At 55.5% G+C, this 57,671-nt stretch carries 56 protein-coding genes, 1 pseudogene and 1 riboswitch (1 of these 58 running past the window's edge); of the genes and pseudogenes, 27 read left to right on the forward strand and 30 right to left on the reverse strand.

All coding sequences use genetic code 11. The features are described 5' to 3' along the window. Window positions 1–226 precede the first annotated feature (226 nt). Window positions 227–2,329: a TonB-dependent siderophore receptor gene (locus tag DEO48_RS10170; protein WP_109845077.1), complete on the reverse strand. Its 2,103-nt coding sequence runs from the start codon at window positions 2,327–2,329 to the stop codon at window positions 227–229. A 112-nt stretch (window positions 2,330–2,441) separates the two neighbouring features. Next, window positions 2,442–2,696, reverse strand: a complete 255-nt coding sequence (locus tag DEO48_RS10175; RefSeq protein ID WP_008502662.1) for a GlsB/YeaQ/YmgE family stress response membrane protein — start codon at window positions 2,694–2,696, stop codon at window positions 2,442–2,444. A 208-nt stretch (window positions 2,697–2,904) separates the two neighbouring features. Between DEO48_RS10175 and DEO48_RS10180 the strand changes: the two genes are divergently transcribed. Then, window positions 2,905–3,636, forward strand: coding sequence for a flagellar brake protein (locus DEO48_RS10180; protein WP_109845078.1), 732 nt, complete (start codon window positions 2,905–2,907; stop codon window positions 3,634–3,636). Between the two features lie 37 nt (window positions 3,637–3,673). Here DEO48_RS10180 and emtA read toward each other — a convergent pair whose 3' ends face one another. Beyond that, a complete protein-coding gene (emtA, locus tag DEO48_RS10185; protein ID WP_023312175.1) occupies window positions 3,674–4,285 on the reverse strand; it encodes a membrane-bound lytic murein transglycosylase EmtA in 612 nt (203 codons plus the stop codon). Window positions 4,286–4,392: 107 nt separating this feature from the next. Between emtA and ldcA the strand changes: the two genes are divergently transcribed. Further along, on the forward strand, window positions 4,393–5,307 hold the full coding sequence (ldcA, locus tag DEO48_RS10190; RefSeq protein WP_109845079.1) for a muramoyltetrapeptide carboxypeptidase: 915 nt from the start codon (window positions 4,393–4,395) through the stop codon (window positions 5,305–5,307). Window positions 5,308–5,404: 97 nt separating this feature from the next. After that, window positions 5,405–7,138 carry a potassium/proton antiporter gene (locus DEO48_RS10195; RefSeq protein WP_109845080.1) on the forward strand — a complete coding sequence of 578 codons (1,734 nt, stop codon included), beginning with the start codon at window positions 5,405–5,407 and terminating at the stop codon, window positions 7,136–7,138. 43 nt (window positions 7,139–7,181) lie between these two features. On the opposite strand, the gene dadX is transcribed toward DEO48_RS10195, so the two are convergent. Together dadX and DEO48_RS10205 are read right to left on the reverse strand one after the other, a co-directional pair. Then, window positions 7,182–8,252, reverse strand: coding sequence for a catabolic alanine racemase DadX (gene dadX / locus DEO48_RS10200; protein WP_109845081.1), 1,071 nt, complete (start codon window positions 8,250–8,252; stop codon window positions 7,182–7,184). 9 nt (window positions 8,253–8,261) lie between these two features. After that, window positions 8,262–9,560, reverse strand: coding sequence for a D-amino acid dehydrogenase (locus tag DEO48_RS10205; protein WP_032658462.1), 1,299 nt, complete (start codon window positions 9,558–9,560; stop codon window positions 8,262–8,264). Window positions 9,561–9,881: 321 nt separating this feature from the next. On the opposite strand from DEO48_RS10205, the gene DEO48_RS10210 reads away from it, so the two are divergent. Continuing rightward, window positions 9,882–11,414 carry a SpoVR family protein gene (locus DEO48_RS10210; RefSeq protein ID WP_023293929.1) on the forward strand — a complete coding sequence of 511 codons (1,533 nt, stop codon included), beginning with the start codon at window positions 9,882–9,884 and terminating at the stop codon, window positions 11,412–11,414. 71 nt (window positions 11,415–11,485) lie between these two features. Here DEO48_RS10210 and fadR read toward each other — a convergent pair whose 3' ends face one another. Then, on the reverse strand, window positions 11,486–12,205 hold the full coding sequence (gene fadR / locus DEO48_RS10215) for a fatty acid metabolism transcriptional regulator FadR (RefSeq protein ID WP_023312180.1): 720 nt from the start codon (window positions 12,203–12,205) through the stop codon (window positions 11,486–11,488). A gap of 200 nt (window positions 12,206–12,405) precedes the next feature. Here fadR and nhaB point away from each other — a divergent pair, with 200 nt between their 5' ends. Next, window positions 12,406–13,944, forward strand: a complete 1,539-nt coding sequence (gene nhaB / locus DEO48_RS10220) for a Na(+)/H(+) antiporter NhaB (protein WP_109845082.1) — start codon at window positions 12,406–12,408, stop codon at window positions 13,942–13,944. 143 nt (window positions 13,945–14,087) lie between these two features. Continuing rightward, a complete protein-coding gene (gene dsbB, locus DEO48_RS10225; protein ID WP_047652291.1) occupies window positions 14,088–14,618 on the forward strand; it encodes a disulfide bond formation protein DsbB in 531 nt (176 codons plus the stop codon). Between the two features lie 123 nt (window positions 14,619–14,741). On the opposite strand, the gene DEO48_RS10230 is transcribed toward dsbB, so the two are convergent. The 3 genes from DEO48_RS10230 to DEO48_RS10240 form a co-directional block, all read right to left on the reverse strand. After that, window positions 14,742–15,182 (reverse strand): YcgN family cysteine cluster protein, encoded by a 441-nt coding sequence (locus DEO48_RS10230; protein ID WP_024909872.1) that lies wholly within the window; start codon window positions 15,180–15,182, stop codon window positions 14,742–14,744. A gap of 93 nt (window positions 15,183–15,275) precedes the next feature. Next, a complete protein-coding gene (locus DEO48_RS10235; protein ID WP_029742142.1) occupies window positions 15,276–15,935 on the reverse strand; it encodes a fumarylacetoacetate hydrolase family protein in 660 nt (219 codons plus the stop codon). 47 nt (window positions 15,936–15,982) lie between these two features. After that, on the reverse strand, window positions 15,983–16,258 hold the full coding sequence (locus DEO48_RS10240) for a YcgL domain-containing protein (RefSeq protein WP_109845083.1): 276 nt from the start codon (window positions 16,256–16,258) through the stop codon (window positions 15,983–15,985). Window positions 16,259–16,381: 123 nt separating this feature from the next. Here DEO48_RS10240 and minC point away from each other — a divergent pair, with 123 nt between their 5' ends. From minC to minE, 3 genes are read left to right on the forward strand one after another with little or no spacing between them, the layout of a single operon-like run. Beyond that, window positions 16,382–17,089 (forward strand): septum site-determining protein MinC, encoded by a 708-nt coding sequence (minC, locus tag DEO48_RS10245; RefSeq protein ID WP_023312186.1) that lies wholly within the window; start codon window positions 16,382–16,384, stop codon window positions 17,087–17,089. Window positions 17,090–17,112: 23 nt separating this feature from the next. Further along, window positions 17,113–17,925 (forward strand): septum site-determining protein MinD, encoded by an 813-nt coding sequence (gene minD, locus DEO48_RS10250; RefSeq protein WP_023312187.1) that lies wholly within the window; start codon window positions 17,113–17,115, stop codon window positions 17,923–17,925. Between the two features lie 3 nt (window positions 17,926–17,928). After that, window positions 17,929–18,198: a cell division topological specificity factor MinE gene (minE, locus tag DEO48_RS10255; RefSeq protein ID WP_008500504.1), complete on the forward strand. Its 270-nt coding sequence runs from the start codon at window positions 17,929–17,931 to the stop codon at window positions 18,196–18,198. 74 nt (window positions 18,199–18,272) lie between these two features. Here minE and rnd read toward each other — a convergent pair whose 3' ends face one another. From rnd to DEO48_RS10280, 5 genes are all read right to left on the reverse strand, one after another. After that, window positions 18,273–19,400: a ribonuclease D gene (gene rnd, locus DEO48_RS10260; RefSeq protein WP_109845163.1), complete on the reverse strand. Its 1,128-nt coding sequence runs from the start codon at window positions 19,398–19,400 to the stop codon at window positions 18,273–18,275. A gap of 71 nt (window positions 19,401–19,471) precedes the next feature. Next, entirely contained in the window at window positions 19,472–21,157 is a 1,686-nt protein-coding gene (fadD, locus tag DEO48_RS10265; protein ID WP_146198261.1) for a long-chain-fatty-acid--CoA ligase FadD, read from the reverse strand. Between the two features lie 203 nt (window positions 21,158–21,360). Further along, entirely contained in the window at window positions 21,361–21,942 is a 582-nt protein-coding gene (locus DEO48_RS10270) for a Slp family lipoprotein (protein WP_032658483.1), read from the reverse strand. Window positions 21,943–21,979: 37 nt separating this feature from the next. Continuing rightward, window positions 21,980–22,675 (reverse strand): tRNA (adenosine(37)-N6)-threonylcarbamoyltransferase complex dimerization subunit type 1 TsaB, encoded by a 696-nt coding sequence (gene tsaB / locus DEO48_RS10275; RefSeq protein WP_109845085.1) that lies wholly within the window; start codon window positions 22,673–22,675, stop codon window positions 21,980–21,982. 66 nt (window positions 22,676–22,741) lie between these two features. Beyond that, window positions 22,742–24,652: an ATP-dependent DNA helicase gene (locus tag DEO48_RS10280; RefSeq protein ID WP_109845086.1), complete on the reverse strand. Its 1,911-nt coding sequence runs from the start codon at window positions 24,650–24,652 to the stop codon at window positions 22,742–22,744. A 133-nt stretch (window positions 24,653–24,785) separates the two neighbouring features. Here DEO48_RS10280 and DEO48_RS10285 point away from each other — a divergent pair, with 133 nt between their 5' ends. Further along, complete coding sequence (locus DEO48_RS10285) at window positions 24,786–25,130, forward strand: RidA family protein (protein ID WP_109845087.1); 345 nt, start codon at window positions 24,786–24,788, stop codon at window positions 25,128–25,130. 6 nt (window positions 25,131–25,136) lie between these two features. On the opposite strand, the gene DEO48_RS10290 is transcribed toward DEO48_RS10285, so the two are convergent. Next, entirely contained in the window at window positions 25,137–25,328 is a 192-nt protein-coding gene (locus tag DEO48_RS10290; protein ID WP_109845088.1) for a YoaH family protein, read from the reverse strand. A gap of 61 nt (window positions 25,329–25,389) precedes the next feature. Between DEO48_RS10290 and pabB the strand changes: the two genes are divergently transcribed. The 4 genes from pabB (at window position 25,390) to DEO48_RS10315 (ending at window position 30,578) form a co-directional block, all read left to right on the forward strand. Continuing rightward, complete coding sequence (pabB, locus tag DEO48_RS10295; RefSeq protein WP_109845089.1) at window positions 25,390–26,715, forward strand: aminodeoxychorismate synthase component 1; 1,326 nt, start codon at window positions 25,390–25,392, stop codon at window positions 26,713–26,715. A 6-nt stretch (window positions 26,716–26,721) separates the two neighbouring features. Next, entirely contained in the window at window positions 26,722–27,300 is a 579-nt protein-coding gene (locus DEO48_RS10300; RefSeq protein WP_048977605.1) for a CoA pyrophosphatase, read from the forward strand. Window positions 27,301–27,484: 184 nt separating this feature from the next. Further along, window positions 27,485–28,849: an L-serine ammonia-lyase gene (gene sdaA / locus DEO48_RS10305; protein WP_109845090.1), complete on the forward strand. Its 1,365-nt coding sequence runs from the start codon at window positions 27,485–27,487 to the stop codon at window positions 28,847–28,849. 130 nt (window positions 28,850–28,979) lie between these two features. Then, entirely contained in the window at window positions 28,980–30,578 is a 1,599-nt protein-coding gene (locus DEO48_RS10315; RefSeq protein ID WP_109845091.1) for a cyclic diguanylate phosphodiesterase, read from the forward strand. A gap of 6 nt (window positions 30,579–30,584) precedes the next feature. Here the strand turns inward: DEO48_RS10315 and yoaE are convergent, their stop codons facing one another. Next, complete coding sequence (gene yoaE, locus DEO48_RS10320; protein WP_109845092.1) at window positions 30,585–32,144, reverse strand: CNNM family cation transport protein YoaE; 1,560 nt, start codon at window positions 32,142–32,144, stop codon at window positions 30,585–30,587. Next, a complete protein-coding gene (locus DEO48_RS27380; RefSeq protein WP_071789402.1) occupies window positions 32,132–32,341 on the reverse strand; it encodes a hypothetical protein in 210 nt (69 codons plus the stop codon). The genes yoaE and DEO48_RS27380 overlap by 13 nt, the downstream gene beginning before the upstream one ends. A gap of 266 nt (window positions 32,342–32,607) precedes the next feature. Between DEO48_RS27380 and manX the strand changes: the two genes are divergently transcribed. The 5 genes from manX to mntP all read left to right on the forward strand — a co-directional run bounded on the left by manX (window position 32,608) and on the right by mntP (window position 36,763). Beyond that, window positions 32,608–33,573 (forward strand): PTS mannose transporter subunit IIAB, encoded by a 966-nt coding sequence (gene manX, locus DEO48_RS10335; RefSeq protein ID WP_109845093.1) that lies wholly within the window; start codon window positions 32,608–32,610, stop codon window positions 33,571–33,573. 46 nt (window positions 33,574–33,619) lie between these two features. Next, on the forward strand, window positions 33,620–34,420 hold the full coding sequence (gene manY / locus DEO48_RS10340; protein WP_008500490.1) for a PTS mannose transporter subunit IIC: 801 nt from the start codon (window positions 33,620–33,622) through the stop codon (window positions 34,418–34,420). 12 nt (window positions 34,421–34,432) lie between these two features. After that, window positions 34,433–35,284, forward strand: a complete 852-nt coding sequence (locus tag DEO48_RS10345; protein WP_006810994.1) for a PTS mannose transporter subunit IID — start codon at window positions 34,433–34,435, stop codon at window positions 35,282–35,284. Window positions 35,285–35,339: 55 nt separating this feature from the next. After that, window positions 35,340–35,798, forward strand: a complete 459-nt coding sequence (locus DEO48_RS10350; protein WP_109845094.1) for a DUF986 family protein — start codon at window positions 35,340–35,342, stop codon at window positions 35,796–35,798. Between the two features lie 198 nt (window positions 35,799–35,996). Next, window positions 35,997–36,186: riboswitch (yybP-ykoY riboswitch) on the forward strand. 10 nt (window positions 36,187–36,196) lie between these two features. Further along, window positions 36,197–36,763, forward strand: a complete 567-nt coding sequence (gene mntP, locus DEO48_RS10360) for a manganese efflux pump MntP (protein ID WP_029741998.1) — start codon at window positions 36,197–36,199, stop codon at window positions 36,761–36,763. Here mntP and rlmA read toward each other — a convergent pair. From rlmA to mgrB, 7 genes and pseudogenes are all read right to left on the reverse strand, one after another. Further along, a complete protein-coding gene (gene rlmA / locus DEO48_RS10365) occupies window positions 36,760–37,575 on the reverse strand; it encodes a 23S rRNA (guanine(745)-N(1))-methyltransferase (RefSeq protein WP_109845095.1) in 816 nt (271 codons plus the stop codon). The two genes, mntP and rlmA, sit on opposite strands and share 4 nt — an antisense overlap. A gap of 65 nt (window positions 37,576–37,640) precedes the next feature. Then, the gene (gene ftsI / locus DEO48_RS10370) at window positions 37,641–39,359 is read right to left on the reverse strand and encodes a peptidoglycan glycosyltransferase FtsI (protein WP_045355990.1); all 1,719 of its coding nucleotides are present in this window, start codon (window positions 39,357–39,359) and stop codon (window positions 37,641–37,643) included. Window positions 39,360–39,578: 219 nt separating this feature from the next. Further along, on the reverse strand, window positions 39,579–39,788 hold the full coding sequence (cspE, locus tag DEO48_RS10375; RefSeq protein ID WP_001062678.1) for a transcription antiterminator/RNA stability regulator CspE: 210 nt from the start codon (window positions 39,786–39,788) through the stop codon (window positions 39,579–39,581). A 13-nt stretch (window positions 39,789–39,801) separates the two neighbouring features. Further along, window positions 39,802–39,946, reverse strand: a pseudogene (locus tag DEO48_RS10380) (DUF2627 domain-containing protein). Between the two features lie 525 nt (window positions 39,947–40,471). After that, on the reverse strand, window positions 40,472–41,461 hold the full coding sequence (locus tag DEO48_RS10385) for an MBL fold metallo-hydrolase (protein ID WP_109845096.1): 990 nt from the start codon (window positions 41,459–41,461) through the stop codon (window positions 40,472–40,474). A 23-nt stretch (window positions 41,462–41,484) separates the two neighbouring features. Next, the gene (locus DEO48_RS10390; protein WP_023312206.1) at window positions 41,485–41,775 is read right to left on the reverse strand and encodes a YebO family protein; all 291 of its coding nucleotides are present in this window, start codon (window positions 41,773–41,775) and stop codon (window positions 41,485–41,487) included. A gap of 74 nt (window positions 41,776–41,849) precedes the next feature. Continuing rightward, on the reverse strand, window positions 41,850–41,993 hold the full coding sequence (gene mgrB / locus DEO48_RS10395; RefSeq protein WP_006175995.1) for a PhoP/PhoQ regulator MgrB: 144 nt from the start codon (window positions 41,991–41,993) through the stop codon (window positions 41,850–41,852). A 161-nt stretch (window positions 41,994–42,154) separates the two neighbouring features. Between mgrB and DEO48_RS10400 the strand changes: the two genes are divergently transcribed. Next, window positions 42,155–42,394, forward strand: a complete 240-nt coding sequence (locus DEO48_RS10400) for a YobH family protein (protein WP_023312207.1) — start codon at window positions 42,155–42,157, stop codon at window positions 42,392–42,394. 68 nt (window positions 42,395–42,462) lie between these two features. Here DEO48_RS10400 and kdgR read toward each other — a convergent pair whose 3' ends face one another. Next, a complete protein-coding gene (gene kdgR, locus DEO48_RS10405; protein ID WP_023312208.1) occupies window positions 42,463–43,254 on the reverse strand; it encodes a DNA-binding transcriptional regulator KdgR in 792 nt (263 codons plus the stop codon). Between the two features lie 179 nt (window positions 43,255–43,433). On the opposite strand from kdgR, the gene DEO48_RS10410 reads away from it, so the two are divergent. Continuing rightward, window positions 43,434–44,807, forward strand: coding sequence for an MFS transporter (locus tag DEO48_RS10410; protein ID WP_045355987.1), 1,374 nt, complete (start codon window positions 43,434–43,436; stop codon window positions 44,805–44,807). 50 nt (window positions 44,808–44,857) lie between these two features. On the opposite strand, the gene htpX is transcribed toward DEO48_RS10410, so the two are convergent. The 4 genes from htpX to DEO48_RS10430 form a co-directional block, all read right to left on the reverse strand. Then, window positions 44,858–45,739 (reverse strand): protease HtpX, encoded by an 882-nt coding sequence (htpX, locus tag DEO48_RS10415; protein WP_014884290.1) that lies wholly within the window; start codon window positions 45,737–45,739, stop codon window positions 44,858–44,860. Window positions 45,740–45,932: 193 nt separating this feature from the next. Further along, the gene (gene prc / locus DEO48_RS10420) at window positions 45,933–47,981 is read right to left on the reverse strand and encodes a carboxy terminal-processing peptidase (RefSeq protein WP_109845097.1); all 2,049 of its coding nucleotides are present in this window, start codon (window positions 47,979–47,981) and stop codon (window positions 45,933–45,935) included. A gap of 19 nt (window positions 47,982–48,000) precedes the next feature. Continuing rightward, on the reverse strand, window positions 48,001–48,687 hold the full coding sequence (proQ, locus tag DEO48_RS10425; RefSeq protein WP_014884292.1) for an RNA chaperone ProQ: 687 nt from the start codon (window positions 48,685–48,687) through the stop codon (window positions 48,001–48,003). Window positions 48,688–48,783: 96 nt separating this feature from the next. After that, window positions 48,784–49,281, reverse strand: coding sequence for a GAF domain-containing protein (locus DEO48_RS10430; RefSeq protein WP_008500476.1), 498 nt, complete (start codon window positions 49,279–49,281; stop codon window positions 48,784–48,786). Between the two features lie 132 nt (window positions 49,282–49,413). Here DEO48_RS10430 and yebS point away from each other — a divergent pair, with 132 nt between their 5' ends. From yebS to DEO48_RS10450, 4 genes are all read left to right on the forward strand, one after another. Further along, window positions 49,414–50,697 carry a membrane integrity lipid transport subunit YebS gene (gene yebS / locus DEO48_RS10435; RefSeq protein WP_023312213.1) on the forward strand — a complete coding sequence of 428 codons (1,284 nt, stop codon included), beginning with the start codon at window positions 49,414–49,416 and terminating at the stop codon, window positions 50,695–50,697. Then, window positions 50,666–53,299, forward strand: coding sequence for a PqiB family protein (locus DEO48_RS10440; protein WP_045355985.1), 2,634 nt, complete (start codon window positions 50,666–50,668; stop codon window positions 53,297–53,299). Before yebS ends, DEO48_RS10440 begins: the two co-directional genes overlap by 32 nt. A gap of 77 nt (window positions 53,300–53,376) precedes the next feature. After that, entirely contained in the window at window positions 53,377–54,819 is a 1,443-nt protein-coding gene (gene rsmF / locus DEO48_RS10445; protein ID WP_109845098.1) for a 16S rRNA (cytosine(1407)-C(5))-methyltransferase RsmF, read from the forward strand. Window positions 54,820–54,925: 106 nt separating this feature from the next. After that, window positions 54,926–55,165 (forward strand): YebV family protein, encoded by a 240-nt coding sequence (locus tag DEO48_RS10450; RefSeq protein WP_008500472.1) that lies wholly within the window; start codon window positions 54,926–54,928, stop codon window positions 55,163–55,165. Window positions 55,166–55,199: 34 nt separating this feature from the next. Here the strand turns inward: DEO48_RS10450 and pphA are convergent, their stop codons facing one another. Continuing rightward, complete coding sequence (pphA, locus tag DEO48_RS10455; protein WP_047173214.1) at window positions 55,200–55,844, reverse strand: protein-serine/threonine phosphatase; 645 nt, start codon at window positions 55,842–55,844, stop codon at window positions 55,200–55,202. A gap of 165 nt (window positions 55,845–56,009) precedes the next feature. Between pphA and DEO48_RS10460 the strand changes: the two genes are divergently transcribed. Together DEO48_RS10460 and DEO48_RS10465 are read left to right on the forward strand one after the other, a co-directional pair. Next, entirely contained in the window at window positions 56,010–56,951 is a 942-nt protein-coding gene (locus DEO48_RS10460; RefSeq protein ID WP_109845099.1) for a VirK/YbjX family protein, read from the forward strand. Between the two features lie 515 nt (window positions 56,952–57,466). Further along, window positions 57,467–57,671, forward strand: partial view of an SOS response-associated peptidase gene (locus DEO48_RS10465; protein WP_109845100.1) — the 5' end (the start) only. Its footprint extends 467 nt past the window's final position; only the first 205 of its 672 coding nucleotides appear in the window; the start codon lies at window positions 57,467–57,469; its stop codon lies beyond the right edge, outside the window.

A 57,671-nucleotide genomic window follows, 5' to 3' on the forward strand; every position in this document is an offset into this window, starting at 1 on the left:
GTCTTATTCCTTCCGGCTTATCGGGGACGGGCGGAGGTAACGTCCCTGTAAAGCCCGCCCTCTCGGCGCATCCCTGCGCCTCGCCCCGGCCTTCAGGAAACGCCTCAGCGATTTACAGCCGGACCATGGCGTCGCTGCGAATAAATCGTTTCACTTTAAAAACCAGAATCGCTTCTGGTTAAAAATTAACTGGAGATCCCCCAGCACCGGCAAAGGGAAACGATCGTCAGAAACTATAACTCGCCCCTAACTGATACGTCCTGTCACGCCCAATCCAGCAGTTGGTCGCGTCGTAGCAGGTCAGCGTCTCTTTGTTGGTGATATTCTGCGCGCTGGCTTTGAGCGTTAACCCTGCCAGCGAGGGCAGGATTTCGCCCATCCGGTACGAGGCCGCCAGATCGTACTGCGTAGTGCCGCCCAGTTTTCCCGCATCGTTTGCCGGAGAGATTTCCATCGGCCCGGTGTAGCGTGCGCCCGCTCCCAGCATCAGTCCTTTCAGCGGCGTGTTGTCAAAGGTGTAATCCCCCCAGAGGTTGAAGGCATTCTCCGGGACCTGCGTTGGACGTTTACCTTTGTACTTGTCATCTTGCGTATTGATCGCGTGGGTGTAGGCATAGTTAGCAATCAGCGTCAGGCTGTCCGTCGGGCGGCTAATGGCGGAGAGTTCTGCCCCTTTAGACTCCACTTCCCCGGTCTGACGATAGTTCAGGAAGCCCGGATCGGAGGTGACGACATTTTTCTGCCGGATGTTAAACACCGAGGCGGTAAAGGTGGTGGCGTAGTCGGCCAGCAGATATTTCACCCCGCCCTCCACCTGTTTGCTGGTGGTCGGCTTGACGTCTTTCGCCACGAGCGTACCCTGCGGTGACACCGGCGCAAAACCTTCTGAATAGCTGATAAACGGCGAAATCCCGTTATCGAAGGCGTAAAGCGCGCCCAGGCGTTTGGTGACGCGATCCTGCGATACCCAGGCTTTATCACCGTTTTGCAGGTAGTTGGTGGTAACGGAGCGGTAATCGTCGTAGCGCAGGCTGCCCAGCAGATTGAGGCCGCCAAACTCTACCTGATCCTGCAGGTAGTAACCGTTCTGCTGATAGCTCAGACGGTTTTTCTGGGCGGTATACAGCCCTAATGCGCTTTCGCTGATTTGCGAATAGTCAGGATTGCGCATATCCATGCCCGGCGTGGTCGACGCGTAACGGTAGTGGAAGTGGGAGTTCAGCTTCTGATAGTCAAACCCGGCCAGCAGATGGTGTTTCCAGTCGCCCAGCGCAACGGTTTTAGTCACCTGGTTGTCGATGTTGAAGCTCTTAAGGTCTTCATCGGTGGTGTAGGCAAAGCGGTTGAGCTGATAGACCTCGCTTCCCGTCCCTGTCGCATAGACGCTGCGCTGGTGGGTATCGACGTCGAAATAGCGCGCTTTCTGATTAAAGCCCCAGCCGCTGTCAAACTCATGTTCAAAGCTGTAGCCCAGCATCCACTGACGCTGCTTAAACCCGCTCCATTCGTCTCCTGCGTAATCACGCTTGCCCGCATATTTCGAGCGCAGGTAGGCGAGCGGCAGCGGGTTAGACGGCGTCAGGCTCGGGGTGTTTTGCGCCAGCGCGTCCAGGGTGAGGCGGGTTTTGCTGTCCGGCTGCCAGGTGACGGACGGAGCTACCAGGTAGTTTTCATACCGGGTGGTGTGCGGCTGATCGTCGTTTTCCGTGGCTTTGCCCAGCAGACGGTAGTTCCAGTCGCTGTCGGCAATTTGCCCGGTTGAATCGAGGTATCCCTCTTTCAGATTACGGTTTCCGGTGTTAACGCCGATTTCGGTTCGGGCTTCTCGCTGCGGTTTTTTACTTTGAATATTCACCAGCCCGCCCGGCGAACCGCCGCCGTAAAGGACCGATGAGGGGCCTTTCAGGATATCAACGCTGTCGATCAGCAGCGGATCGATGCGCGCTTTGGTATTGCCGGTGACGTTATAGGGCAGCTGCAGGCCGTTGTAGAACTCCTGGTCGACGGTAAAGCCACGAATTTTATATTCGCTCATGTAGGAGGTATTTCCCCGAACCTCGGTTGAGACGCCCGGGGCATAGCGCAGAATTTCATTCACCGAATTCGCATGGCGCTTTTCAATTTCCGGCGCAGAGAGGGTCGTGATGACCTGCGGCGTTTTACTTTCAGCAACGGCCGATTTTGTGGCGCTGTTCGTCCAGGCCGGCAGCGCGCTGCCCTGCTCTGAGCCGGTGACGACGATAGTGGATTCTTCGGCGAATGCCGGGACCTGCAATGCCACCGTGACGGCGCCTGCCAGGGCGCAAAGCGTAAAACGTGAGGTATTCATAATGTCGTCTTGTTGTTAGATGCAATACGGAACGACAATTATTATCATTTAGATTAACAAATCAATACTCAGGCAAAAAAACGGCCCTCCGCAGAGAGCCGTTCATGTCAATTTATGCTCGTCGCAGTAACCTGAATATGCCCAGCACCACAATGGCACCCACGACAGCGACCAGAAAACTGTGCAGGTCGAAACCACTTATGTTGCCTCCAAAACCAAACATCGTCGCCAGCCAGCCGCCCACAACCGCACCAACGACCCCGAGTACACAGGTCAAAATAAAGCCGCCACCATCGTTTCCCGGCATGATCAGTTTAGCGATAGCGCCAGCAATAAGACCAAAGATAATCCAGGCGATGATACCCATAGCGATGCCCTCTTGCAGGTTTAACGCGTGCGCAGAAAACCTTCTGCACAGCTAACTTAAGTATAGGTCATCGCAGGAAAACCATTTTCATCTCACCGACTTATCTTTGCGTAAACAGGCAAAAAAAACTCACCGGTTTGTATTAAGTTTCATCGCAGATTGCCGATAACGCTAAGACAGTCTGTCATCAATCAAGGAGCCATCCGGCGTGAGTCATTACAGTGAGCAGTTCCTCAAGCAAAATCCGCTGGCTGTATTAGGGGTATTACGCGACCTGCAAAAAGGTGAAGTGCCGCTGCGCATCAGCTGGTCGAATAATCAGTTCATCAGCAAGATCCTTGACGCCTCGCAGGAGCGGCTGGTGATTGATTTAGGCAGTCAGGAGTATGAAAACCGCGCGGCGCTAAAAGCGGAAAATATCGCGGTGATGGCCGAAACGCAGGGCGCCAAAGTGGAGTTTGTCCTGTCGCGGCTGGAACTGAGCGAATACCAGGGACTGCCGGCTTTTGTTACCCCGCTTCCGACCAATCTCTGGTTTGTTCAGCGTCGTGAATATTTCCGCATCAGCGCCCCGCTCCATCCCGCCTATTTTTGTAAGGCCAAAATGCCTGACAAAAAAGAGATCCGCTTCCGCCTCTTCGATTTGTCGCTGGGCGGCATGGGCGCGCTGATGGATACGCCGAAACCGGACGGGCTGGTAGAGGGCATGCGGTTTACGCAAATTGAACTGGATATGGGTGGCTGGGGTCGCTTTTATTTCGATGCGCAGCTGATTGCCATCAGCGACCGCACCGTCGTGGACAGCAAAAATGAAACCATCACCACGCCGCGTCTGAGCTTCCGTTTCCTGAACGTCGGGCCCGGCGCAGAGCGTGAGCTTCAGCGTATTATCTATTCCCTGGAGCGGGAGGCGCGGGAACGCGCAAATAAAGTTCTGTGAAGAAATCGGGCAGCGTGACCGCCGCCCGTCTGCGGCATTACATGGCATCCATCGCTTTCTGTACTTTCCAGATATAACGAGGCGCCTGTGGTGCCGGGTGATTTTTCGCCACATGCTCAAAGAATTCGTCTTTGTCCATGTCGTTAATCTCTTCTATCGCCTCTTTGCGGTCAGAGGAGAAGGTTCTGAGCAACGCGCCGGCACCGTTAACGTAAGACACCACCAGCGCGTACTGCATCACCTCCGGATCCTTAATCCCCTTCAGCACGCCATGCTCCATAATGCTCAGATAGGCCGTGCCCATTGAAATGTTGCGTTCCGGGTTTTTCAGCTCGCTGGTCGACGGCTGGCCGCTCCAGCCCATGTAGCGGTAAACCTCTCTCCCCGCCGTTGACGCTTTAAGCTGCATCAGCCCCACCGCGTTGGACTTGCTGACAAGCGTGGGATTACCGCCGGACTCCACCGCAATGATCGCCGTGATGAGACGCGGGCTGACGCCCCAGGCCTTCCCGGCTTGCTCACTGATCGGCATCCACTGCATGGCCCGTTTCACCGGCACTTCCGGGTTCCAGGGCGGGTTTTGATAATCATGTTTTGAACTACAGCCAGCGAGCAACACAATCAAAAAAGCAAACCATCTCAATTTCACGTCATCTATCCTTATAGCCGGTCATCGCGGTGCGCCGCCTCTTGAAGCAGGCAGCGTATAAGCGGCATGATATAGACAATTAGTTTCTCATTCAGCAAGGAATTGCCATGTCTCAGTTTCATCTCATCGCGCCGTCGGGCTACTGCATTAACCAGGACGCGGCGCAGCGGGGCGTTCAGCGTTTGCTGGAATCTGGCCATCAGGTAGAAAATCAGACGATTATTCCCCGCCGCCAGCAGCGTTTTGCCGGTACCGAAGCGCAGAGGCTGAATGATATCAATAGTCTGGTGAACCTGACGGGCGAAAACCGGATTGTGCTTGCAGTGCGCGGCGGATACGGTGCGAGCCGGCTGCTGGAGAGCATTGACTGGCAGGGGCTGGCGCTGCGCCAGCAGCAGGATCCGCTGCTGATCTGCGGCCACAGCGATTTCACCGTCATCCAGCTCGGGCTGCTGGCCCTGCATAACGTCATCACCTTCAGCGGTCCGATGCTGGCCGGCAACTTCGGCGCACCGGAGCTGGATGCGTTTACCGTGGAACATTTCTGGCGCGCGCTGCGCAATTCCACCTACAGCGTGGAGTGGCAAGGCAATGGACCGCACTGGGAATGTGAAGGCCAGCTCTGGGGCGGCAACCTGGCGATGCTGGTCTCGCTCATCGGCACCCCGTGGATGCCGCAAATCGAGGACGGCATTCTGGTGCTGGAAGATATCAATGAACATCCTTTCCGCGTCGAGCGTATGCTATTGCAGCTTTATCATGCCGGTATTCTTGAACGCCAGTCTGCGGTTGTGCTGGGCAGCTTCAGCGGCTCTGCTCCGAATGACTATGACGCGGGTTACTCCCTTGAGACCATGGTCGACTTCGTTCGCTCGCGGCTGGATATTCCGGTCATCACCGGTCTCGATTTCGGCCACGAGCAGCAAACCGTGACCCTGGCGCTGGGGGCGCACGCCACCCTGATCCACAATGATTCCGGCAGTCGGCTGACCATCAGCGGCCATCCTGTCATAAAGGCATAAAAAAGCCGTTATACCCCCTTAATAAAACGCTGTTGCCGTTGTTAATATGTTAGGGTTTTAGTAACAGCGTTAACATTGAGGTGGGAGTAAGAGAACATTGGATGCCGCAGCGATAATCAGCCTTTTCATTTTGGGTTCCGTCCTTGTAACCAGCAGTATTTTATTAAGTTCATTTTCATCGCGTCTCGGCATACCTATTCTTGTCATTTTCCTCGCCATCGGCATGCTGGCCGGCATTGATGGCATTGGCGGTATCCCATTCGATAACTACCCTTTCGCCTACATGGTGAGTAACCTCGCGCTGGCGGTGATCCTGCTGGACGGCGGGATGCGCACCCAGGCGAGCTCCTTCCGCGTGGCCTTAGGGCCTGCGCTGTCGCTCGCCACGGTCGGCGTGTTGATTACCTCTGGCCTCACCGGAATGATGGCCGCGTGGCTTTTCCATCTCAATATCATGGAAGGTTTGCTGATTGGCGCCATCGTGGGCTCAACCGATGCGGCAGCGGTGTTTTCCCTGCTCGGCGGAAAAGGGCTTAACGAACGCGTTGGCTCCACGCTTGAGATTGAATCCGGCAGTAACGATCCGATGGCGGTATTTCTCACCATTACGCTTATCGAGATGATTCAGCAGCATGAAAGCGGGCTGAGCTGGATGTTTGCGTTACATATCCTGCAGCAGTTCGGCCTGGGGATCGTCATCGGCCTTGCGGGGGGCTATCTGCTACAGCAGACGATCAACCGCATCTCGCTGCCCGCAGGGCTTTACCCCCTGCTGGCGCTGAGCGGTGGCATTCTCATTTTTGCCGTCACCACCGCAGTGGACGGCAGCGGTATTCTCGCGGTCTATCTCTGCGGGTTCCTGATGGGCAACCGCCCTATTCGCAACCGGCATGCCATTTTGCAGAACTTCGACGGTCTGGCGTGGCTGGCGCAAATCGGCATGTTTCTGGTGCTGGGCCTGCTGGTTACGCCATCGGACCTGCTGCCGATCGCCGTTCCGGCGCTGCTGCTGTCCGCGTGGATGATCTTCTTCGCCCGTCCGCTGTCGGTATTTGCAGGCCTGCTGCCGTTTCGCGGCTTCAACCTGCGCGAGCGGGTGTTTATCAGCTGGGTAGGCCTGCGCGGCGCGGTGCCGATTATCCTTGCGGTGTTCCCGATGATGGCCGGTCTGGATAACGCGCGGCTGTTCTTTAACGTGGCGTTCTTCGTGGTGCTGATTTCCCTGCTGTTCCAGGGAACCTCGCTCGGGTGGGCGGCGAAAAAAGCCAAAGTGGTGGTCCCGCCCGTGGGCTGGCCGGTCTCCCGCGTGGGGCTCGATATTCATCCGGAGAACCCGTGGGAACAGTTTGTCTATCAGCTAAGCGCCGACAAATGGTGCGTGGGAGCCTCGCTGCGCGATTTACACATGCCGACCGAAACGCGCATTGCCGCCCTGTTCCGCGATAATGTCCTGCTGCACCCTACCGGCAGCACCCGCCTGCGCGAGGGGGATATTCTCTGCGTGATTGGTCGCGAGCGTGACCTGCCCGCGCTGGGCAAGCTGTTCAGCCAGTCGCCTCCGGTGGCGCTGGACCAGCGCTTCTTCGGCGATTTTATTCTGGAAGCCAGCGCCAAATTTGCGGATGTCGCGCTGATTTACGGTCTGGATGAAGGTGCTGAAGACGGTGATAACCCGCAAACGCTGGGCGAAATCATCCAGCAGCGGCTTGGCGCTGCCCCGGTCGTGGGAGACCAGGTGGAGTTTGCCGGGATGATCTGGACCGTTGCCGAAAAAGAAGATAACGCGGTGCGGAAAGTCGGTTTGAGGCCGATGGAAGAGGAAGTGGAGTAGTTTTTTTGCCGGGTGGCGCTAAGGCTTACCCGGCGAAGATAGGTTACACTGTCACAACAGGCACTCTTGGTGCCAGCGCGCACATCAATTCGTACCCCACCGTGCCCGCCGCGGCAGCAACGTCATCAATCTTAACTTCGTTACCCCACAGCTCGACCGGTGAACCGATGCCCGCCTGCGGGCATGGCGTCAGGTCAACGGCCAGCATATCCATTGATACGGTGCCCACCGTTCCCGTGCGAACCCCATCGACCCAGACCGGCGTACCGGTGGGCGCGATGCGCGGGTAGCCGTCGGCATAGCCGCCCGCCACGATGCCAATCCGCTGCTCGCCTTTTGCCCGGTAGCGGCTACCGTAGCCCACCGTGTCCCCGGCCTTCAGCGTCTGCACGCCAATGATTTCACTGCGCAGGGTCATGACCGGCTTAAGGCCGCTGTTGGCGATATCCTGCCACTGACCAGAGGGAGACGCACCGTACAGAACGATCCCCGGACGCACCCAGTTATAGTGCGCCTCGGGATGCCACAGCGTGGCCGCCGAGTTCGACAGCGAGCGCGGGCAATCCAGCCCTTCTGCCGCCTGCTCAATGCGGACCATGGCATCGGCAATACCGTCGGGTTTTTCCGCGTCGGCAAAATGCGCCATCAGCGTCATTTCGCCCACGTTTTTCATGGCGCGCAGCTGCTGCCAGACCGTATGCACCCGCTCAGGCTGGAAGCCCAGGCGGTTCATGCCGCTGTTGACCTTGAGGTAGATATCCAGCGGAGCATGGAGCTTCGCATCCTGAATCGCCTTGATCTGCCAGTTGCTGTGCACGCTGGTGGTCAGCCGGTACTTGTCCAGCAGCGGCAGATCGTCCGCATGGAAGAAGCCTTCCAGCAGTAGAATCGGCCCTTTCCAGCCGCGCTCGCGCAGCAGAATGGCCTCTTCCAGATTCAGGAGCGCAAAGCCGTCGGTCGCGCTCAGCGCGCTCCAGATACGATCGATACCGTGGCCGTAGGCATTCGCTTTCACCACCGACCAGACGCGCGCGCCGGGGGCCGCCCGACGAACAATTTGCAGATTATCCTTAAGGGCCTGCAGGTTCAGCTGGGCCAGAACAGGACGGGACATGACAACTCCTTAGCTATGCGCGCCGTGCAGGTGCTGTGGACGCGAAGGCGTAAACCCCGATTGATAGCGCGCGGCGCTTAAATCGTCAAACGGAATTGCCGGCGTGCGTCCGGAAATCAGGTCGCTCAGCAGCTGACCCGATCCGCAGGCCATCGTCCAGCCGAGCGTGCCGTGTCCGGTATTGGTCCACAGGTTTTTGAACGGCGTGCGGCCCACGATCGGCGTGCCGTCCGGGGTCATCGGACGCAGGCCGGTCCAGAACGTCGCCTGCTCAACAAAACCGCCGCGCGGGAAGAGATCGCCCACGACCATCTCCAGCGTTTCACGACGCGGCTGCAGCAATTCGGTGTTGAAGCCGACAATTTCCGCCATGCCGCCTACACGAATACGGTTATCGAAGCGGGTAATGGCGATTTTGTAGGTTTCGTCCAGAATGGTCGACACCGGCGCGCCGCTCTCTTCTTTCACCGGAATGGTCAGCGAGTAGCCCTTCAGCGGATAAACCGGAATGTCGAGAATGCCTTTCAGCATGGCGGTGGAGTACGAACCAAACGCCATCACGTAGGCATCGGCTTTGATCACCTCGTCGCCGCACTTCACGCCGTAAATTTTTTCGCCTTCCGACAGCAGCTTGTCGACAGAGGTGTTGAAGCGGAACTTCACCCCCGCCTGCTCGCACATCTGCGCCAGACGTTGCGTAAAGAGCTGGCAGTCGCCGGTTTCGTCATTCGGCAGGCGCAGGCCGCCCGTCAGCTTATGCGCCACTTCCGCCAGCGCCGGTTCAACCTGGCCAAGCTGGCTGGCTTCCAGCAGTTGGTACGGTACGCCGGCATCTTCCAGCACGGCGATATCGCGGGTGGCATTTTCGTACTGTTGCTCGGTGCGGAACAGCTGCAGCGTCCCGCCCTGACGGCCTTCGTACTCAATCCCCGTCGACGCTCGCAGCGCTTTCAGACAGTCGCGGCTGTATTCCGCCAGACGCACCATGCGCCCTTTGTTCTCCATGTAGTGGCGGGTGTCGCAGTTGCGCAGCATCTGCCACATCCACTTCAGTTGGAACTGCGTGCCGTCAAGGCTGATGGCCAGCGGCGCATGGCGCTGGAACATCCATTTAATCGCTTTCAGCGGAACGCCCGGCGCGGCCCACGGCGCCGCATACCCCGGAGAGATTTGCCCGGCGTTCGCCGCGCTGGTTTCAAGCGCGGGACCGGATTCACGATCGATAACGGTTACGTCATGTCCCGCCTGACTTAAATACCAGGCGCTGGTTACCCCAACGACACCACTTCCCAGTATGACAACACGCATAGCCACTCCATTATGTGCAAAAGAACAATCTTCTAATTACAGATTGATAACCTAGTTGAAAATATTATTCAACATACGACTTTTTTATGGTGACTTACCTCACACACCCCCCAGCATCAGTGGATAGTGCTAATTTGGGATCTCCTGCTGCGCGTTATTTTTAACCAGCATAATATGCTGAGGCATACCGTTTTTTTGCCGTATCAAAAACGCGAAATCGCAAAGAAAAAATTTCTGCCCCAGCACGCTTTTTAACACGTTGATCTATGCTTGAAAGGAGGCTCTCCAGACAGAGAGAGCACCCACAACGAGGGCGCGCTAATGGCTACTATTGATTCCCTGAACAAGGACAACACACGTCTGAGCGATGGACCCGACTGGACCTTCGAGCTGCTGGATGTTTACCTCGCCGAAATCGACCGGGTCGCAAAGCTGTATCGTCTGGATACCTATCCCCATCAGATTGAAGTCATTACGTCCGAACAGATGATGGACGCCTACTCCAGCGTCGGGATGCCGATTAACTATCCGCACTGGTCGTTTGGTAAAAAATTTATTGAAACGGAACGGCTGTATAAGCACGGCCAGCAGGGGCTGGCGTATGAGATTGTGATTAACTCCAACCCGTGTATCGCCTATTTAATGGAAGAGAACACCATTACCATGCAGGCGCTGGTGATGGCGCATGCCTGCTACGGGCATAACTCATTTTTCAAGAATAACTACCTGTTCCGTAGCTGGACGGACGCCAGCTCCATCGTCGATTACCTGATCTTCGCCCGTAAATACATTACCGACTGCGAAGAGCGCTACGGCGTGGACGAAGTGGAAAAACTGCTCGACTCCTGCCACGCGCTGATGAACTACGGCGTGGATCGCTACAAACGTCCTCAGAAAATCTCCCTGCAGGAGGAGAAAGCCCGGCAGAAAAGCCGCGAAGAGTACCTGCAAAGCCAGGTGAACATGCTATGGCGTACCCTGCCGAAGCGTGAGGAGGAAAAAACGATCGCCGAGGCGCGTCGCTATCCTTCCGAGCCGCAGGAAAACCTGCTCTATTTTATGGAGAAAAACGCCCCGCTGCTGGAGCCGTGGCAGCGTGAGATCCTGCGCATCGTGCGCAAGGTGAGCCAGTATTTTTACCCGCAAAAGCAGACGCAGGTCATGAACGAAGGCTGGGCGACCTTCTGGCACTACACCATTCTTAACCATCTGTACGACGAGGGAAAAGTGACCGAGCGGTTCATGATGGAATTCCTCCACAGCCATACCAACGTGGTGTTCCAGCCGCCCTACAACAGCCCGTGGTACAGCGGGATTAACCCGTATGCGCTTGGCTTCGCCATGTTCCAGGATATTAAGCGCATCTGCCAGTCGCCGACGGAAGAAGACAAGTACTGGTTCCCGGATATTGCCGGTTCTGACTGGCTGGAAACGCTGCACTTTGCGATGCGCGACTTTAAGGATGAGAGCTTCATCAGCCAGTTTATGTCGCCGAAGATCATGCGTGATTTCCGCTTCTTCACCGTGCTGGACGATGACCGCAACAACTATCTGGAGATATCCGCTATCCATAACGAAGAGGGTTACCGTGAGATCCGCTCTCGCCTCTCTTCCCAGTACAACCTGAGCAATCTTGAGCCAAATATTCAGGTATGGAATGTCGATTTGCGCGGCGACCGCTCCCTGACGCTGCGCTATATTCCGCACAATCGCGCGCCGCTGGATAAAGGGCGTAAAGAGGTGCTGAAGCACGTGCATCGCCTGTGGGGCTTTGACGTGCAGCTGGAGCAGCAGAATGAAGACGGGAGCGTCGAGCTGCTGGAACGTTGCCCGGCGCGGTTGAATACGCTGTAGTGACGCTTTTGCCAGGTGGCGCTACGCTTACCGGGCGAAAAAAAAACCTCTCGTATGAGAGGTTTTTTCTTTTAGCGAGTCTGAATCGCTAAATCACCCGGCAGCGTTTTCTGCATACGGTGCCAGATTTCACCGGAATCGTGACCGTAGCGGCGCACCGTCTCATAAACCTGATCGTGCAGGCCTTCGGTACAGAGCTTGCTCAGCTTGTGGTAGAAGCCCAGCGCCAGGCTACGCGCTTCCGGATTGGCAAAGTAGTGGCGGCCAATGCGAGTATAAAGCCCTTTCATACCGTTGAGGATCAGGCCATACACCGGGTTGCCGGAGGCAAACGCCAGGCCGCGAAACACGTTGTAATCGAGGGTGGCAAAAGCATCGGCGTGATCTTCCACCTCGTTCGCTGTGGCCAGCACCGCAAGGGCGTCTTCCGGATGCTGACGGAAAGCGGTACGAATAAAGATCGTCGCGATGTTGGTGCGAACGGAGAGCAGATTATCAATGAGCTGCGGCACGCTTTCATGGTCGAGACGCGCCAGCGTTTCAAGAATGTTCAGCCCGGACGTTTCCCAGAAGTTGTTCACTTTCGTAGGCTTACCGTGCTGGATCGTCAACCAGCCATCGCGCGCCAGCCGCTGAAGCACTTCACGCAGCGTGGTGCGAGTGACGCCAATCAGTTCAGAGAGTTCGCGTTCAGCCGGAAGAATGGACCCCGCAGGGAAACGATTATTCCAGATGCTTTCAATGATGTACTCTTCCGCGAAACCCGCCGGGCTCTGCGCCTTAATGACCATAGTGAGATTTCCATTACACAGCTTTAGCAAATTGGACTCATCATACCAGAGGCACGCAGTAGCAGGTAGCGCGGCAAAGAGAGAAAAGAGGGATCGCCGTTTCATTTTTGTGAAATTTACAATGCAGCCTTACCCGCCTCCAGGCCGCGATTTTTGCGTATACTGATGTTTTGTCTTACTTGACGGGAAGGACGTCTGTTGTGGAAATTTCTTTTGGGCGCGCGCTATGGCGCAATTTTTTAGGCCAGTCTCCTGACTGGTATAAACTGATACTGTTGGTTTTCCTGGTCGTTAATCCCATCATTTTTAGCGTGAATCCCTTTATCGCCGGCTGGCTGCTGGTGGCGGAGTTTATCTTCACCCTGGCCATGGCGCTGAAATGTTATCCCCTGCTGCCGGGCGGATTGCTGGCGTTTGAAGCCGTCGTCATCGGTATGACCAGCGCCGGGCATGTCAAAGCAGAGCTGGCGTCTAATCTCGAAGTGCTTCTGCTGCTGATCTTTATGGTGGCGGGTATCTACTTTATGAAACAGCTGCTGCTGTTCATCTTCACGCGCCTGCTGCTCAGCATTCCGTCGAAAATGTTCCTCTCGCTGGCGTTTTGCCTTGCCGCCGCCTTCCTGTCAGCCTTCCTGGATGCGCTGACGGTCGTCGCGGTAGTGATCAGCGTCGCGGTTGGGTTTTACGGTATTTATCACCGCGTGGCCTCCTCTCGCCCAAATGAGGACCTGCAGGATGACAGCCACGTCGAGGCGCATAACCGTGACGTGCTGGAACAGTTCCGCGCGTTTCTGCGCAGCCTGATGATGCATGCAGGCGTGGGTACCGCCCTGGGCGGCGTGATGACCATGGTGGGCGAGCCGCAAAACCTGATCATTGCCAAAGCGGCGGGCTGGCACTTCGGTGATTTCTTCCTGAGAATGGCCCCGGTGAGCGTACCGGTGCTGATCTGCGGGCTGGCGACCTGTCTGCTGGTGGAGAAGTTTCGCCTCTTTGGGTACGGGGCGCAGCTCCCGGAGCCGGTACGTCAGGAACTGCATAAATTCGATGTGCAGAGCCGAAGCCAGCGGACGCGCCAGGAGACGCTACGACTGATTGCTCAGGGGATCATTGGCGTCTGGCTTATCGCGGCGCTGGCGTTCCATCTTGCCGAAGTGGGGCTGATTGGCCTGTCAGTCATTATTCTCGCCACCACCTTTACCGGCGTGACGGACGAACATGCCATCGGCAAGGCGTTTACCGAAGCCCTGCCGTTTACCGCCCTGCTGGCGGTGTTCTTTGCCGTCGTGGCGGTGATTATCGACCAGCACCTGTTCGCGCCGATTATTGCCTTTGTATTACAGGCGTCACCGGATGCTCAGCTCTCGCTGTTTTACCTGTTTAACGGCCTGCTCTCGTCGATCTCAGATAACGTCTTTGTCGGGACGGTCTACATCAACGAGGCCAAAGCGGCCATGGAGCAAGGCGTTATCAGCGCCGGACAGTTTGAGCTGCTGGCCGTGGCGATCAACACCGGTACCAACCTGCCGTCGGTAGCGACGCCAAATGGCCAGGCCGCCTTCCTGTTCCTGCTGACCTCCGCCCTCGCGCCGCTCATACGTCTTTCTTATGGCAGGATGGTGTGGATGGCGCTGCCCTATACGCTGGTGCTCACGATCGTCGGATTGCTTTGCGTCAAAATTACCCTCATTCCCTGTACGCAATGGCTGGTACAAGCGGGTATACTTGCGGCGCAGTAAACTATGCATCTCGGGCAGTTCGCTGCCCGTTTGCCTTTTCGCACGATAAACATCCAATTACGTTTTATTTCGCCAGGTACAGGTGGCGCGAAAAACGAATTCGTTTACACTGCGCTTTCTAAGCATGTTCCAGGGAAATGATTATGTTGAGATTTTTAAACCAGTGCTCCCGCGGTCGCGGAGCGTGGTTGTTAATGGCCCTGACCGCCTTTGCGCTGGAAATGGTCGCGCTGTGGTTCCAGCACGTAATGGGTCTTAAACCTTGCGTGCTGTGTATTTACGAACGCTGCGCGCTGTTCGGCATTATGGGCGCAGGTCTGGTGGGTGCAATTGCCCCTAAATCGCCGCTTCGCTATGCCGCTATTGCCATCTGGATTTACAGTGCCTGGAAAGGGATTGAACTCTCCTGGCAGCACACCATGATGCAACTGCATCCGTCACCGTTTATGACCTGTGATTTTGCCGCCCGCTTCCCGAGCTGGCTGCCGCTGGACAAATGGCTGCCGCAGGTGTTTGTTGCATCCGGTGACTGCTCCGTTCGTCAGTGGGAATTCCTGACGCTGGAGATGCCGCAGTGGCTGGTGGGCATTTTTGCGGCCTACTTCGTCGTGGCGCTGCTGGTGCTGATCGCTCAGCCGTTCAAACCGAAGAAACGCGATCTGTTCGGAAGGTAAAAGCAAAACGGCAACCTCGGTTGCCGTTTTTAGTGCTTGCGCCCTCTCCCGTGGAAGAGAGTTGGGGTGAGGGCGTCAGGCCGCACAAGCACAAAAAAACCCGCCTCGGCGGGTTTTTTAATCTCAACGGGTCGGGTGGTTCATTATGTGATCTTCCCAGTCACGCACCTCGGACTCTTTCACCGCAATGTGGCGCACAGAAATACGTTCACCGTGCATCGCCGCTTTTGAACCGGTTAACAGCGGATGCCAGTCAGGCAGACCTTTCCCTTCCGCCAGCAGGCGATACGCGCAGGTATGCGGCAGCCATTCAAACGTCGGCAGATTATCCCGGGTTAACTTGATGCAGTCAGGCTCAAATTCAAACCGGCGCTCATAGTTGCGGCACTGGCAGGTTTTAATGTTTAACTGCTTGCAGGCAACGTTGGTGAAGTAGATTTCGTCCGTATCTTCATCCATCAGCTTGTGCAGGCAGCACTGCCCGCAGCCGTCGCACAATGATTCCCATTCCGCGTCAGTCATGTCGTCGAGAGTTTTGCTTTGCCAGAAAGGGATGTCGTTCATCAGGATGTCCACACGTCAAAAGAAAGCGCACCTTATAACGAGTCTGGCACGTTGTTGCAAGTTTTGCCGCCCTCTTCAGGCGGCAAGATGGGGTTACAGCACGCGGGTTTTCAGCGACAGGCCGTTGAAACCGACCTCAAGCTCGTCACCGCTGAGTAGCGGGCCAACGCCTTCTGGGGTTCCGGTCAGGATCACATCGCCTGGTTTAAGGGTAAAGAAGCGGCTCATGTAAGCGATCAGCGGCACGATCTTATGGATCATGTCTGCCGTGGTGCCCTGCTGGCGGATCTCGCCGTTAACCTTGAGGCTGAGCGGCGTGTCCTGGGGATCGCCGGTAAATTCGCTCACCGGCACAAACGCCGAAATCGGGCAGGAATTATCAAACCCTTTGGCTTTTTCCCACGGCTGTCCTGCTTTCTTCATTTTGCCCTGCACGTCACGCAGGGTCAGATCCAGCGCCACGCCGTATCCGGCAATCGCTTTTTTAACATGTTCTTCTGAGGCCTGGCGCAGCGTCGCGCCGATCAGCACGGCAAGTTCAACTTCGTGATGCACCGAACCCAGCCCCTGGGGCAGCGCCAGCGGCTGGCGGATATCGCAAAGCGCCGTTTCAGGCTTAATAAACAGGACCGGCTCTTCTGGCGTCGCGCTGCCCATCTCCTGAATATGTTTTGCATAGTTGCTGCCTACGCAAACCACTTTGCTGACGGGATAATCCAGTAATGCACCTTGCCAGTTATGATGTTGATACATGGTCGACCCCTAAACGGTTGATGTGTTGTGCCCAAAAGCAGTTGAGACTATTTTTTGCCGTTCGCCTCAAGATGCTGTTTTAATAAATTCTCGGGTGGCGGTGGAAGCTGTAAATAATAGCCTTGCTCGGCTAAGGCCGTTTTCACTTTATCCAGATCGGCATTAATCAGTTTCTTACGACCATCAAGCGGCAGCAGCATCGCCATCTGCGGTCGGCCAAAGTTCTTCATTAATTCTTCAGGCACGCGTGAAAAATCGTCTTTCTTTTCGACATAAAGATAGGTCTGGTCACGGCTTGTACTTCTGTAGATCACACAAAACATGTTTTTACTCTGAATTAATGGGTGGTTGCTTGCCTCAATATACTCCTGACTATAACATGCCTGATACTCTTCGGAATATCGCAGCGAGTGGTTGCGGTTAATAGCAAATTGAGTAAGGCCAGGATGTCAAACACGCCCATCGAGCTTAAAGGCAGTAGCTTCACCTTATCAGTGGTACATTTGCATGATGCAAAACCCGAGGTTATTCGTCAGGCGTTAGAAGACAAAATCGCCCAGGCTCCCGCCTTTCTGAAGCACGCCCCTGTTGTTATCAACGTCAGCGGTCTTGAGGCTCCGGTTAACTGGAAGCTTCTCCAGCAGGCCGTCTCCTCGACCGGACTGCGTATCGTGGGCATCAGCGGCTGCAAAGATACTGAGCTGAAAGCGGAAATTGAGCGTGCGGGGCTGCCCCTTCTGAATGAGGGCAAAGAAAAAGCCTCGCGTGCGGCACCCGTTGCCGTGCAAACACCCCCTCCTGCGGTGCAAAACGTTACTACCGTCACAAAAACGCGAATGATTGATGTGCCGGTTCGTTCCGGTCAGCGCATTTATGCACCAAACTGTGATCTGATTGTTACAAGCCACGTCAGTGCTGGCGCTGAGCTGATTGCAGATGGCAATATTCACGTATACGGTATGATGCGTGGACGTGCGCTCGCAGGTGCAAGTGGCGATCGAGATGCGCAAATATTTTGTACTCACCTGACGGCGGAACTGGTGTCCATCGCAGGTGAATATTGGCTGAGCGACAAGATCCCAGCCGAATTTTATGGCAAAGCGGCTCGCCTGCTTCTGGCAGACGACGCGTTGACCGTTCAACCGTTGAATTGATCCCTTTTTAACAAGGAATTTCTATGGCACGCATTATTGTTGTTACTTCGGGTAAAGGAGGCGTTGGCAAGACCACCTCCAGCGCGGCCATCGCTACTGGTTTGGCCCAGAAGGGAAAGAAAACCATCGTTATCGATTTCGATATCGGTCTGCGTAACCTCGACCTCATCATGGGATGTGAGCGTCGCGTCGTGTATGACTTCGTGAACGTCATTCAGGGCGATGCCACGCTGAACCAGGCGATGATCAAAGACAAGCGCACCGAGAACCTCTACATTCTCCCGGCTTCTCAGACGCGTGACAAAGACGCCCTGACCCGTGAGGGCGTGGAAAAGGTGCTCGACGATCTGAAAAAAATGGATTTCGACTTCATTGTCTGCGACTCCCCTGCGGGCATCGAAACCGGTGCCCTGATGGCGCTCTACTTCGCTGATGAAGCGATCATCACCACCAACCCTGAAGTTTCATCCGTGCGTGACTCAGACCGCATTCTGGGCATCCTCGCCTCAAAATCCCGTCGTGCGGAAAATGGCGAAGATCCGATTAAAGAACACCTGCTGCTCACCCGCTACAATCCGGGCCGCGTGAACAAAGGTGACATGCTGAGCATGGAAGACGTGCTGGAGATCCTGCGCATTAAGCTGGTGGGCGTTATCCCGGAAGATCAGTCCGTGTTACGCGCCTCTAACCAGGGCGAGCCAGTGATCCTTGATACAATGGCAGATGCAGGTAAAGCTTACGCCGATACCGTTGACCGTCTGCTGGGAGAAGAACGTCCTTTCCGCTTCATTGAAGAAGAGAAGAAAGGTTTCCTCAAACGCCTGTTCGGAGGATAAGTTATGGCATTACTGGACTTTTTTCTCTCGCGGAAAAAGAACACCGCCAACATCGCAAAAGAACGTCTGCAAATTATCGTTGCGGAGCGTCGTCGTAGCGACGCCGAGCCTCACTACCTGCCGCAGCTGCGCAAGGACATCCTGGAAGTGATCTGCAAGTACGTGCAGATTGACCCGGAGATGGTCACGGTGCAGCTGGAACAAAAAGACGGGGATATTTCGATTCTGGAGCTGAACGTTACGCTCCCGGAAGCGGAAGAGTCGCGTCCGTAGGTTTGTGTTTTCGTCGCCCCGGTAAGCGCAGCGCCACCGGGGAAATATGCCGGGTATATCGCCCGGCATATTTTTTATCGCGGGTAACCTTCCAGCAGCGTATTCAGGCGATCGGCCATCAATTCCCCGCGCCAGCCCGCCATCATCTCCGGCACGCCATTCTGCGGCTTCAGCTTCCAGTGCCAGTTCAGCAGTTGGTTAATCTGACGACGTGAGGCGAGCAGTTCCGCACTCAGCTTGCTTTCCGTTGCAACTGCCTGCACCAGCGCTTTGATATCCTTAAACGCTTTGCGATAGCCCGGCATGTCCATCAGGTTCAGCAGCGGTTCCGGCAGCCCATCTTCCGGCAGCTCCTGCGCTTTGGCGACCAGCGCCAGCAGGGTTTTACCGTGGAAGCGGATCTCGCTGCCCGAAAGGCCAATGCTGTCCAGCTCGCCCAGGCTGCCCGGCATATAGCGCGCGACTGCCCAGAGATGCTCTTCGCGAACCACAAAGTTAACGGCCAGATCGCGCTCGCGCGCTTTACGCAAGCGCCAGTCTGCCAGCAGCTGCAGGCATGCCAGCTGACGCGTGCGCAGCTGCCAGGCGTTGCTGATATCGCGCCAGGCCTCTTTCGGGTCAACCACTTCCTGACGACGCTGCTGGGTCATACGGCACTCGTCCAGCGCAGCAGCGAGCCAGCCGGAGGCTTCTGCCTCTTTCATCAGCTGTCCGGCAATCGGCAGTAGGTAAAACACGTCTGCCGCCGCATATTCAAGCTGACGCTCGGTAAGCGGGCGCGCCAGCCAGTCGGTACGGGATTCACTTTTATCCAGCGTCAGGCCCGTATACTCCTCCACCATGGCAGCAAAGCCCCATGAGAGCGGACGATTGCTGAATGCCGCGAGGATCTGCGTGTCAATCAGCGGCTGGGGCATGATGCCAAAGGTGTTCAGAAAGACTTCCAGATCTTCACTGCCTGCGTGCAGGTATTTCGTCACGGCGGTATTGAGCAGCAGGTCACGCATCGGCGTCCAGTCGGTAATGCCGAGAGGGTCAATCAGCGAGACGTGTTTACCGTCGTACATCTGAATCAAACCCAGCTGCGGATAATAGGTCCGGGTACGGACAAACTCGGTATCCAGGGCAATGGCAGGAAAGTCGCGCGTCACTTCGCACAGCGAAGCCAGCTCGTCGTTGGTCGTGATCATCTGGTAATTCAAAACGGGTTCTCTTTTGTTTGCGCCCATAAAAAACGCCGGCTTAACCGGCGTCTGGGCGATTAGCGTGAAGCTCAGGCCTTATTGTCTACTTTGCCACGGGCTTCGTCACGTAATTCTCGTCGTAATATCTTCCCGACGTTGGATTTTGGCAGCTCGTCGCGGAATTCCACCAGCTTCGGCACCTTGTAGCCCGTCAGCTGACGACGGCAAAACGTTACCAGCGCTTCCTCGGTGAGTGAAGGATCTTTCTTGACCACAAATATCTTCACCGCTTCACCGCTACTGCCGGAAGGGACGCCGACAGCCGCCACTTCAAGTACGCCGCTGTGCTGCATAACCACGTCTTCGATCTCATTCGGATAGACGTTGAAGCCGGAGACCAGGATCATGTCTTTCTTGCGATCGACGATGCGCAGGAAGCCCTCGTCATCCATTACCGCAATATCACCGGTGTGCAGCCAGCCGTCTTTGATGATTTCGTCGGTCGCATCGGGACGCTGCCAGTAACCCAGCATCACCTGCGGACCTCTGACGCAAAGCTCACCCGGCTCGCCCGGCGCGACTTCGTTATCGTTATCATCGACCAGTTTGGCCTCTGTCGAAGGAACCGGCAGACCAATGCTTCCACTGTGATAGTCGATATCGTGTGGGTTCACGCTGACCAGCGGAGCACATTCCGTCAGCCCATAGCCTTCCAGCAAATACTGGCCGGTGAGCTTCACCCAGCGCTCGGCGACCGCCTGCTGAACCGGCATGCCGCCGCCCGCAGAGAGATGCAGCGTGGAGAAATCCAGCTGCTGGAACTCTTTGTTATTAAGCAGCGCGTTAAACAGAGTGTTCACCCCCGTCATGGCGGTGAATGGGTATTTCGCCAGCTCTTTCACCAGGCCCGGGATATCGCGCGGGTTGGTGATGAGGATGTTCTGACCACCCAGTTCAATAAACAGCAGGCAGTTCATGGTCAGCGCAAAGATGTGATACAGCGGAAGCGCGGTGATCACCACCTCTTTGCCCGGATGCAGCAGCGGCCCGTAGGTAGCGTTCACCTGTTCAAGGTTTGCCAGCATATTGCGGTGGGTAAGCATGGCCCCTTTGGCGACGCCAGTGGTCCCGCCCGTGTATTGCAGAAACGCAAGATCTTCCGCCACCACTTCGGGTTTCACATACTGCATACGGTAGCCCGCATGCAGCGCGCGGCGGAAGGAGATGGCGTCCGGCAGGTGGTATTTTGGCACCAGGCGCTTGACGTATTTGACGACAAAGTTAACCAGCGTGCCTTTGGCGGTAGAGAGCTGATCCCCCATGCGCGTCAGGATGACGTGTTTAACCTGGGTTTTGTCGACCACTTTTTCCAGGGTATGGGCGAAGTTGGACACAATGACAATCGCGGCAGCGCCGCTGTCGTTCAGCTGATGCTCCAGCTCGCGCGGGGTGTACAGCGGGTTGACGTTGACGACAATCATCCTGGCTCGCAGGATACCGAACAGCGCCACCGGGTATTGCAGCAGGTTCGGCATCATCAGCGCGACGCGGTCCCCTTTTTGCAGCCCCAGCCCTTCCTGCAGATACGCCGCAAACGCGCGGCTACGCTCCTCAAGCTTACGGAACGTCATGACCTCGCCCATATTCACGAATGCGGGCTGGTCCGCGTAGCGCCTTACCGAGTGTTCAAATAATTCCACCAGGGATTGATAACGGTCAGGATTGATCTCAGCAGGAACATCTGCGGGATAACGTTTAAGCCAAACCTTCTTCAATGCATCACCTCTGAAATGAGTGTTCGTCGTCATCACAACCCCGATAATAAACAGTTTGTTAACATTATATTAACTCAGCGTACCAGTTTATTAATTGTTCAGATTTAAGGTTGCGAAGCGCGTCACTCTTTTTTTTCGTTTTATCCGTAAAAAAACAGAGACAGCGGCTGAGCCGCTGTCTCTTTTCTAACAATAACAGTAAGTTACTCAGTAACGATCGTCTGAACCTGTGCAGGGCCCGGGTTATACCAGCCCCAGCCCGGGTAGCCGTAACGATAAGGATGTGGACCCCACATCCACGGATCCATCGGCTGTGGCGGCATGATCACCTGCTGTGCCAGCCGCCAGCGTTTATACCCGTTGACCTGCATGGTCATAAATTTATACGGCGTGCTGCCGATTTTGCCCTGCACGGCGCCGGTAATCGGCCCGACGACGGTCACCAGCTGTCCGCGAAAATCGACCGGATCGAGGAAACCGCTGACGTCCGCATAGATACGCCCGCGAGAGGCCTCACCCAGAACCGGCCGCGCGCCGCTGTCCAGCGGAACGGTCGCGATCTCCAGACGGGTTTTCCCCTGCTGGTTTTGTACGTCGATGACCTTACCGCCAAAGCGCGCTTCCTGGCCGACGTAAAGCTCAGGCGCATTCATCACTCGCACCAGATCCTGCTGTGGCGTCGGGCTGCTGCCCTTAATCGCATCAGGAACGGAAACGCATCCGCTCAGTGCTATGGCTACTGCGCCTGCCATAATAAGGCGTACTACTTTAGTCTGAACCGCCATGATGCGACTCCTTTTTCTCAGTTCCTGTTACTGAGATTCACTCGCGGCCCGGAAGTTTCTTCCACGCGACGGTGTTTCGCAAATAAACCGGCTCCGCCTGTTCAACGGCCACGGTTTTTCCTGCTGCGAGCAGCCGGGAGGCAATCGGAAGCATATCTTCCGCAGCCGGCAGCAGCATGTTGCCGTCCACCAGCGTCAAACCGGTGTCGTTTGCCATGTCTGGCCACGCCGGCCAGCCGGTGCCGACGGTTGCCCACTCACCGGAGAGCTGCTTCAGTCGTTCAGTGACCGCTTCCGGCTTAAGCACGGCTTCCGTCTCTTCACCGTGCCACACGCCCTGCTCATCGCGGGTGTATTCAGCCCAGTAAACTTCGCCCATGCGGGCATCTATTGCGGCCAGGACGCGCGTTGCCCCGGTCATGCGCCATGCGCCCTGCGCCATGGTGGCGAGGGTTGAGACGCCGATCATCGGCAGTTCGGCGCCGAGCGCCAGCCCCTGCGCAATGCCGATCCCGATACGTACGCCCGTAAAGCTGCCGGGGCCACGGCCAAAGGCCAGCACATCGAGGTCGGTTAAGGAGGTGTTGCCCTGGGTTAAAATGGCTTTTACCAGGGGCAGAATGCGTTGGGTGTGTTCCCGTGGGCACTCTTCGAAATGAGCAGAAACAGCACCTTCGTTCAACAGAGCGACAGAGCAAGCCTCTGTCGCGGTATCAATAGCCAGAATTCGCATCAGTCGTCGCGCTCTCGCAAGGGTCAGTCACAAAATGGCGCGCATCTTAGCACACTCCGGGGTAAATTACTCCGCCGTTGGGTTTGCCAGGAAGCGCACCGCGCGTTTTATGTCCCGCGTCCGCGGCGCGGGCGGCAGGCTTGCAAGGAAGGTCGCCCCGTAAGGGCGCATCACCAGCCGGTTATCGCAAATGACCAGCACTCCGCGATCGGTGACGTCGCGGATCAATCGCCCCACCCCCTGCTTGAGGGTTATCACCGCGTCCGGCAGCTGTACCTCATCGAAAGGATCGCCCCCGCGCAAACGGCAGTCTTCCATGCGCGCCTTCAGCAGCGGATCGTCCGGGGAGGTAAACGGCAGCTTATCAATGATCACCAGCGAGAGCGTATCGCCGCGCACGTCCACCCCTTCCCAGAAGCTGCTGGTAGCTACCAGCAGGGCATTTCCGGCGCTGACAAACTGCTGTAACAGCTGGCCTTTGCTGGTTTCCCCCTGCAGCAGCACCGGTAAGGTCATGGTGGCGCGGAACTGCTCGGCGAGGTCACGCATCATGGCGTGAGAGGTGCAGAGCATAAAGCAGCGGCCGTTGTTGGCCTCGATCATCGGTTTTAACATCGCGGCCAGGTGGCGCGCCGCGCCCGGCTGGTTCGGCAGCGGCAGATTACGGGGAACGCAGAGCAGCGCCTGTTTTTCGTAATCGAACGGGCTCGGCAGGAGCAGGGATTCCGCCTCCTCAATACCAAGACGTTCCGTGAAGTGATGCAGATCGTCATTCACCGACAGGGTTGCCGAGGTGAAGATCCAGCTTCCCGGTTTTTGCGCCATCACCTCTTTAAATTTATCCGCCACCGTCAGCGGCGTGAGCGCCAGCGTGAAGTGCCGCGAGGTGCACTCATACCAGTAGCTGAACCCCGGCTGGTTAATCTCTTTCAGCCGTTTGAGCCGCCCGCGATACAGCGTGGCGCGTTCGAAGGCCGCGTCCAGCAGCGCGGAACGGCCGAGAGACAGTTTTGCCACGTCGTAGCAGAGTTCGAGGGCATCATCGAGCAGCAGCAGCGCGCGCTGGATGTTTTTGTCCGCCAGCAGCTCACGCAGGTTACCGCGATAGCCCGGCTCGCCGAGCTGCAAGCGGAAATCCTGCGCGCTTTGGGCCAGACGGTCGGCGCACTTCTGCAGCTGCTGGGTATCTTTGAGTTCGGTCCGGTAAGCGATGGTGAAATCTTTCGCCAGATCCTGCAGCTGGCGGCTGGAAAGCGACTGGCCGAAGTACTGGCTGGCGATGTCCGGAAGCTGGTGGGCTTCATCGAAGATCATCACGTCCGCCTCCGGGATCAGCTCGCCAAAACCGCTGTCCTTGACGACCATATCCGCGAGGAACAGATGGTGGTTCACCACCACCACATCCGCGTCCATCGCCGTTTTGCGCGCTTTCACCACAAAGCAGTCTTTATACAGCGGGCAGTCGCTGCCGAGGCAGTTGTCGTTGGTGCTGGTCACCAGCGGCCAGGCAGGCGAGTCTTCCGGCACGCTCGCGCAGGTGCTGATATCACCCTCTTCGGTCTGGTTCGCCCAGGCGCGAAGGATAATAACGTCGCTGAGGGTTTGCACCGGCAGGTCGCCGCCCGCCAGCGCCTGCTGCTCAAGACGTTCCAGGCAGAGATAGTTAGAGCGCCCCTTCAGCAGGGCCAGACGCCCCTTGTATTTCAGCGCTTTCGCCACCGTGGGCAAATCGCGGCTGTAGAGCTGATCCTGCAGCGCCTTCGATCCGGTGGAAATAATCACCTTCTTCTTCGCGCGCAGCGCCGGAGCAAGGTAAGCATACGTTTTACCCGTGCCGGTTCCGGCTTCGACCACCAGCGGCTGAGCCTTATCGATGGCGCGTGCAACGGCGTGCGCCATCTGGCGCTGAGGCTCACGGGGCTTGAAGCCGGGAATAGCCTGCGCTAATTGACCTTCAGGGGAAAAATCGTCTGCCACGGTGCTCTCTCACTGTATTTTTGCACAGGGATTATGTCAGCCCATCCTCTCCTGTGCCACCCCAAATAGTGACGACACGAGAACAATATGGCAGTCTTGCCGCCTGACGACGAAAAATAACGAGGAAACGTTTATGACAATTGTGCGCATTGATGCCGAAGCCCGCTGGTCTGATGTGGTGATCCATAACCAGACGCTCTACTACACCGGCGTACCGGCTAACCTGGACGCGGATGCGTTCGAGCAGACGTCTAACACCCTGGCGCAGATTGACGCGGTGCTTGAAAAACAGGGCAGCGACAAATCCCGCATTCTGGATGCGACGATTTTCCTGGCAAACAAAGAGGATTTCGCGGCGATGAACAAAGCCTGGGATGCATGGGTAGTGGCGGGTCACGCGCCTGTACGCTGTACCGTACAGGCCACGCTGATGAAGCCGGAATATAAGGTAGAGATTAAGATTATCGCGGCGGTGTAGGCCCGATTACTCTTCTGGATCTTCATCTTCATCTTCGAAACGCGCCACAATCCGCTCGCCGGAATGACTGGCGCGAATCTCCTCTGCGACAACGGAAATCGCCTGTCCGCTGCTCATCCCCTGGGACATCAGTTCCTGAATTCGCTCAACCGCTTTCTGCTGCTGTTCATGGCTCAGAGAAGGTAAACCTGCAAACATCGTCAACTCCTGCTAAATTATTCGCGCTAATTATTTCACGCTGCCCGGTAGTATGCCACACATGAACATGCGCTTCCCCACTGTTATTACCTTGCCCTGGCGTTCAGACGCCGCTGAATTTTGGTTTGCCCGCCTGAGCCATCTTACGTTTGCGATGCTGCTGCATTCCGGCCATGCGGACCATCCCTATAGCCGCTTCGACATTCTGGTGGCCGATCCGCTAAAGACGCTGACAACCGATGACCTGTCGTTAACGGACGATCCCCTGATGCAGCTGCAGCAGGCCATTAACGCGCTGGGCTTATCTGCCGCGCCGAACCCGGATCTCCCTTTTCAGGGGGGCGCGCTGGGCCTGTTTGGTTACGATCTGGGTCGCCGTTTCGAAACGCTGCCGGAGCATGCGCAGGCTGATATTTCCCTGCCAGACATGGCCGTGGGGCTGTATGACTGGGCGTTAATTGTCGATCATCAAAAAAAAACGGTTTCCCTGCTGAGCCATCATGACGTGCAGGCGCGTCTGGCGTGGCTTGAGGCGCAACAGCCTGCACCGGCACAGACGTTTACGTTGACCTCAGGCTGGCGCTCAAATATGAGCGCAGCGGAGTACGCCGAAAAATTCGCGCGCGTTCAGGCATATCTGCAAAGCGGTGACTGCTATCAGGTTAACCTCGCCCAGCGCTTCCAGGCGACATACCGGGGAGATGAGTGGCAGGCGTTTACCCGTCTTAACGCCAGCAACAAGGCGCCGTTTAGCGCGTTTGTCCGTCTGGAACGGGGGGCCATACTCAGCCTGTCACCCGAGCGCTTTATCCATCTGGCCGAGGGCACGATTCAAACCCGTCCAATTAAAGGCACTCTGCCGCGTCTTGCCGATCCCGACGCCGATCGCCAGCAGGCGGAAAAGCTCGCCGCCTCTCCGAAAGACCGCGCCGAGAACCTGATGATTGTCGATCTGATGCGTAACGACATTGGCCGCGTCGCCGAACCGGGCAGCGTGCGCGTGCCGGAACTGTTTGTCGTCGAGCCTTTCCCGGCGGTGCATCACCTGGTCAGTACCATTACCGCGCGTCTACCCGCCTCTCGCACCGCCTGCGATCTGCTCCGTGCCGCGTTTCCGGGCGGCTCCATCACCGGCGCGCCTAAAATTCGCGCCATGGAAATCATCGATGAACTGGAGCCGCACCGCCGCAATGCCTGGTGCGGCAGCATCGGCTATATCAGCCTGTGCGGCACCATGGATACCAGCATTACCATTCGCACGCTGACGGCCTGCGACGGAAACCTTTACTGCTCGGCCGGGGGCGGCATTGTTGCCGATAGCCAGGTCGATGCGGAATATCAGGAAACCTTTGATAAAGTTAACCGTATCCTGAAACAACTGGAGTAATCACGGGTGGAAAAAGAGAACCTGACGCTGGACAATTTTTTATCTCGCTTTCAGCTATTACGGCCGCAGGTCAACCGCGAAGCGCTGAACCAGCGTCAGGCGGCCGTGCTGATCCCGGTCGTGCGTCGCGCGCAGCCGGGCCTGCTGCTCACCCAGCGTTCTCCCCATTTACGTAAGCACGCGGGTCAGGTCGCCTTTCCGGGTGGCGCAGTGGACAGCTCCGACGCCTCGCTGATTGCCGCCGCGCTGCGGGAAGCGCAGGAAGAGGTTGCCATTCCGCCGGAGGCCGTTGAGGTCATTGGCGTGCTGCCGCCCGTCGACAGCGTCACCGGTTTTCAGGTCACGCCGGTGGTGGGCATTATCCCGCCCGGCCTGCAGTATCACGCCAGCGTCGATGAAGTGTCCGCGGTGTTTGAAATGCCGCTCGAAGAGGCGCTCCGGCTCAGCCGTTATCATCCGCTCGATATCCATCGTCGCGGGCATGACCATCGGGTCTGGTTGTCCTGGTATCAGCATTATTTTGTCTGGGGCATGACGGCGGGCATCATTCGCGAACTGGCGCTGCAAATCGGCCTGAAACCTTGACTATACTTTACATTCCACCCTTTTTCGCAGGTTTGCGATCCGCGTCGCGCTATTAGCAAAACCCATCGTTAACCATTAGTTTAATTCATGTGAATAGTTAAGCCGAGGTCGGTGTTCCCTCTTACACTATGCGCAGTTATAACATCGTTACTGGAACCCCGGTAACCCTGTCAGGAGTGTGAAAGTGATTAGTATATTCGACATGTTCAAAGTGGGAATTGGCCCTTCGTCTTCCCATACTGTTGGCCCGATGAAGGCCGGTAAACAGTTCGTCGATGATCTGGTCGAAAAAGGATTACTGGAAAGCGTTACCCGTGTCGCCGTGGATGTTTACGGCTCGCTGTCATTAACGGGTAAAGGCCACCACACCGATATCGCCATTATTATGGGTCTGGCGGGCAATATGCCGGATACCGTAGATATTGATGCCATCCCGGCATTCATCCGCGACGTGGAAACACGCGGCCGCCTGCTGCTGGCAAACGGTCAGCAGGAAGTCGATTTCCCGCAGGATGACGGCATGCGTTTCCGTAGCGACAACCTGCCGCTGCATGAAAACGGCATGACCATTCACGCTTACAGCGGTGAAAAAGAGATTTACAGCAAAACGTACTACTCCATCGGCGGTGGCTTCATCGTGGATGAAGAGCATTTTGGCAAAGACAGCGTCGGCGACGTCAGCGTACCTTACCCGTTCAAATCGGCTACAGAAATGCTGGGCTACTGCAAAGTGACCGGTCTTTCACTGTCCGGCATGGTGATGCAGAACGAACTGGCCCTGCACAGCAAAAAAGAGATTGAAGACTATTTTGCGAACGTCTGGCAAACCATGCGCGCCTGTATCGACCGCGGGATGAACACCGAAGGCGTTCTGCCGGGTCCACTGCGCGTACCGCGTCGTGCCTCTGCCCTGCGCCGTATGCTGGTGACCACGGACAAGTTCTCCAACGACCCGATGAACGTGGTCGACTGGGTAAACATGTTTGCCCTGGCGGTTAACGAAGAGAACGCCGCCGGTGGTCGCGTCGTGACGGCGCCAACCAACGGTGCGTGCGGTATCGTTCCGGCAGTGCTGGCGTATTACGATCACTTTATTGAGCCCGTGACGCCGGACATCTACATCCGCTATTTCCTGGCGGCTGGTGCCATCGGTGCGCTGTACAAAATGAATGCCTCCATCTCCGGTGCGGAAGTGGGCTGTCAGGGTGAAGTGGGCGTTGCCTGCTCCATGGCGGCAGCGGGTCTGGCAGAGCTGCTGGGCGCAAGCCCTGAGCAGGTCTGCGTGGCGGCGGAAATCGGTATGGAACATAACCTCGGTCTGACCTGTGACCCGGTCGCGGGCCAGGTTCAGGTGCCGTGCATCGAGCGTAACGCGATTGCCTCGGTGAAAGCCATCAACGCCTCACGGATGGCGATGCGCCGTACCAGCGAACCTCGCGTATCGCTGGATAAGGTAATTGAAACCATGTACGAAACCGGCAAGGACATGAACGCGAAATACCGCGAGACGTCCCGCGGTGGCCTGGCCATTAAGGTGCAGTGCGACTAATACTGCCTTTCGCCCATCTGCAACGGATGGGCGAATTTCCCTCTTCTTTCTCGTCTCCTTCTGCTTTCCCCACTACACTTTTACTGTTGCGTCCGGCTTTTGTGGCTGGTGGCTTATCAGGCGACCGTTCATGCAAACTGCACAAACGATCATTAAAAACTATCGCCGAAAACGCGTTATCGTCTGTGTGACGGTTGCGCTCCTCACGCTCATCCTGACGTTAGGCATTCGCTTTATTTCACAGCGCAATGTTAACCAACAGCGGATCCTCGATTTTACAAGCCACACCGTTCGCGCCCTTGATAACGTCCTACTTTCTTTAGAGAACCGCCGCAGCGTGCTGCAGCCCCTGGTGGGGCAGCCCTGCCCGCAGGCGCACCTGGCGCTGCGAAAGCAGGCCGCCATTTTGCAGACGGTACGCTCCATCGCCCTGATTAACGACGGAATCCTGTACTGCTCGAGTATTTTCGGGAGCCGCAATGTGCCCGTTCGCGACTTCCTGAAAGAATTACCCGCCAGCACGGCGAAGCTGATTTTATCGAGTGACCAGTGGCTGCTTAAGGGTAGCCCGATATTGATCCAGTGGTATCCCGTCTCTCAGGACGGTGAAGCTGGCGTTATCGAAATCATCAATATCGATCTGATTGCCAAAATGATCCTCGAGCCCCAGCGCCCGCTCATCAATGACGTGGCGCTAACCGTAGGCGATCGCTTTCTGCGCTATGGACAACGCGTCAGCGACAGCCTGACGTTTGATGAGGAGGGCTCTCTTTTCCGGCAATCGTCAACCCGAAACCCTTTCACCATTACGGTCAGCGGGCCAGGCCCTGGAGAATTAGCCTTAAAAAGCCTGCCAGCCCAGCTGCCGCTGGGACTCATGCTCAGCCTGCTGCTGGGCTATCTCGCCTGGCTGGCAACGGCAAACCGGATGAGCTTTACGTGGGAGATCGATATGGGCATTGCGGCGCGGGAATTTGAGCTTTTCTGCCAGCCGCTGGTGAATGCCCGTACCCAGGCGTGCACCGGCGTGGAGATCCTGCTGCGCTGGAATAACCCCCGTCAGGGTTGGATCACCCCGGAGGTGTTTATCCCCCTGGCAGAAGAACATAACCAGATTGTCCCCCTGACCCGCTACGTCATCGCCGAAACGGTGCGCCAGATAGGCTACTTCCCTTCCAGCACCGGTTTTCACATCGGTATTAACGTCGCCGCCAGCCATTTCCGTCACGCGGTGTTGATACAGGACCTGAACCGCCTCTGGTTCAGCGCCTGTCCGCGCCAGCAGCTGGTGATTGAACTCACGGAACGAGATGCGCTGCTGGATGCGGATTATCGCATCGTGCGCGAACTGCATCGCAAAGGGGTGAAGCTGGCCATCGACGATTTTGGTACCGGGAACAGCTCCCTCTCCTGGCTTGAAAAGCTTCACCCGGACGTGCTGAAAATCGACCAGTCGTTTACCACCGCCATCGGTACCGACGCCGTGAACTCGACGGTGACGGATATGATTATTGCGCTGGGACAGCGGCTGAATATTGAACTGGTGGCTGAAGGGGTCGAGACGGAGGAGCAGGCGCGCTATTTGCGCCGCCATGGCGTGCCTGTCCTGCAGGGGTTTTTCTATGCGCGGCCCATGCCGCTACGGGATTTTCCGAAGTGGCTGGCGGGAAGTTCGTCCCCGCCAGCGCATCATAATGGGCACATCGTGCCCTTAATGCCGCTGCGCTAAGCCGGCTTACTCATCTTCGTCGTGGACTGATTGTTCTTTAACAATGCGAACCATATCAACGCGATAGTCGTTGGCTTCAACGATCGTAATGTGCAGCGGCGCCAGCTCGATCACATCTCCGACGCGCGGGATTTGCCCATTAACGGCGATCACCAGGCCGGCAACGGTCGCGATGTCTTCTTCATCGTTGATCACGTTTTCCAGCCCCAGCGTGTGCGAGAGCGCGTGCAGGTCGGTGGTACCTTTAACCAGCCAGCCTTCACCGTCGGCAACGATCTCTGGCGTTTCGTCGGCATCCGGGAATTCACCGGCAATCGCCTCCAGTACGTCCAGCGGCGTAACCAGCCCCTGCACCACGCCAAACTCGTTGGTGACGATAACAAAGCTACCACGAGCGCGGCGCAGCACCCCGAGCAGGTTGATAGGATCCAGCGTTTCCGGCACGACAATCGCAGGCGACGCGGCGGCAACGGCTTCCACGTTGACGCCCTCTTCCAGGGCCACCAGCATCTCTTTCGCCCGCACCACGCCGATGATCTCATCCAGCTCTCCGCGACACACCGGGAACAGGCTGTGCGGAGAAGAGAGCAGCTGCTGGCGAATTTCATCGACGCTCAGGTTTGCATCAACCCAGCTGATTTCCCCGCGCGGCGTCATGATGCCGCGCAGCGAACGGGAGGCCAGGGAGAGCACGCCGTTGATCATGTAGCGTTCTTGTTCCACAAACGCCCCTTCCGGGACCGGAACCGGGTTATGGTTTTCGGAATCAGACTGGACGTTCACCTGACGACGACCGCCCATCAGCCGCAGAATCGCGTCTGCGGTACGGGCGCGCAGCGGCTGATTCGACTGCTGCTTAATAAAGTTACGGCGCGCAATCTGGTTGAACAGCTCGATCAGAATCGAGAAGCCAATCGCGGCGTACAGGTAGCCTTTCGGAATATGGAAGCCAAAACCTTCCGCCACCAGGCTCAGGCCAATCATCAGCAGGAAGCTCAGACACAGCACGACCACCGTTGGATGCTGGTTAACGAAGCGCGTCAGCGGCTTCGAGGCCAGCAGCATGACCGCCATCGCAATAACGACCGCCGCCATCATTACCGGCAGATGATTCACCATGCCGACCGCCGTGATCACCGCATCCAGCGAGAAGACCGCATCAAGCACCACAATCTGCAGCACCACCACCCAGAAGCTGGCATAGCCTTTACCGTGCCCATCATCGTGCTGACGGTTTTCCAGCCGCTCATGTAGCTCCGTCGTCGCTTTGAAAAGCAGGAATATCCCCCCGATCAGCATGATTAAATCACGCCCGGAGAAGGTATAGTCCATGACGGAGAACAGCGGTTTGGTCAGCGTGACCATCCAGGAGATGACGGAGAGCAGCCCCAGTCGCATAACCAGCGCCAGCGAGAGACCAATCAGACGCGCTTTATCACGCTGTTTTGGCGGCAGTTTGTCCGCAAGGATGGCGATAAACACCAGGTTATCAATGCCGAGAACAATCTCCAGCACCACCAGCGTGAGCAATCCCACCCAGATTGACGGGTCCATTAAGAATTCCATGACAAGCTCCTGCTAAAGGAATGACGAAACGGTGCCCCACTCAACGTGGGCAAAACAGAGGTAAACAGAGTCGATACGTGGCGAGGATCGCCGGTGAATAAGGCGCGAAATGGCCTGGCAGATGACTGACGTCGGTGACGGTCCATATAGTGGGCTGTAGCCCTATACTCCTGAACAATTAAACGGAGGCTAAACATATCAGAGACACTGTGTTTTTAGCAAAGATTTACGTTCCTTTGCAAAGTTCTGTAACACAGCGGCTTTACGCTACGGATAAATCTGTAACGCGTGGCTAAATTACGGATCTTCATCACATAAATTATTTTTTCACTATCTAAAATAATTCGCGGAAGTCTTAGTTTTTTTGAACTCTAACCCTTATCTGAATCGATTCGGTTCGCCAATACGATTCTCAGTACGACTGCCTGGCAGGCGTATTAATGATAATAAAAGGAGGTAGCAAGTGACCATTGCTATTGTCATAGGCACACATGGTTGGGCTGCTGAGCAGCTACTCAAAACGGCAGAGATGCTGTTGGGCGAGCAGGAAAACGTCGGCTGGATCGATTTCGTTCCCGGTGAAAACGCCGAGACGCTGATAGAGAAGTACAACGCTCAACTCGCGAAGCTGGATACCAGCAAAGGCGTGCTGTTTCTCGTTGATACATGGGGCGGCAGCCCGTTCAATGCCGCCAGCCGCATTGTCGTCGATAAAGAGCACTATGAAGTTGTCGCCGGGGTTAATATTCCCATGCTGGTGGAAACCTTCATGGCGCGCGACGACAATCCGGCGTTCGATGAGCTGGTGGCGCTGGCCGTTGAAACCGGTCGCGAAGGGGTAAAAGCCCTGAAGGCGCAGCCGGTTGAAAAACCTGCCCCTGCGCCTGCAGCGGCACCAAAAGCGGCAGCACCGGCAAAACCGATGGGCCCGAACGATTACATGGTCATCGGCCTGGCGCGTATTGATGACCGCTTAATCCACGGCCAGGTCGCCACGCGCTGGACCAAAGAGACCAACGTTCGACGCATTATCGTGGTCAGCGACGAAGTTGCCGCCGATACCGTTCGTAAAACCCTTCTGACTCAGGTTGCTCCTCCTGGCGTTACCGCGCACGTCGTGGACATCGCCAAGATGATCCGCGTTTACAACAACCCGAAATACGCGGGTGAACGCGTGATGCTCCTGTTCACTAACCCGACAGACGTTGAGCGCATTGTTGAAGGCGGCGTGAAAATCACCTCCGTGAACATCGGTGGTATGGCATTCCGTCAGGGGAAAACGCAGGTCAACAACGCCATTTCAGTCGATGCGAAAGATATCGAGGCTTTCAACAAGCTGAATGCGCGCGGTATTGAACTGGAAGCCCGTAAGGTTTCTACGGATCAAAAACTGAAAATGATGGATTTGATCGGCAAAGTTGGGAAATAAGCCCGCGCCGGTTCTCATATAAAGTTTATGTAATAGGAGAAGTGCAATGGAGATTACCACTCTTCAGATTGTGCTGGTGTTCGTCGTCGCATGTATTGCGGGTATGGAATCCGTACTTGATGAATTTCAGTTCCACCGCCCTCTGGTGGCCTGTACGCTGATTGGGGCCGTTCTGGGTGACATGAAAACCGGTATCATCATCGGTGGTACCCTGGAAATGATCGCCCTGGGCTGGATGAACATCGGCGCGGCGGTTGCGCCCGATGCCGCGCTGGCCTCTATCATTTCGACCGTTCTGGTTATTGCTGGTCACCAGAGTATTGGTGCCGGTATCGCGCTGGCGATCCCGCTGGCTGCAGCTGGCCAGGTTCTGACCATCATCGTTCGTACTATCACCGTTGCCTTCCAGCACGCGGCGGATAAGGCGGCCGAAAACGGCAACCTCACGGCACTGTCGTGGATCCACGTTTCATCCCTGTTCCTGCAGGCGATGCGTATCGCGATCCCGGCGGTTATCGTGGCGATCTCTGTTGGTACCAGTGAAGTTCAGAGCATGCTGAACGCCATTCCAGAAGTGGTCACCGGCGGTCTGAACATCGCGGGCGGCATGATCGTAGTCGTCGGTTATGCGATGGTCATCAACATGATGCGCGCAGGCTACCTGATGCCGTTCTTCTACCTCGGCTTCGTGACCGCGGCCTTCACCAACTTCAACCTGGTTGCACTGGGTGTGATTGGTGCGGTAATGGCGATTCTCTACATCCAGCTCAGCCCGAAATACAACCGCGTCGCGGGTGCCCCAGCGCAGGCTGCTGGTAACAACGATCTCGATAACGAACTGGACTAGCAGGTGAGCGAAATGGTTGATATGACAAAAACTACCACCGAGAAAAAACTCACTCCGGGTGATATTCGTGGCGTGTTCATCCGTTCTAACCTGTTTCAGGGTTCATGGAACTTCGAACGTATGCAGGCGCTGGGCTTCTGCTTCTCCATGGTACCGGCTATCAAACGCCTGTACCCGGAAAACAACGAAGCGCGCCGTCAGGCGATCAAGCGTCACCTGGAATTCTTTAACACCCATCCTTATGTAGCTGCTCCGGTTCTGGGCGTAACGCTGGCGATGGAAGAACAGCGTGCGAACGGCGCAGAGATTGACGACGGTGCCATCAACGGTATCAAAGTCGGCCTGATGGGCCCGCTGGCCGGTGTCGGTGACCCAATCTTCTGGGGCACCGTGCGTCCGGTCTTCGCGGCGCTGGGTGCCGGTATCGCGATGAGCGGCAGCCTGCTTGGTCCACTGCTGTTCTTCATCCTTTTCAACGCCGTGCGCCTGCTGACCCGTTACTACGGTGTGGCCTACGGCTACCGTAAAGGGGTGGACATCGTTAAGGACATGGGCGGCGGCTTCCTGCAGAAACTGACTGAGGGGGCGTCAATCCTCGGCCTGTTTGTCATGGGGGCGCTGGTTAACAAGTGGACGCACGTGAACATCCCGCTGGTGGTCTCGACCATCACCGGACAGGATGGTCAGACCCGCGTCACCACCGTGCAGACGATTCTGGATCAGCTGATGCCGGGCCTGGTCCCGCTGCTGTTGACCTTCGCCTGTATGTGGCTGCTGCGTAAGAAAGTGAACCCGCTGTGGATCATCGTTGGCTTCTTCGTCATCGGTATTGCGGGCTACGCCGTCGGCCTGCTGGGTCTGTAAGTATCAATGCTATAGGCCGGGGGCTTGCCCCCGGTTTTTTTTATCTGGAGGATGAATGACTGTCACGGACATCGTACTGGTTTTATTTGTTGTTGCCCTTCTGGCTTACGCGATCTATGACCAGTTCATTATGCCCCGCCGTCACGGCGAGACACTGCTCTCCCTTCCCCTTCTGCGACGCGGCCGCGTGGATGCGTTTATCTTCGCGGGTCTCATCGCCATTCTTATTTACAATAACGTCACCAGCCATGGTGCATTATTAACCACATGGTTATTATGTGCGCTGGCATTAATGGCGATTTATCTGTTCTGGATCCGCACGCCAAAAATCATTTTTAAATCCCGCGGATTTTTCTTCGCCAATGTATGGATAGAATATAACCGTATTAAAGAGATGAATTTATCCGAAGACGGCGTGCTGGTGATGCAATTAGAACAACGCCGCCTGCTTATTCGGGTGAAGAATATTGACGACCTGGAAAAGATATACAAGTTACTTGTTAAAACTCAATGAGTTAAATATATAGCAATGGCTATATTCTGTGTTTATCTTGCGCAAGAAATATAGCCAAAGCTATATCCCTTTCGTTAATTTGTTCTCTATTTGTTAACGATACTTTCACGCATAAAGACAAATGAAAATCGTTATCACCAAGCATTTTAAATAATGTCTCTTCGTTGTTGTTTTATATTCTCAAAATATGTTAAGGTTGCGCCCGTCGTTGGGGAGTAGCCGATTTCCTGTTCTCAGGAAATGTACGTGTCAACATACTCGTTGAAAAACGTGGCGCGTACGGATCGCTGACAGCACATCTTATGTGCGGCGCGATCAGGCGAGACCATAGATACATCAACTGCTGTTTACTGGGGGCAGTGATGTGTCATATGGATATCCCCGGTCTGGACGCTGTTATGAATATCTCCGCTACGATCCTCCTCGCTTTTGGCATGTCCATGGACGCTTTTGCGGCTTCCATCGGAAAAGGCGCCACGCTCCACAAACCTAAGTTCTCAGAAGCCCTGCGTACCGGCCTCATTTTTGGTGCTATCGAAACGCTTACGCCGCTTATCGGCTGGGGACTTGGCATGCTCGCCAGCCAGTTCGTGCTGGAGTGGAACCACTGGATTGCCTTCGTACTGCTGGTGTTTCTCGGTGGCCGAATGGTGATAGAAGGTTTTCGCGGCGGTGATGATGAAGACGAGGAGCCGCAGCACCGCCACGGGTTCTGGCTGCTGGTCACCACGGCGATTGCCACAAGCCTTGATGCAATGGCCGTCGGCGTCGGTCTGGCATTCCTGCAGGTCAATATTATCGCCACCGCGCTGGCCATCGGCTGCGCAACGCTGATCATGTCCACGCTGGGCATGATGGTCGGACGGTTTATCGGCCCGCTGCTGGGTAAACGCGCTGAGATCCTGGGAGGAATTGTGCTGATTGGCATTGGTGCCCAGATCCTCTGGGCACACTTCGCCGGTTAATCTTCGCGCTGCCAGACGTGGATACTGAAATCTGTCTGGCAGTTAAATATTGATTGTAGAGCTAACGCTTCCCACACTTCCGGTTTTGCCCGCCACGCGAACGGCGTCATCTGCAGCAGCGCGGTTGCTTCTTCCCCTTTAAGCGTCATTTCATACGCTACGGTTTGCTCCTGCTTCAGGCTAAAACCGGCCAGCTGTTCAGAATGAGGGGCATGGAGACGCACTTCGTCGTAGATCAGCCCTTTCAGCTCCATCAGATGACGCGGGCCCGGCGTCACGGTGACGACCCATCCGCCCGGTTTCACCACGCGAGCCAGCTCTTCCGCCTTGCAGGGCGCGTAAATGCGGATAACCGCATCCATGCTGGCATCGTCAAACGGCAGCCGGTGGCTGGATGCCACGCAGAACGTCACGTCCGCGTAACGCTTTGCCGCCGCGCGAATGGCCACTTTCGACACGTCCAGACCGAATGTCAACGCGTCCTTCTCACGGGCGATCCCGGCAAAGCGTGCGGTGTAGTACCCTTCCCCGCAGCCGATATCGAGAATGGCGGTGGCTGAACCCGGCAGGATGTCATTCAGCATCTGCGCGACGGTCTCCCGCAGCGGCAGATAGTGCCCGGCATCCAGAAACGCGCGGCGCGCCTGCATCATCTCTGCACTGTCGCCTGGATCGCGGGAGCGCTTATGCTGCACCGGCAGAAGATTCACGTAGCCTTCTTTTGCCATATCAAACTGATGCCCCTGCGGACAGGTATAGCTTTTATCTGAATGCGTCAGGGGGGCGTGGCAAAGGGGACAGCTGAAGGACATGGTGACTCCGGAGCATAATCAAAGGGCGAAGTGTACCGCTATTCGCCCTGGTTATAAACGCCCGGTTAACGCATAACGATAAGGTGATCGGAGCCCGCCGGTAACCCGTCAGGTTTTACATTCTCCAGACGCAGCACGTTACCCATAATCTCGCTGAAGACAGGCGCGGAAACGGCACCGCCGTAGTAGGCGCCATTTTGCGGATCGTTAATGACCACCACCAGGGCAAAGCGCGGATCGCTGGCGGGCGCAACGCCGGCCGTATACGCAACGTATTTATCGACGTACTTTCCGCTGTCGTCAATTTTCTTCGCCGTGCCGGTTTTCACCGCCACCCGGTAATCGCGAACGGCGGCCTTAACGCCCCCGCCGCCGGGCAGCGCAACGCTCTCCATCATGTGTTCCACCTCGTGTGCGATCTCTTCCGGCATGACCCGGTGCCCGATAACGGGTGGATCGATACGCGTAATCGAGAGAGGTCGCTCGAGCCCGAAGCCGCCGATCGTGGCGTAGACGTGCGCCAGCTGGAGCGGCGTCACCATCAGCCCGTAGCCGAAGGCAAAGGTCGCACGATCGAGCTGGCTCCAGTATTTACGATTTGGCAACAGCCCCGCGCTCTCGCCCGTTAAGCCAAGCCCCGTATTCGTGCCAAACCCAAAGTTTCGATAGGTATCAATAAGATGCTGGACAGGCATTGCCAGGGAGAGTCGGGATACGCCGGTGTCGCTCGATTTTTGCAGGATCCCGGTCATCGTCAGTTCAGGATAATAGCCCACGTCGCGGATACGATGCCCGTCAAGGGTATACGGGTGAGTGTCAATCACGCTGTCCGGCTGGACCAGGCCCTGCTGCAGGGCCGTCATCAGCACCAGCGGCTTGACCGTCGAACCGGGTTCGAACGTATCGCTGATCGCGCGATTACGAAAATCGTTTATCGTCGCGCCTTCCCGATTATTGGGGTTGAAATCCGGATAGCTCGCCATGGCGAGTATTTCCCCGGTTGGGATATTTATTAGCACCGATGCGCCAGACTCGGCCTTGTTCCAGGCCACGGCATTATCGAGCGCATCTTCGGTGATGGTTTGCAGCCGCTCGTCGATACTTAACTGGATGTTATGCGCCGGCGCGGGCGCCACTTCCGTCAGGTTTTCAACCACGCGTCCGTAGCGGTCTTCCCTTACCTGTCGCACACCCGCCTTGCCGGTCAGCTGCGCGTTAAAGCTTTTTTCCACGCCTTCAATACCCTGCCCGTCAATATTGGTGAAGCCAATCAGGTTCGCTGCCACATGGCCGGCAGGATAAAAACGGCGAGATTCATCGCGTAAATTGATACCGGGCAGATTCAGCTTATCGATCCACTTCGCCTGTGCGGGATCGACCTGACGGGCAAGATAAATAAAACGCCCCTGCGGGTTGGCGTTGATTCGCGCCGAAAGTGTGCCCAGCGAGAGATGCAGCGCGTTTGCCAACGCCTGCCAGCGTTCGTCAATGCCAACGCCCCCTTTTGCCAGCACCGTTTTAGGATCGGCCCAGACGGCCCGGACGGGCACGCTCACCGCCAGGGGGCGACCTTCGCGATCCATTATCATGCCCCGCGGCGCATCAATCGCCAGCTGGCGGAGGGATCGCATATCTTCCTGCTTCACCAGATTGTCAGGCTTGATGATTTGCAGCCAGGCAACGCGGCCCAGCAAAAAAGCCAGACTACAAAAAATAGCTAAACAGAGCAGCACAAAACGCGCTGGCGTGAAATTGCCAGCGGTGGTTATCAATTTCTTCTTCACCTGAACCCCAGGACTGTTAAACAACGCCCTGATTTAACGGGAAAAGATGGGTTTAAGGTGGCAAAACAGTGCTACTAACCTCGCAGCTTTGCAACAAGTTACTAACAAGACCGCCAATGGTAATATTTTGAAAGATAAGGGACATAAAAAAGCCCCGCATTATGCGAGGCTTTATGTCTGAGATTGAAGTGCTAGGCGCTTCAGTCAGCAGCGGTTCGATCAGATAGCAGTTACGTTAACTGCAGCTGGGCCTTTCTGGCCGTCCTGAATTTCGAACTCAACGTTCTGGCCTTCAGCCAGAGTTTTGAAGCCGTTACCCTGGATTGCAGAGAAGTGTACGAACACGTCTTTGCTGCCGTCAGCAGGAGTAATGAAACCAAAACCTTTAGACTCGTTGAACCACTTAACTTGACCTTTAATCTTTGCCATTTTGCAAAATTCCTTAGAGTGTTTTCTTAGCCCGCAGGCATTAACTGAGATAAAACTGAGACATTACTGCATGAGGCACTAATATAAGGTTCGGCAGAGAAGCGGTATTCAACGACAACGTGTTTACTCAGGACTTCTTTACTGAAAATGCCACACATAAACAGAACTGTACCTCGTTTGACCCAAAACGTGTTATCACACACTATGTTTAATATGGCAAGCCATTTTTAAACATGTCTCGATCCGCCGCACAAATTCGAACAGTGCCTGTCAGGTTTTGCACAATTATGCGCATCACTTACAGACAGCTCTGCTGCGTAACAAAGACCCAGCGTTGCTTTCACAAGCGCTGTAATCTAAGACTTTTTTAACATAGCTCAATCATTACGAAGCGTCCAGCAAACGGGAAAAGAAATCTTACGTCCTGATTGAGTTAGAACAATTTGTGAAAACTTATGCTTAAATCATTGTAACGCGACCAAATTGTTTCAGAGAAAAAACACTGTTAATAACCCGCGCCGAACTGTATTAAAATGCACCAACTAATAAACAGTGTTATGCACCAAAATAATGAAATTTTTATGACTCTGCATCAAAAGAAGGCAAGCAAAACGTTTCGATAAAAATAAAACATTCCTGCACGCGTTTACATACAGAATATATGCACTACGTTATCGCTTCGCTTATAAGGATAAATATTCACCAACTTTCAGTACCCTGAAAGAATGATTAACTGGTGCTAAATTATCTAGCGCGTCAGTAAACTCCCGCACAGGTTCATCGAGGGCTTCATCTGCCAGTTCAAACACGCCCCAGTGAATGGGAAACGCCAGAGGACAACCCAGCTGCTGCCACAATGCCACCGCAGATTGCGGATCCATATGATGGATAGCCATGAACCATCGTGGGGCATAAGCTCCAATCGGTAACGCGGCAGCATCGATATGGCCCAGACGTTCAGGTATCAACAGCAGCTCAGGCGAATACCCCGTATCTCCGCTGAACCAGAAACGATGATGTCGACCTTCCATAACCCAGCCGCACCATAATGAGCGATTGCGGTTCCATGGCGTGCGCATACTCCAGTGCTGTGCCGGTACGGCGGTCAGCGTCATCCCCTGCCAGGTGAAGCTCTGCCACCAGTCGAGCTCAACCACGCGTTTTGCCCCCCGGCGGCGAAACCAGTCGGCAAGGCCCAGCGGAACAAAAAAACTGACCTCGGGGAAGCGTTTGAGAATACGGCGAATGGTCGCGTCATCAAGATGATCGTAATGATTATGGGAGATGACGACCGCATCAAGCTGATTGAGTTGACAGACTGACAGCGCGGGAGGCGTTTTGCGCTGGGGTCCCAGGAAAGGGAGTGGAGAAGCGCGCTGTGAAAAAACCGGATCGGTAAGGATGATATTGCCGTCCAGCTGCAGCATTACGCTCGCGTGTCCCAGCCACCATACCCCATCTTCATGAGGTTGCGTAAGCTCAACCGGTTGCCACCACTGTTGGATAAAGTCTTCATAGCCCAGCGCGGGTGGCTTCGGTAAACCGGCCTCTTTACGCGCTTTGCGCCAACGGTCAAGATCGCCGGGTTGATGTCCGACAGGATCGGTATTACGAAAACCGTTCGGGGTGTGATGTTTCAGGGAGGGGTCATACCAGGGATTTTTCCAGACCACAGCCACCTCCCAGCATAAAAAGATTAACGCTCAGCCACCAGGCGGATAAAGTCGTCTTCGTCTTTGCTTTCTTCAGCGACCGCGTCTTTCGGCGCGTCTTTCTCTTCCGGTTCGTTAGCCTCACACAGACGGCGTAGCAGCGCATTCTGACGTTTTTGCTGATCGAGCAGCGCTTCCAGCAGTTCAATCTGCTCGTTAGTACGAGAGCTGGCGCGGTTCACAAAAAACCAAATGACCAGGCCCACAAGCAGAACAACCAAAGAAATCATCAGGGATGCCATATTCAGCAGCCCTGAATTCAGTAACTCACCCATTTCACCACCTCAATAAAAACGTCTATTTTACCACTGGCGCGAAGGAAGGAAATCACCTTGAGAAAAAATGCGTATTACCACGGAATAAACTTATTGATTGCGCAAACGCCGCTAAAAAACTGTACATCCTGATCGCACATCACATTGATCGTCTGCGTCCATAACACCACGCACGCTATCAGCACGATAATCAGAATTACCCAGCGTATTTTTTTCACTCCACACTCCGTCTAAAAACCTGATGTAACGAGGTTAACACGCTTATCTTAAACAAGGACTAACTGTACCGCCATCGCACTTTTTTCAGAATCCTGCACTTGTTTCATCGTGTAAACCGTTTACGCTAGCTTTATGATAACAACGACAAAAGAGGCTAATGATGCGCTTCATTATTCGAACAATTATTGCACTGGCCATTGTCTGGATTGGCCTTCTGCTCACGGGTTATGGCGTGCTTGTGGGAAGCACCGAAAACGCAGCCGGGTTAGGGATTCAATGCAAATATTTAACGGCACAGGGCGTGAGCACTGCGCAATATCTGCATACTGACAGCGGGATCGTTGGCTTGACCAACTGTCCGGTCCTGCGAAAGACATCCGTCGTGATTGATAATGGCTAATCAGCAGGTGACATGACTGATATAAAAAACGCCGCAGCAGATGCGGCGTTTTTTTATGCGAGCAGAGATTAAAACGGGTAGTCGTGATAACCCATCTGTTCAGAAATCTTACGTGCGGCAGTGTGCAGAATAGCCACATACTCATGCAGGCGCTCTTCGGAGAAGCGTAAGGTTGGGAAAGAGATACTTAAGCCCGCGATTACTACGCCAAAGCGGTCAAACACCGGAACGCCGATGCAGCGCAGCCCTTCTTCCTGCTCTTCGTTATCTTCGCCATACCCCTGCTCGCGTACGCGATCGAGCACCGTTAACAGCGCGTCTGTGCTGGTAATAGTTCGTGAGGTACTTTGCTTGTATTCCACGCCTTCGAGGATCTGCTTCACTTCTTCACGATCGCGCCACGCCAGCAGAACCTTACCAATCGCGGTGCTGTAGAGCGGGTTGCGACGACCAATGCGCGAGTACATGCGCAAATTGTACATGGAGTCGATTTTATGGATGTAAACAATGCTGTCTTCATCCAGCGCACCGAGATGGATGGTCTCTTTGGTCAGGCGAGAGATTTCACGCATCTGGATATCAGCGCTGCGGATCAGGTCAACATTTTGTAGCGCACGAGCGCCCAGCTCAAACAGCTTAAGCGTCAGAGAGTATTTTTCAGATTCGCCTTCCTGGGCAACGTAGCCCAGCGACTTCATGGTTTGTAAAAAGCGATACACGGTGCTTTTAGACATCATCACGCGCTGCGACAACTCTGTAATACCTATTTCACGCTCTTCCCCCAGCGCCTGTAAGATGCCAAACACCTTCAGCACGGAAGAAACAGAATCTGGCTGTTTATCCAAATCCGCAATAGCCATTTACCACCTCATAGCGAGTGTTTTATAAAAATCAGAACCGGTTTTTATTATAAGTTCCCCTCATGTCACCTGCAATCAATCCGCGTTTACTTCGTTACAAATCTGCGACATATCGCGGCTGTAACAATGCTAAAATAGTTACCCTGAGAATAATTTCACGCTGAGCTTTTTTAATCCTAATGGAAAAGACCCTTTCCGATGGTCTGCCTTTACCCCAGCGGTATGGCGCTATAGCGACCATCATTATCGGTATCTCAATGGCCGTCCTTGACGGCGCAATCGCGAACGTTGCCCTGCCAACCATCGCCAGCGACCTGCATGCCTCTCCCGCCAGTTCGATATGGATCGTTAACGCCTATCAGATTGCGATTGTGGTTTCCCTGCTCTCGTTCTCTTTCCTGGGCGATATGTTCGGTTACCGTCGGGTGTATCAATGCGGTCTGGTGGTTTTCACCTTCACGTCCTTGCTATGCGCCCTTTCAGATTCGCTGCATACCCTGACGCTTGCCCGCATCGCGCAGGGTTTTGGCGGCGCGGCGCTCATGAGCGTAAACACGGCGTTGATCCGCTTAATTTATCCCCAGCGTCATCTAGGGCGCGGCATGGGGATAAACTCGTTTATTGTCGCTGTCTCTTCCGCCGCCGGGCCGACTATTGCGGCGGCGATCCTTTCCGTTGCGTCATGGCAATGGCTGTTTGCTATTAACGTGCCGCTGGGCATTGTCGCTATATTCTTTGCCCTGCGCTTTCTTCCCGCTAACGGCCCTAAAAGCACCATGCCGCGCTTCGATGTGGCGAGTGCGGTGATGAATGCCCTGACCTTTGGCCTGCTGATTACGGCGCTGAGCGGCTTTGCGCAGGGACAGTCTCTGATGCTTACCGCCGCGGAGCTCATCGCCCTGCTGGCGATCGGCTTCTTCTTTGTTCGCCGCCAGCTCACTCTCCCCGTGCCTTTACTGCCGGTGGATCTGCTGCGTATTCCCCTCTTTTCCCTCTCCATTTGCACGTCTGTCTGCTCGTTCTGCGCCCAAATGCTGGCTCTGGTTTCTCTGCCCTTCTTTCTGCAGAGCGTGGTCGGCCGTTCAGAAGTGGAGACCGGCCTGCTGTTAACCCCCTGGCCACTGGCGACCATGGTGATGGCGCCGCTGGCAGGTTACTTAATTGAACGCGTCCATGCCGGTTTACTGGGAGCATTGGGGCTTGCGGTGATGGCGACAGGCCTTTTCGCGCTGGCTCTACTACCGTCATCGCCAACCGATCTGGACATCATCTGGCGCATGATTCTGTGCGGCGCAGGGTTTGGCCTGTTCCAGTCCCCTAACAATCACACCATCATCACATCCGCGCCGCGCCATCGCAGCGGAGGTGCCAGCGGCATGCTGGGGACCGCGCGCCTTCTGGGGCAAAGCAGCGGCGCGGCGCTGGTCGCCCTGATGTTTAACCTCGCCGGGCAAAACGGCAACCATGTTGCGCTTCTCACCGCGGGAGCCCTTGCCTCGCTCGCGGCGGTCGTCAGCGGCCTGCGCGTGACCCAGCCCAGGGTTCAGGCATAAAAAAAGCCGGGCGGAGTGTTCTCCTGCCCGGCTTATTAGAGTTCTTAGCGTTACTTCAGATATTCCCCACTGCGCAGCGCTTCGATACGTTTATCCAGCGGCGGGTGAGACATAAACAGCTCGCTCAGCGATTTGGATTTACCGTTAATGCAGAAGGCCATCATGCTGTTCGCTTCCTGCGGCTCATAGCTAGTTTTCAGACGCTGCAGCGCGGCAATCATCTTCTCACGACCAACCAGCTTCGCCGAGCCGGCATCCGCGTGGAATTCACGGTGGCGGGAGAACCACATGGTGATGATGCTGGCCAGAATACCGAATACCAGTTCCAGAACCATCGAAACGGCGAAGTAGATCAGCGGGTTGCCGTTGCTCTCTTCACCTTCATCACGGTTTCCGCCCATAAAGCCTGCCGCGATCTGCGCCAGAATACGGGAGATGAAGATCACGAAGGTGTTCACCACGCCCTGAATCAGGGTCATGGTCACCATGTCACCGTTGGCGATATGGCTGATTTCGTGGGCAATAACCGCTTCGGCTTCGTCACGGCTCATGTTCTGCAGCAATCCGGTACTGACGGCAACCAGTGACGCATCGCGACGAGCGCCCGTGGCGAAAGCGTTGATGTCCGGGGCATGGTAAATCGCCACCTGCGGCATGGCGATCCCGGCCTGACGGGATTGCTGAGCCACCGTGTTCATCAGCCACTGTTCCATATCGTTACGCGGTTGTTCAATAACCTCACCACCTACCGATTTCAGTGCCATCCACTTCGACATCAGCAGGGAGATGAACGAGCCACCAAAACCAAACAGCAGCGCCATAATCAACAGACCCTGAACGCTGCTCGACTGAATTCCTGTCAGGCTTAGCACGAGCCCGAAAACCACCATGACCGCCAGGTTGGTGAGCAGGAAGAGCGCGATTCGCATCATAATTTTCTTTTTACCTCAGTTTAACAAAACGCACTATGCGATTACCCACATCGTATGGGTATTGCGGCTATTTTCAAGCATCCGGCGGGCGTAAGTCACCAGAAAGACACAACTTTACACAATTGGAAATCTGACTGACGGAAGGATGCAGAACAAAAAGAAACAGGCACAATTTCTTGTGCCTGTTGGGAGGTTATTTTGCCGGAGCGGGCTGTACGGCTGGGTTCTCTTTTTCCTGATTCGCCAGGTCGAGAGCGATATGCACCGTCTCGTCCAGATACGGATCCGGCTCCTGGTAATCTTTTGGCAGATCGTCCAGTTTCTTGAGCAGAGGCTTGCCTTCGCGCTTGAAGCGATCGTTGATACGCGCCAGGCGGGTTGCATCGTCCTCGTTGTTCTCTTTCTCACGCTGTGCGTAGTTCAGAGAAACGATATTCCGCTTATCTTTCAGGGCATTGAATCGTGCAATGTCCTTCATGATGTACTGGAACTCCGGATCTTTCGCGATGCGGTCGTTATGCGCTTTCAGCAGTTCTGGGCCAAATTGCGTCATATCACCCGCTTTCACGTAGGTCGCGGCATTGATGCTGTCCCACGGCAACGCGTTATCTTCAAACTTCTCGCCGGTTTCCGTCTCTTCCGTGCCTGTCGGCATCATGATGTCCGGCGTTACGCCCTTACGCTGCGTACTGCCGCCGTTCACGCGGTAGAATTTCTGAATGGTGTACTGAACCGAGCCCAGCGCAGGCCATTCCGGACGCAGCATCTGATCGTAAATACGATTCAGAGAGCGATACTGCTGAACGGTACCTTTCCCGAAGGTTGGCTCACCGACGATCAGCGCGCGACCATAGTCCTGCATTGCAGCGGCAAAGATTTCAGACGCGGAAGCACTGAAGCGGTCAACCAGGACCACCAGCGGGCCTTTGTAGTAGACCACACCGTCGTTGTCGGCATCTTCACGCACTTTACCGTTGTTATCGCGCACCTGAACCACCGGGCCAGATGGAATGAACAGACCGGAGAGTGAAACCGCTTCCGTCAGCGCCCCGCCGCCGTTACTGCGCAGGTCGATGATAATGCTGCTGACGTTCTGCTTCTCAAGCTTCTGCAGCTGAACTTTCACATCGTCAGTCAGCCCCACGTAGAAGCCAGGAATATCCAGAACACCCACCTTCTCTTTACCCACGGTTTTCACCGACATTTTCACCGCGCGGTCTTCCAGACGGATACGCTCGCGGGTCAGGGTAACGATACGGGTTTTGGTGCCTTTACCGGCTGGCAGAATTTCCAGACGAACCTTGCTGCCTTTCGGACCTTTGATCAGCGCAACCACGTCATCGAGACGCCAGCCGATCACGTCGACCATGTTCTGGCCTGTTTGTCCTACACCCACAATGCGATCGCCTACGCTAATCGCTTTGCTTTTGGATGCCGGGCCACCCGCGACCATGGAATTGATCACCGTGTAATCATCGTCCATCTGCAGCACCGCGCCGATACCTTCCAGAGACAGGCTCATCTCGGTATTGAACTGTTCGGTGTTGCGTGGAGAGAGATAGTTGGTGTGCGGATCGATTTCGTGTGCAAAGGCGGTCATCGCGAGTGAGAAAACATCCTCGCTGTTGGTCTGCGCCAGACGACGGATAGCAAATTTATAACGACGCGTCAGCGTGTCACGGATCTCTTTTTCGTCTTTGCCGGTCAGCTTAAGGCTCAGTTCGTCGTATTTAACTTTGCCGTCCCAAAGCGCATTCAACTCGGCTTCATCTTTAGGCCAGGGCGCTTTACTGCGATCCAGATTAAAGGTGTCGTTGCCGGTGAAGTCCATTGGACGTTTCAGCACTTTAAGCGCGTACTGATAGCGTTCAAAACGACGCTTTTGCGACAGGTTGTAGAGATCGTAGAACAGATCCAGCTTGCCTGAACGCAACTCGTCACCCACCTCGGATTTGCGCTTAGCGAACTGCTCGACATCGCTGGCGAGCAAAACGTTATGGCTGTAATCCAGCAAGTTCAGATAGCGGTCAAAGATTTTGGCCGAAAAGGCCTGATCGAGATCGAACTGACGATAGTGCGAGCGGGTAAAACGTGAGGTCACGCGCTCGCTCACCGTCGCGTGCTGCGTCTCTTCCTTGAGAACCGGAATTTGATCAACACGCGTGATATCGTCCACTGCAAAAGCGTGACCTGTTATGGCAAACAGGCCCGCCAGCGCGGTGAGCTTAAAAAAAGTGTTCATGCCAGGCTTGGCCTCCGTTTCAGAACAACAAGTGTTCTGCGCGTACAATCATTGACATACCAGAAGTCAGCTGTACACGAACGCCATCTTTGGTGATTTCCAGTACGGTGGCGTCCATAGCATTGTTACCCGCTTTTACCTTCAGCGCCTGACCTACGCTCAGGGCGTTAATGTCAGAAACCGGCGTATGGCGCGGCTCTTCACGAGGGGCACGCGGGGCTTTTGCTGCTGGTTTGTCTGCACGCGGTTTGCGATCGTTATTATCGTGACGACGCGGCGCAGGGCGTGGTTTACGCTCACGACGAGGCGCTTCTTCCTGGCCGTTTGCCGCGGCGGCTTCGCGTTTTTTCGCCTGCTGTTCTGCACGTTGTGCCTGAACGCGTGCTTTGGCTTCTTCAAGCTGCTTGCGCGCGTGCTCAACGTGCTGCTCGTCCAGCTCACCGCAAGGGTTGCCGTCGAGGTCCACGCGGGTAGCGCCTGGTTTGATACCGTACAGGTAACGCCAGCTCGAAGTATAAAGACGTAAGGCGGAACGCAGCTGAGTTTTGCTGAGGTTCATTTCCCCTTCAACACGCGCCACCAGATCCTGAAAAATACCGACTTTCAGGGGACGAGCTTCACCTTCCGCGCTGAAGCACTGCGGGAAACGCTCGGCCAGAAATGCGATAACTTCTTTACTGCTATTCAACTTAGGTTGATTTTCCATGAAATTTCCTGATTACAACGGACGTTGCCAACAAGCGCAGGCATGAACAGGCGTCATTATAATGACGCTATCAGTAAATGCTACGTTATCCGTTGATTATCCTGCGACGCTCGCAAAGAATTTTTGATAATCGGTTGCAGCGAGTACGTTTTCCAGATTCGCCACCAGCTCGCGTAGCCCCTGTTCGTCCTCGGTTGTAAAGCGACTGAAGACCGTACTGTCGATATCCAGAACGCCAATAATCTGATTTTTCACCACCAGCGGCAGAACGATTTCAGAATTACTGGCAGCATCACAGGCAATATGCCCGTCAAACGCATGAACATCTTCCACACGCTGGACCTGATTTTCGGCCACCGCCGTGCCGCATACGCCACGCCCTACCGGAATACGCACGCAGGCCAGTTTGCCCTGGAACGGGCCGAGCACCAGAGTTTCACCTTCCAGGAGGTAAAAGCCGGCCCAGTTCACGTCAGAGAGACGTTCAAACAGCAATGCGCTAGTATTTGCCAGAGTGGCTAAGAAGCTGGTCTCACCCGCCATCAATGCCTTAAAATCGCGGTTCAGATCCGCGTAGAATTCTGTTTTGTTCATTATTCAATCACTTAGTTGTCTTACAAATTTACCGCATAGCCTATTAAAATAAGCATTAAATGCGCTCATGCTCAAGATGAATCCGTTCATGAGTTATTATAACTTTCAACAATACTTATTTGTGCGCAGCTGATGGCCTTAAAAACAACCAAAATTACGCCGACAAGAAAGATAACTGTCCATACTGTGAGCGAAGCTTTGCCACGTGCACATTATCAGCGTTGCCCCCAGTGCGATACGCTTTTTATGTTGCCGAAGATGAAATCGCACCAAAGTGCCTTTTGTCCGCGCTGCGACGCCAAAATTCGCGATGGCCGCGACTGGTCGCTAACCCGTCTCGCCGCTATGGCCGTCACCATGCTGCTGCTGATGCCCTTCGCCTGGAGCGAACCGCTGCTGAAACTTTACCTGCTTGGCGTGCGCATTGACGCCAACGTACTGCAGGGTATCTGGCAGATGACCCGTCAGGGCGATCCCATCACCGCTGCCATGGTGCTGTTCTGCACCGTTGGCGCGCCGCTGGTGCTGGTCGCCGCCATTGCCTATCTGTGGTTTGGCAATATTCTCGGCATGAACCTTCGCCCGGTGCTGCTGATGCTGGATAAGCTCAAAGAGTGGGTGATGCTGGATATTTATCTGGTGGGCGTGGGCGTTGCGTCAATAAAGGTACAGGACTACGCCTTTTTGCAGCCCGGCATCGGACTCTTTGCTTTCATCAGCCTGGTATTGCTGAGCATACTGACGCTTATCCACCTGAACGTTGAACAGCTCTGGGAGCGATTTTACCCTCAGCGCCCCGCCACGCGTCCTGATGAAAATCTGCGCGTCTGTCTGGGATGTCACTATACCGGCTTGCCCGACGCGCGTGGTCGCTGCCCGCGGTGCCACATTCCGTTGAGACTGCGGCGCAACAACAGCCTGCAAAAATGCTGGGCCGCGCTGATCGCCTCTCTGGTGTTTCTGATCCCAGCCAATATGCTGCCGATTTCCATCATTTACGTGAATGGCGGGCGTCAGGAGGATACTATCCTCTCCGGGATTATCTCCCTTGCGCACAGCAACGTCGGGGTGGCGGCGATCGTCTTTATTGCCAGTATCCTGGTTCCCTTTACCAAAGTGGTGGTGATGTTTACCCTGCTCATCAGCATTCACTTTAAATGTGAACAAGGCTTACGGACCCGCATTCTGCTGCTGCGGTTCGTCACCTGGATTGGCCGCTGGTCAATGTTAGATCTGTTCGTGATTTCACTGATGATGTCGCTCATCAATCGCGACCAGCTACTTGCTTTTACAATGGGACCCGCGGCTTTTTATTTCGGCTCTGCGGTGATATTGACTATTCTTGCTGTGGAATGGCTGGATAGCCGCTTACTTTGGGATGCACATGAGTCAGGAAACCCCCGCTTCGCCGACTGAAGCGAGAATTAAAACAAAACGCCGCATTTCGCCATTCTGGTTGCTGCCCGTCATCGCCCTGATGATTGCAGGCTGGCTTATCTGGACGAGCTATGAAGATCGCGGGAGTACCGTCACCATTGATTTCCAGACCGCCGACGGCATCGTCGCCGGGCGAACGCCCGTTCGCTTCCAGGGGGTTGAAGTGGGTACGGTTCAGGACATCTCCCTTGGAAAAGGGCTGAACAAGATTCAGGTGCGGGTCAGTATTAAATCTGACATGCAGGATGCCCTGCGCAGCGAAACGCAGTTCTGGCTGGTCACGCCAAAAGCCTCTCTGGCCGGCGTGTCAGGGCTGGATGCGCTCGTGGGCGGTAACTATATTGGCATGATGCCGGGTAAAGGAGAGCCGCAGGATCACTTTGTTGCCCTGGATACACAGCCCAAGTACCGCCTCAATAACGGCGATTTAATGATCCATCTGCAGGCGCCGGACCTCGGTTCTCTGAACAGCGGTTCGCTGGTCTATTTCCGCAAAATCCCGGTTGGTCGCGTGTACGATTACGCGATCAACCCGAATAAACAGGGCGTCACCATCGACGTGCTGATCGAACGTCGCTTCACCAATCTGGTGAAAAAAGGCAGCCGCTTCTGGAACGTCTCCGGCGTGGATGCGGACGTCAGCCTGAGCGGTGCGAAAGTGAAGCTGGAAAGTCTGGCCGCGCTGGTGAATGGTGCCATTGCCTTTGACTCCCCGGAAAATTCAAGCCCCGCCACCGCGGATGACTCATTTGGATTGTACGCTGACCTGGCGCACAGCCAGCGCGGCGTGCTCGTCAAACTCGCCCTGCCCGATGCTAAGGGGCTAAAAGCGGGTTCGACGCCGCTGATGTATCAGGGGTTGCAGGTTGGTCAGCTCACCAAAATGACGCTCAACCCGGGCGGCTCGGTCACCGGCGAAATGACTGTCGATCCGAGCGTGGTCGATCTCCTGCGCGAGAAAACGCGTATCGAAATGCGCAGTCCAAAGCTCTCTCTGAACGATGCCAGCCTCAGCACGCTGTTGACCGGCAATACGTTTGAGCTCATCCCCGGCGAAGGTAAACCCAGCAATAGCTTCGTGATTGCCCCGGCGGATAAATCCCTGCTGCAAAAGCCGGGCGTAGTGACCGTCACCCTGAATGCGCCAGAAAGTTACGGAATCGAAGCCGGTCAGCCGTTAATTTTACACGGCGTGCAGGTCGGCCAGGTGCTGGAGCGTAAGCTCTCCGCGAATGGCGTGACCTTCTCGGTCGCCATCGATCCGCAGTACAGCGACCTGGTGCACGGCGACAGCAAATTCGTGGTGAACAGTCGCGTCGATGTGAAGGTGGGACTGGACGGCGTGGAGTTCCTCGGCGCCAGCGCCAGCGAATGGGTTAACGGCGGCATCCGCATTCTGCCCGGCGATAAAGGCCCCGTTCGCGACAGCTATCCTCTGTATGCCAACCTGGAGAAAGCGGTTGAAAACAGCCTGAGCGATCTCCCTACCACCACGCTGACGCTAAGCGCCGAGACGCTGCCGGACGTACAGGCGGGCTCCGTGGTGCTCTACCGCAAGTTTGAGGTCGGGGAAGTTATCACCGTTCGCCCGCGTGCGGATGCGTTTGATATCGAACTGCATATCAAGCCGGAGTACCGCAAGCTGCTGACGCCAAACAGCGTCTTCTGGGCCGAAGGCGGCGCGAAAGTTCAGCTTAACGGTAACGGGCTGACCGTGCAGGCCTCCCCGCTCTCACGCGCGCTGCGCGGAGCGATTAGCTTCGATAATCTCAGCGGCGCGGGCGCGAATCTGCGTAAAGGCGATAAGCGTATTCTCTTCCCGTCCGAAACCGCCGCACGCGCCGTGGGTGGACAGATTACACTGCACGCGTTCGATGCCGGCAAGCTGGCGGAAGGCATGCCAATTCGCTATCTCGGCATTGATATCGGGCAGATCCAGAAGCTGACGCTGATTACCTCGCGCAACGAGGTGCAGGCCACCGCCGTGCTGTACCCGGAATATGTGCAGACCTTCGCCCGGACGGGTTCGCGCTTCTCGGTGGTCACGCCGCAGATCTCGGCCGCGGGCGTTGAGCATCTCGACACCATCCTGCAGCCGTACATCAACGTTGAGCCGGGCCAGGGCAATGCCCGTCGTGATTTCGAGCTGCAGGAAGCCACGATCACCGACTCGCGCTACCTTGGCGGCCTGAGCATCGTGGTGGAAGTGCCGGAAGCGGGCTCGCTGAGCATCGGCACCCCGGTACTGTTCCGCGGCATTGAAGTGGGTACGGTCACGGGCCTGACGCTCGGTACGCTCTCCGACCGCGTAATGGTGGCGTTACGCATCAGCGAGCGTTACCAGCACCTGGTCCGCAATAACTCGGTATTCTGGCTGGCATCCGGCTATTCGCTGGACTTTGGCCTGACGGGAGGCGTGGTGAAAACCGGCACCTTCAACCAGTTCATTCGCGGCGGTATCGCGTTTGCCACGCCGCCGGGCACGCCGCTGGCACCAAAAGCGCAGCCGGGTAAACACTTCCTGCTGCTCGAAAGCGAACCGAAAGAGTGGCGTGAATGGGGAACCGCCCTGCCGCGTTAATCTGACAGGCTCCGGTGTCAACGCACCGGAGCCTTTATGTTACACTGCGCACCTGAACTTTTCCCTGTGGTGTGCCCGTGGCTCAAAACTCCGTATTTCTTCCTGAACAATTCCTGGCGCAGATGCGCGAGGCGCTTCCCTCTCACCTGTCGTTAGACGATTTTATCGCCGCCTGCCAGCGTCCGTTACGCCGAAGTATTCGCGTCAACACGCTGAAAATCAGCGTCGATGATTTTCTGGCGCTGGTCTCGCCGTACGGCTGGCAGCTTACGCCGGTCCCGTGGTGCGCCGAGGGTTTCTGGATCGAACGCGATGACGAAGCCTCGCTGCCGCTGGGCAGTACCGCTGAACATCTGAGCGGTCTGTTCTATATTCAGGAAGCCAGCTCGATGCTGCCGGTGGCCGCCCTGTTCGCCGATGGCAATGCGCCTGAACGCGTGATGGATGTTGCCGCGGCGCCCGGCTCGAAAACCACGCAAATTGCCGCCCGGATGGGTAACCACGGGGCGATACTCGCCAACGAGTTTTCCGCCAGCCGCGTGAAGGTGCTGCATGCCAACATCAGCCGCTGCGGTATTCATAATGTTGCCCTGACGCACTTCGACGGACGCGTGTTTGGCGCCGCCTTACCGGAAGCCTTCGATGCCATTCTGCTGGACGCCCCCTGCTCCGGCGAAGGAGTGGTGCGTAAAGATCCCGATGCGTTAAAAAACTGGTCCGTGGAAAGCAACCTTGAGATCGCCGCCACGCAGCGCGAGCTGATCGAGAGCGCATTCCATGCCCTGCGTCCAGGCGGCACGCTGGTCTATTCAACGTGCACCTTAAACCGCGATGAAAACGAAGACGTCTGCCTGTGGCTGAAAGCGAACTACCCGGATGCCGTGGAGTTTCTGCCGCTTAACGATCTGTTCGCCTCGGCACAGGAGGCGGTCACGCCGGAGGGTTTCCTCAACGTGTTCCCGCAGATTTACGACTGCGAAGGGTTCTTTGTGGCGCGTCTGCGTAAAACGCAGGCGGTTGCTCCCCTGCCCGCGCCTAAATTTAAGGTCGGCAACTTCCCGTTTGCTCCCCTTAAAGGTCGCGATGCAGCACAGCTTGAAGCCGCCGCCAAAAAGGTTGGGCTGGTCTGGGATGAGAGTCTGCACCCCTGGATGCGTGATAAAGAGATATGGCTGTTCCCGGCACAGATCGAGCCGCTCATCGGAAAGGTCCGTTTTTCGCGAATCGGGATCCGCCTGGCGGAAGTGCATAACAAAGGCTATCGCTGGCAGCATGAGGCCGTTATCGCCCTTGCCGGATGCGAGAATACCTTTGCCCTGACGCATCAGGAAGCCGAAGAGTGGTACCGTGGTCGCGATGTCTATCCGGACAGCACGCCATCAGGCGATGAAGTGATAGTGACGTATCAGGGATATCCGCTGGGGCTGGCAAAAAAAGTCGGCTCAAGGCTGAAAAACAGCTATCCGCGCGAGCTGGTTCGGGATGGCCGTCTGTTTACCGGTAACGATCGCACAGCCTGAAAAAAAGCGCATTTTTTTACTGGCGATTTTGCTCTCCTTGTCTACGATCAAAAATGGGTGATCGCACTGGTCATACCAGATTTTGACAACCGACCCGGAGAGCACTATGACGAAAACCAGCGTGCGTATTGGCGCTTTTGAGATCGACGACGCAGAGCTGCGCGGCGAAGCACAAGGCGATCGAACGTTAAGTATTCCCTGCAAATCCGACCCGGATTTGTGCATGCAGCTCGATGCATGGGATGCAGACACCAGCGTCCCGGCAATACTTGATGGCGAACATTCTGTCCTTTACCGTGAGCATTACGATAGCAAAACCGATGCCTGGGTCATGCGTCTTGCCTGACCTAAAGAGAACCCGCCCGAAGGCGGGTTATTTATTACTGCAGCTGCGCCAGCGTGAAGTAACCGTCGAAAACAGCCCCCGTATCAATGTAGTGCAGATTATTAAAATCGTATCTTCTGTCGAGGGGCGTATGCCCAAACCAGAAATGATCCGCGCCGCTGATGCCCTCTCCTTTGCCCACCATAAATCCCATCAGCCTGTCGCGGTTCCATAAGACGCGCTGGGCGCTAACCGGTTTTTGCCAACAGTATTCCGCGGCCGGATAATCAGCATGGGCAATCACATTCAGACCGTTCGCACAGGTTATCTCGATGATATGCGGTAAATCGCGACAGGCGTCGAGCAACGACAGGGCAAGCTGCTGCTGGTCGCGTTCAAGATGCGAAAACCATATTCCACCATTCATCGTCCAGAGAGAAAAATCGTTATTATCCAGACTGTCGAGAGCCATTTGCTCATGGTTTCCACGCACGGCACGAAACCATTTTTCATGAATTAACTGCAGGCATTTAACGCTATCAGGGCCACGATCGATCACATCCCCGACTGAAATAAGTAAATCCTCATATGGGTTAAAATGACGGCGTTTAAGCTCATCCATAAGCCACTGGTAACAACCGTGTATATCGCTGACAACCCAGACGTGACGCCACATCCCACCTTCAATTCGCTGATACATAGGACCTCCTTTAAACAGTATAGCCGCCGCAGAAAAGGCAACAGACAGGCGCGGTCATCACGAAGTCAAACAAACGGTAAACCAAACAGAAATAAAGATCCTCGCGCTATTAATCCCTTTTTATTGGCTCTTTAGAATAAGGGTATAAAAAAAGAGGGTCTTCACGTGTCTAATACGCACCTGCATAACGATGTTTTTTATCCGCATCGCACAAATATTATTTCCGAGCTGGTGAACGGCAAACGCGTGCCGGGTCCGATCTGGCGCAAACGCGAATATCGTCTGAAGTTCCTTTTACGCTCGCTTCTGTTCTGGTCCTCCACCCATCGCATGCTGGAAGCCCTTTCGGGTCGCGACGATTTCGACAGGCTGCTGGCCTCTCAAATTACGTTGCCCAGCAAGACCCACCGACAGTATCTGATGCGCGGCCTGACGGCTAACGATCGCGCCGACGCTATCGTCAACCATTACTACTGGATTGATAGCCTGAAAGAGAGCGGTCTCGCTCAGGCCCTGACGAGCCCGCAGGAGCAAACCGTTGTGCAGTTCCATGCTAAAGACGGCGTAACCTATACGGTCAATGCTTCCTCTGCGGGAAAAGCCGAGCGCGAAGGAGAAAGCACGCTGTGGCTACACGACAACGAGGATACGCTGCTGGCCAGCCTGACCTTTAGCGTCGCACGCAGCAACGGTCAACAAGTCATGGTCATTGGCGGGCTTCAGGGGCCCCGTCGCTGCGTATCACGAGACGCCATTAAACAGGCCACCCGCGCCTGCCACGGCCTGTTCCCTAAGCGCGTATTGATGGAAGTTCTTTTTCAGCTGGCTGCGCAGTCATCTGTCCGGGCGATTTTTGCCGTCAGCGACGAGGGGCACGTTTTCCGCGCGTTGCGATATCGCCTGAGCAAAGGCCGCCATTTCCACGCCAGCTACGATGAATTTTGGGCATCTCTGGACGGTAAAAAGCTTTCGGCCTTCTGCTGGCAGCTGCCGCTGCAAATGGAGCGTAAATCCCTTGAAGAGATTGCCAGTAAAAAACGTGCCGAATACCGCCGTCGCTTTGAGCTGCTCGATGAAATAGAGGCGTCCGTGAAGTCCCGCTTTTAACGATGACTCTTGCTTTATCCGACTGTACACGAAAATTTAACAAAACTGGCAAAAAGGGCTGGACTTCGGCATGCTGTGTTGTGTTATGTTTTAGCAGGACGTACAGGATGTACGCGCTGTATGAGAAAGATTGCGTTGGGATTACGCGTTTACTTTCATACAGATAAAAAGAGACCGAATACGATTCCTGTTTCCGCTACAACCAGCCTTTCTTGATAGCATTCAAGCACTTACATATCAGAAACCCGTTAAATACGGGTTTCAATGCTTACCAATACATCCATTCAATATCAAACCGTTGCCACGTTTTTCGAGTGGGCGACGAGTGTACTTCGGGATCGGTTCGATCCGAAATATCCCTAACTTTGCGTAGCTCCTTCCAGTTTCGCAAAGCCCCGCTTTACCGCCTCGCTGACTTCCATCATCATGCCCCTGTTTCAAAATCATAAAGTTTCGGTGCGCACCTGTTTTTTCTCCCTGCCCTATACTTTCAGTCTGACTGACTGGAGGTTTCTATGTGTGGACGTTTTGCACAAGCACAAACCCGTGAAGAATATCTGGCTTACCTAGCCGATGAAGCTGATCGCGACATCGCATACGACCCGGAACCGATTGGCCGGTACAACGTCGCGCCGGGTACCAAAGTCCTACTGCTGAGCGAACGAGACGAACAGTTGCACCTCGATCCTGTCCTGTGGTCTTACGCGCCCGGGTGGTGGG

It is taken from the genome of Enterobacter sp. CGMCC 5087 (genome assembly GCF_003144775.1).
GTDB lineage: Bacteria > Pseudomonadota > Gammaproteobacteria > Enterobacterales > Enterobacteriaceae > Enterobacter > Enterobacter cloacae_M.

Bases quoted from the DNA above. Each gene is read 5' to 3' on its own strand.
- DEO48_RS10430 (WP_008500476.1), bottom strand. From the start codon at position 49,281: ATGAACAAAACAGAATTCTACGCGGATCTGAACCGCGATTTTAAGGCA.
- DEO48_RS10440 (WP_045355985.1), top strand. From the start codon at position 50,666: ATGAGTCAGGAAACCCCCGCTTCGCCGACTGAAGCGAGAATTAAAACA.
- DEO48_RS10350 (WP_109845094.1), top strand. From the start codon at position 35,340: ATGACTGTCACGGACATCGTACTGGTTTTATTTGTTGTTGCCCTTCTG.
- pabB (WP_109845089.1), top strand. From the start codon at position 25,390: ATGAACATGCGCTTCCCCACTGTTATTACCTTGCCCTGGCGTTCAGAC.
- DEO48_RS10345 (WP_006810994.1), top strand. From the start codon at position 34,433: ATGGTTGATATGACAAAAACTACCACCGAGAAAAAACTCACTCCGGGT.
- pphA (WP_047173214.1), bottom strand. From the start codon at position 55,844: ATGTATCAGCGAATTGAAGGTGGGATGTGGCGTCACGTCTGGGTTGTC.
- DEO48_RS10390 (WP_023312206.1), bottom strand. From the start codon at position 41,775: ATGGGTGAGTTACTGAATTCAGGGCTGCTGAATATGGCATCCCTGATG.
- DEO48_RS10240 (WP_109845083.1), bottom strand. From the start codon at position 16,258: ATGTTTTGTGTGATCTACAGAAGTACAAGCCGTGACCAGACCTATCTT.
- DEO48_RS10450 (WP_008500472.1), top strand. From the start codon at position 54,926: ATGACGAAAACCAGCGTGCGTATTGGCGCTTTTGAGATCGACGACGCA.
- tsaB (WP_109845085.1), bottom strand. From the start codon at position 22,675: ATGCGAATTCTGGCTATTGATACCGCGACAGAGGCTTGCTCTGTCGCT.
- kdgR (WP_023312208.1), bottom strand. From the start codon at position 43,254: ATGGCTATTGCGGATTTGGATAAACAGCCAGATTCTGTTTCTTCCGTG.
- htpX (WP_014884290.1), bottom strand. From the start codon at position 45,739: ATGATGCGAATCGCGCTCTTCCTGCTCACCAACCTGGCGGTCATGGTG.
- proQ (WP_014884292.1), bottom strand. From the start codon at position 48,687: ATGGAAAATCAACCTAAGTTGAATAGCAGTAAAGAAGTTATCGCATTT.
- minC (WP_023312186.1), top strand. From the start codon at position 16,382: ATGTCAAACACGCCCATCGAGCTTAAAGGCAGTAGCTTCACCTTATCA.
- dadX (WP_109845081.1), bottom strand. From the start codon at position 8,252: ATGTCCCGTCCTGTTCTGGCCCAGCTGAACCTGCAGGCCCTTAAGGAT.
- manY (WP_008500490.1), top strand. From the start codon at position 33,620: ATGGAGATTACCACTCTTCAGATTGTGCTGGTGTTCGTCGTCGCATGT.
- DEO48_RS10170 (WP_109845077.1), bottom strand. From the start codon at position 2,329: ATGAATACCTCACGTTTTACGCTTTGCGCCCTGGCAGGCGCCGTCACG.
- DEO48_RS10230 (WP_024909872.1), bottom strand. From the start codon at position 15,182: ATGAACGACATCCCTTTCTGGCAAAGCAAAACTCTCGACGACATGACT.
- yebS (WP_023312213.1), top strand. From the start codon at position 49,414: ATGGCCTTAAAAACAACCAAAATTACGCCGACAAGAAAGATAACTGTC.
- DEO48_RS10410 (WP_045355987.1), top strand. From the start codon at position 43,434: ATGGAAAAGACCCTTTCCGATGGTCTGCCTTTACCCCAGCGGTATGGC.
- DEO48_RS10400 (WP_023312207.1), top strand. From the start codon at position 42,155: ATGCGCTTCATTATTCGAACAATTATTGCACTGGCCATTGTCTGGATT.
- DEO48_RS10210 (WP_023293929.1), top strand. From the start codon at position 9,882: ATGGCTACTATTGATTCCCTGAACAAGGACAACACACGTCTGAGCGAT.
- DEO48_RS10270 (WP_032658483.1), bottom strand. From the start codon at position 21,942: ATGGCGGTTCAGACTAAAGTAGTACGCCTTATTATGGCAGGCGCAGTA.
- minE (WP_008500504.1), top strand. From the start codon at position 17,929: ATGGCATTACTGGACTTTTTTCTCTCGCGGAAAAAGAACACCGCCAAC.
- DEO48_RS10315 (WP_109845091.1), top strand. From the start codon at position 28,980: ATGCAAACTGCACAAACGATCATTAAAAACTATCGCCGAAAACGCGTT.
- yoaE (WP_109845092.1), bottom strand. From the start codon at position 32,144: ATGGAATTCTTAATGGACCCGTCAATCTGGGTGGGATTGCTCACGCTG.
- minD (WP_023312187.1), top strand. From the start codon at position 17,113: ATGGCACGCATTATTGTTGTTACTTCGGGTAAAGGAGGCGTTGGCAAG.
- prc (WP_109845097.1), bottom strand. From the start codon at position 47,981: ATGAACACTTTTTTTAAGCTCACCGCGCTGGCGGGCCTGTTTGCCATA.
- dsbB (WP_047652291.1), top strand. From the start codon at position 14,088: ATGTTGAGATTTTTAAACCAGTGCTCCCGCGGTCGCGGAGCGTGGTTG.
- mntP (WP_029741998.1), top strand. From the start codon at position 36,197: ATGAATATCTCCGCTACGATCCTCCTCGCTTTTGGCATGTCCATGGAC.
- DEO48_RS10290 (WP_109845088.1), bottom strand. From the start codon at position 25,328: ATGTTTGCAGGTTTACCTTCTCTGAGCCATGAACAGCAGCAGAAAGCG.
- DEO48_RS27380 (WP_071789402.1), bottom strand. From the start codon at position 32,341: ATGTTTAGCCTCCGTTTAATTGTTCAGGAGTATAGGGCTACAGCCCAC.
- ldcA (WP_109845079.1), top strand. From the start codon at position 4,393: ATGTCTCAGTTTCATCTCATCGCGCCGTCGGGCTACTGCATTAACCAG.
- fadR (WP_023312180.1), bottom strand. From the start codon at position 12,205: ATGGTCATTAAGGCGCAGAGCCCGGCGGGTTTCGCGGAAGAGTACATC.
- rlmA (WP_109845095.1), bottom strand. From the start codon at position 37,575: ATGTCCTTCAGCTGTCCCCTTTGCCACGCCCCCCTGACGCATTCAGAT.
- DEO48_RS10175 (WP_008502662.1), bottom strand. From the start codon at position 2,696: ATGGGTATCATCGCCTGGATTATCTTTGGTCTTATTGCTGGCGCTATC.
- DEO48_RS10235 (WP_029742142.1), bottom strand. From the start codon at position 15,935: ATGTATCAACATCATAACTGGCAAGGTGCATTACTGGATTATCCCGTC.
- DEO48_RS10285 (WP_109845087.1), top strand. From the start codon at position 24,786: ATGACAATTGTGCGCATTGATGCCGAAGCCCGCTGGTCTGATGTGGTG.
- cspE (WP_001062678.1), bottom strand. From the start codon at position 39,788: ATGGCAAAGATTAAAGGTCAAGTTAAGTGGTTCAACGAGTCTAAAGGT.
- DEO48_RS10205 (WP_032658462.1), bottom strand. From the start codon at position 9,560: ATGCGTGTTGTCATACTGGGAAGTGGTGTCGTTGGGGTAACCAGCGCC.